General features: G+C 37.2%; 54 protein-coding genes, 2 tRNA genes and 1 pseudogene (2 of these 57 only partly in view). 27 read left to right on the plus strand and 30 right to left on the minus strand.

What is annotated here, in order from left to right:
- The 3 genes from NHE85_RS06665 to NHE85_RS06675 form a co-directional block, all read right to left on the minus strand.
- Window positions 1–363 carry the 5' portion of a hypothetical protein gene (locus NHE85_RS06665; RefSeq protein ID WP_252810918.1) on the minus strand. The gene continues 27 nt to the left of window position 1, outside the view, so the window shows 363 of its 390 coding nt (coding positions 1–363); its start codon is at window positions 361–363; its stop codon lies off the left edge, out of view.
- A 147-nt stretch (window positions 364–510) separates the two neighbouring features.
- Window positions 511–3,825, minus strand: a complete 3,315-nt coding sequence (mfd, locus tag NHE85_RS06670; protein ID WP_374676573.1) for a transcription-repair coupling factor — start codon at window positions 3,823–3,825, stop codon at window positions 511–513.
- Window positions 3,826–3,889: 64 nt separating this feature from the next.
- Window positions 3,890–4,531, minus strand: a complete 642-nt coding sequence (locus NHE85_RS06675) for a hypothetical protein (RefSeq protein ID WP_252810921.1) — start codon at window positions 4,529–4,531, stop codon at window positions 3,890–3,892.
- 256 nt (window positions 4,532–4,787) lie between these two features.
- Here NHE85_RS06675 and NHE85_RS06680 point away from each other — a divergent pair, with 256 nt between their 5' ends.
- On the plus strand, window positions 4,788–5,738 hold the full coding sequence (locus NHE85_RS06680; protein WP_252813283.1) for an L-threonine 3-dehydrogenase: 951 nt from the start codon (window positions 4,788–4,790) through the stop codon (window positions 5,736–5,738).
- Between the two features lie 61 nt (window positions 5,739–5,799).
- Here the strand turns inward: NHE85_RS06680 and NHE85_RS06685 are convergent, their stop codons facing one another.
- A complete protein-coding gene (locus NHE85_RS06685; RefSeq protein WP_252810923.1) occupies window positions 5,800–6,321 on the minus strand; it encodes a nuclear transport factor 2 family protein in 522 nt (173 codons plus the stop codon).
- Between the two features lie 42 nt (window positions 6,322–6,363).
- Window positions 6,364–7,713: an ammonium transporter gene (locus NHE85_RS06690; RefSeq protein WP_252810925.1), complete on the minus strand. Its 1,350-nt coding sequence runs from the start codon at window positions 7,711–7,713 to the stop codon at window positions 6,364–6,366.
- Between the two features lie 455 nt (window positions 7,714–8,168).
- Between NHE85_RS06690 and NHE85_RS06695 the strand changes: the two genes are divergently transcribed.
- Entirely contained in the window at window positions 8,169–8,408 is a 240-nt protein-coding gene (locus tag NHE85_RS06695) for a hypothetical protein (protein ID WP_252810927.1), read from the plus strand.
- A gap of 80 nt (window positions 8,409–8,488) precedes the next feature.
- Here the strand turns inward: NHE85_RS06695 and NHE85_RS06700 are convergent, their stop codons facing one another.
- The 3 genes from NHE85_RS06700 to NHE85_RS06710 form a co-directional block, all read right to left on the minus strand.
- Window positions 8,489–9,115, minus strand: a complete 627-nt coding sequence (locus NHE85_RS06700; RefSeq protein ID WP_252810929.1) for an HpaII family restriction endonuclease — start codon at window positions 9,113–9,115, stop codon at window positions 8,489–8,491.
- Window positions 9,105–9,899: an HNH endonuclease gene (locus NHE85_RS06705; RefSeq protein WP_252810932.1), complete on the minus strand. Its 795-nt coding sequence runs from the start codon at window positions 9,897–9,899 to the stop codon at window positions 9,105–9,107. Before NHE85_RS06705 ends, NHE85_RS06700 begins: the two co-directional genes overlap by 11 nt.
- 259 nt (window positions 9,900–10,158) lie before the next feature.
- Window positions 10,159–10,566, minus strand: a complete 408-nt coding sequence (locus NHE85_RS06710) for a hypothetical protein (protein ID WP_252810934.1) — start codon at window positions 10,564–10,566, stop codon at window positions 10,159–10,161.
- Between the two features lie 150 nt (window positions 10,567–10,716).
- Here NHE85_RS06710 and NHE85_RS06715 point away from each other — a divergent pair, with 150 nt between their 5' ends.
- Window positions 10,717–10,929 carry a hypothetical protein gene (locus NHE85_RS06715; RefSeq protein ID WP_252810936.1) on the plus strand — a complete coding sequence of 71 codons (213 nt, stop codon included), beginning with the start codon at window positions 10,717–10,719 and terminating at the stop codon, window positions 10,927–10,929.
- Here NHE85_RS06715 and NHE85_RS06720 read toward each other — a convergent pair.
- Both NHE85_RS06720 and NHE85_RS06725 read right to left on the minus strand, forming a co-directional pair.
- Complete coding sequence (locus tag NHE85_RS06720) at window positions 10,902–12,419, minus strand: tetratricopeptide repeat protein (protein ID WP_252810938.1); 1,518 nt, start codon at window positions 12,417–12,419, stop codon at window positions 10,902–10,904. The genes NHE85_RS06715 and NHE85_RS06720 overlap by 28 nt on opposite strands.
- A gap of 481 nt (window positions 12,420–12,900) precedes the next feature.
- On the minus strand, window positions 12,901–14,535 hold the full coding sequence (locus tag NHE85_RS06725) for an NADP-dependent glyceraldehyde-3-phosphate dehydrogenase (protein WP_252810940.1): 1,635 nt from the start codon (window positions 14,533–14,535) through the stop codon (window positions 12,901–12,903).
- Between the two features lie 225 nt (window positions 14,536–14,760).
- On the opposite strand from NHE85_RS06725, the gene NHE85_RS06730 reads away from it, so the two are divergent.
- A complete protein-coding gene (locus NHE85_RS06730) occupies window positions 14,761–15,261 on the plus strand; it encodes a DinB family protein (protein WP_252810941.1) in 501 nt (166 codons plus the stop codon).
- 124 nt (window positions 15,262–15,385) lie between these two features.
- Here NHE85_RS06730 and NHE85_RS06735 read toward each other — a convergent pair whose 3' ends face one another.
- From NHE85_RS06735 to NHE85_RS06745, 3 genes are all read right to left on the minus strand, one after another.
- Entirely contained in the window at window positions 15,386–15,835 is a 450-nt protein-coding gene (locus tag NHE85_RS06735) for a hypothetical protein (RefSeq protein ID WP_252810943.1), read from the minus strand.
- A 65-nt stretch (window positions 15,836–15,900) separates the two neighbouring features.
- Entirely contained in the window at window positions 15,901–16,626 is a 726-nt protein-coding gene (locus NHE85_RS06740) for an SDR family oxidoreductase (RefSeq protein ID WP_252810945.1), read from the minus strand.
- Window positions 16,627–16,705: 79 nt separating this feature from the next.
- Entirely contained in the window at window positions 16,706–17,314 is a 609-nt protein-coding gene (locus NHE85_RS06745) for a Crp/Fnr family transcriptional regulator (protein ID WP_252810947.1), read from the minus strand.
- A gap of 173 nt (window positions 17,315–17,487) precedes the next feature.
- Between NHE85_RS06745 and NHE85_RS06750 the strand changes: the two genes are divergently transcribed.
- On the plus strand, window positions 17,488–17,841 hold the full coding sequence (locus NHE85_RS06750; RefSeq protein ID WP_252810949.1) for a hypothetical protein: 354 nt from the start codon (window positions 17,488–17,490) through the stop codon (window positions 17,839–17,841).
- Window positions 17,842–17,949: 108 nt separating this feature from the next.
- On the opposite strand, the gene NHE85_RS06755 is transcribed toward NHE85_RS06750, so the two are convergent.
- The 4 genes from NHE85_RS06755 to rseP all read right to left on the minus strand — a co-directional run bounded on the left by NHE85_RS06755 (window position 17,950) and on the right by rseP (window position 20,020).
- Window positions 17,950–18,297, minus strand: a complete 348-nt coding sequence (locus NHE85_RS06755) for a hypothetical protein (protein WP_252810951.1) — start codon at window positions 18,295–18,297, stop codon at window positions 17,950–17,952.
- 54 nt (window positions 18,298–18,351) lie between these two features.
- Window positions 18,352–18,423 (minus strand) — tRNA-Arg (locus NHE85_RS06760).
- 38 nt (window positions 18,424–18,461) lie between these two features.
- Window positions 18,462–18,535, minus strand: a tRNA-Asn gene (locus tag NHE85_RS06765).
- Between the two features lie 147 nt (window positions 18,536–18,682).
- The gene (gene rseP / locus NHE85_RS06770) at window positions 18,683–20,020 is read right to left on the minus strand and encodes an RIP metalloprotease RseP (protein WP_252810953.1); all 1,338 of its coding nucleotides are present in this window, start codon (window positions 20,018–20,020) and stop codon (window positions 18,683–18,685) included.
- A gap of 230 nt (window positions 20,021–20,250) precedes the next feature.
- Between rseP and NHE85_RS06775 the strand changes: the two genes are divergently transcribed.
- The 8 genes from NHE85_RS06775 (at window position 20,251) to NHE85_RS06810 (ending at window position 28,106) form a co-directional block, all read left to right on the plus strand.
- Entirely contained in the window at window positions 20,251–21,330 is a 1,080-nt protein-coding gene (locus NHE85_RS06775) for an NADH:flavin oxidoreductase/NADH oxidase (protein ID WP_252810955.1), read from the plus strand.
- Window positions 21,331–21,344: 14 nt separating this feature from the next.
- Entirely contained in the window at window positions 21,345–22,385 is a 1,041-nt protein-coding gene (locus tag NHE85_RS06780) for a Gfo/Idh/MocA family oxidoreductase (RefSeq protein ID WP_252810957.1), read from the plus strand.
- 11 nt (window positions 22,386–22,396) lie between these two features.
- On the plus strand, window positions 22,397–23,347 hold the full coding sequence (locus tag NHE85_RS06785; protein ID WP_252810959.1) for an aldo/keto reductase: 951 nt from the start codon (window positions 22,397–22,399) through the stop codon (window positions 23,345–23,347).
- Window positions 23,348–23,431: 84 nt separating this feature from the next.
- Window positions 23,432–24,412 (plus strand): D-glycerate dehydrogenase, encoded by a 981-nt coding sequence (locus NHE85_RS06790; protein WP_252810961.1) that lies wholly within the window; start codon window positions 23,432–23,434, stop codon window positions 24,410–24,412.
- Complete coding sequence (locus NHE85_RS06795; RefSeq protein WP_252810963.1) at window positions 24,409–24,906, plus strand: cupin domain-containing protein; 498 nt, start codon at window positions 24,409–24,411, stop codon at window positions 24,904–24,906. The genes NHE85_RS06790 and NHE85_RS06795 overlap by 4 nt, the downstream gene beginning before the upstream one ends.
- Window positions 24,907–24,967: 61 nt before the next feature.
- A complete protein-coding gene (locus tag NHE85_RS06800) occupies window positions 24,968–25,966 on the plus strand; it encodes an alpha/beta fold hydrolase (protein WP_252810965.1) in 999 nt (332 codons plus the stop codon).
- Window positions 25,967–25,979: 13 nt separating this feature from the next.
- On the plus strand, window positions 25,980–27,203 hold the full coding sequence (locus NHE85_RS06805; protein WP_252810967.1) for an MFS transporter: 1,224 nt from the start codon (window positions 25,980–25,982) through the stop codon (window positions 27,201–27,203).
- Between the two features lie 84 nt (window positions 27,204–27,287).
- Complete coding sequence (locus NHE85_RS06810; protein ID WP_252810969.1) at window positions 27,288–28,106, plus strand: HAEPLYID family protein; 819 nt, start codon at window positions 27,288–27,290, stop codon at window positions 28,104–28,106.
- On the opposite strand, the gene NHE85_RS06815 is transcribed toward NHE85_RS06810, so the two are convergent.
- On the minus strand, window positions 28,103–30,016 hold the full coding sequence (locus tag NHE85_RS06815; protein WP_252810971.1) for a M1 family aminopeptidase: 1,914 nt from the start codon (window positions 30,014–30,016) through the stop codon (window positions 28,103–28,105). The genes NHE85_RS06810 and NHE85_RS06815 overlap by 4 nt on opposite strands.
- Before the next feature lie 143 nt (window positions 30,017–30,159).
- Between NHE85_RS06815 and serS the strand changes: the two genes are divergently transcribed.
- From serS to mgtE, 5 genes are all read left to right on the plus strand, one after another.
- Window positions 30,160–31,431 (plus strand): serine--tRNA ligase, encoded by a 1,272-nt coding sequence (gene serS / locus NHE85_RS06820; RefSeq protein WP_252810973.1) that lies wholly within the window; start codon window positions 30,160–30,162, stop codon window positions 31,429–31,431.
- 135 nt (window positions 31,432–31,566) lie between these two features.
- Complete coding sequence (locus NHE85_RS06825) at window positions 31,567–33,345, plus strand: tetratricopeptide repeat protein (protein ID WP_252810975.1); 1,779 nt, start codon at window positions 31,567–31,569, stop codon at window positions 33,343–33,345.
- A 64-nt stretch (window positions 33,346–33,409) separates the two neighbouring features.
- Window positions 33,410–33,721: a DUF4286 family protein gene (locus NHE85_RS06830; RefSeq protein ID WP_252810976.1), complete on the plus strand. Its 312-nt coding sequence runs from the start codon at window positions 33,410–33,412 to the stop codon at window positions 33,719–33,721.
- Window positions 33,722–33,769: 48 nt separating this feature from the next.
- Entirely contained in the window at window positions 33,770–34,549 is a 780-nt protein-coding gene (gene rsmA, locus NHE85_RS06835) for a 16S rRNA (adenine(1518)-N(6)/adenine(1519)-N(6))-dimethyltransferase RsmA (protein ID WP_252810978.1), read from the plus strand.
- The gene (mgtE, locus tag NHE85_RS06840; protein ID WP_252810981.1) at window positions 34,539–35,891 is read left to right on the plus strand and encodes a magnesium transporter; all 1,353 of its coding nucleotides are present in this window, start codon (window positions 34,539–34,541) and stop codon (window positions 35,889–35,891) included. Before rsmA ends, mgtE begins: the two co-directional genes overlap by 11 nt.
- A gap of 22 nt (window positions 35,892–35,913) precedes the next feature.
- Here mgtE and NHE85_RS06845 read toward each other — a convergent pair whose 3' ends face one another.
- The gene (locus NHE85_RS06845; RefSeq protein ID WP_252810983.1) at window positions 35,914–36,231 is read right to left on the minus strand and encodes a hypothetical protein; all 318 of its coding nucleotides are present in this window, start codon (window positions 36,229–36,231) and stop codon (window positions 35,914–35,916) included.
- Between the two features lie 19 nt (window positions 36,232–36,250).
- Window positions 36,251–36,904, minus strand: coding sequence for a hypothetical protein (locus NHE85_RS06850; RefSeq protein ID WP_252810985.1), 654 nt, complete (start codon window positions 36,902–36,904; stop codon window positions 36,251–36,253).
- A 141-nt stretch (window positions 36,905–37,045) separates the two neighbouring features.
- Here NHE85_RS06850 and NHE85_RS06855 point away from each other — a divergent pair.
- The 3 genes and pseudogenes from NHE85_RS06855 to NHE85_RS06860 form a co-directional block, all read left to right on the plus strand.
- Window positions 37,046–37,984, plus strand: a pseudogene (locus tag NHE85_RS06855) (2-hydroxyacid dehydrogenase); the annotation flags it as partial.
- Window positions 37,985–38,029: 45 nt separating this feature from the next.
- Window positions 38,030–38,395, plus strand: a complete 366-nt coding sequence (locus tag NHE85_RS16835) for a VOC family protein (RefSeq protein ID WP_374676574.1) — start codon at window positions 38,030–38,032, stop codon at window positions 38,393–38,395.
- A gap of 131 nt (window positions 38,396–38,526) precedes the next feature.
- Entirely contained in the window at window positions 38,527–39,015 is a 489-nt protein-coding gene (locus tag NHE85_RS06860; protein WP_252810988.1) for a DUF805 domain-containing protein, read from the plus strand.
- A 39-nt stretch (window positions 39,016–39,054) separates the two neighbouring features.
- Here the strand turns inward: NHE85_RS06860 and NHE85_RS06865 are convergent, their stop codons facing one another.
- Entirely contained in the window at window positions 39,055–40,881 is a 1,827-nt protein-coding gene (locus tag NHE85_RS06865) for a lysophospholipid acyltransferase family protein (RefSeq protein ID WP_252810990.1), read from the minus strand.
- A gap of 190 nt (window positions 40,882–41,071) precedes the next feature.
- On the opposite strand from NHE85_RS06865, the gene NHE85_RS06870 reads away from it, so the two are divergent.
- Both NHE85_RS06870 and NHE85_RS06875 read left to right on the plus strand, forming a co-directional pair.
- Window positions 41,072–41,833, plus strand: coding sequence for an exodeoxyribonuclease III (locus NHE85_RS06870; protein WP_252810991.1), 762 nt, complete (start codon window positions 41,072–41,074; stop codon window positions 41,831–41,833).
- 28 nt (window positions 41,834–41,861) lie between these two features.
- Window positions 41,862–42,824: an OmpA family protein gene (locus NHE85_RS06875; protein WP_252810993.1), complete on the plus strand. Its 963-nt coding sequence runs from the start codon at window positions 41,862–41,864 to the stop codon at window positions 42,822–42,824.
- Window positions 42,825–42,891: 67 nt separating this feature from the next.
- On the opposite strand, the gene NHE85_RS06880 is transcribed toward NHE85_RS06875, so the two are convergent.
- From NHE85_RS06880 to panC, 9 genes are all read right to left on the minus strand, one after another.
- Window positions 42,892–44,247, minus strand: a complete 1,356-nt coding sequence (locus NHE85_RS06880) for a sorbosone dehydrogenase family protein (RefSeq protein WP_252810996.1) — start codon at window positions 44,245–44,247, stop codon at window positions 42,892–42,894.
- 74 nt (window positions 44,248–44,321) lie between these two features.
- Window positions 44,322–45,452 (minus strand): DUF4139 domain-containing protein, encoded by a 1,131-nt coding sequence (locus NHE85_RS06885; protein WP_308219347.1) that lies wholly within the window; start codon window positions 45,450–45,452, stop codon window positions 44,322–44,324.
- Window positions 45,430–45,996 (minus strand): DUF4140 domain-containing protein, encoded by a 567-nt coding sequence (locus NHE85_RS16800; RefSeq protein WP_308219348.1) that lies wholly within the window; start codon window positions 45,994–45,996, stop codon window positions 45,430–45,432. Before NHE85_RS16800 ends, NHE85_RS06885 begins: the two co-directional genes overlap by 23 nt.
- A 68-nt stretch (window positions 45,997–46,064) precedes the next feature.
- On the minus strand, window positions 46,065–48,056 hold the full coding sequence (locus NHE85_RS06890; protein ID WP_252810998.1) for a transglycosylase domain-containing protein: 1,992 nt from the start codon (window positions 48,054–48,056) through the stop codon (window positions 46,065–46,067).
- 13 nt (window positions 48,057–48,069) lie between these two features.
- Window positions 48,070–49,431, minus strand: a complete 1,362-nt coding sequence (gene radA, locus NHE85_RS06895) for a DNA repair protein RadA (RefSeq protein WP_252811000.1) — start codon at window positions 49,429–49,431, stop codon at window positions 48,070–48,072.
- A gap of 15 nt (window positions 49,432–49,446) precedes the next feature.
- Entirely contained in the window at window positions 49,447–50,589 is a 1,143-nt protein-coding gene (locus NHE85_RS06900; RefSeq protein ID WP_252811002.1) for an alpha/beta hydrolase, read from the minus strand.
- 42 nt (window positions 50,590–50,631) lie between these two features.
- Window positions 50,632–51,594: a lysylphosphatidylglycerol synthase transmembrane domain-containing protein gene (locus NHE85_RS06905; protein ID WP_254004411.1), complete on the minus strand. Its 963-nt coding sequence runs from the start codon at window positions 51,592–51,594 to the stop codon at window positions 50,632–50,634.
- 2 nt (window positions 51,595–51,596) lie between these two features.
- Complete coding sequence (panD, locus tag NHE85_RS06910) at window positions 51,597–51,947, minus strand: aspartate 1-decarboxylase (RefSeq protein WP_252811007.1); 351 nt, start codon at window positions 51,945–51,947, stop codon at window positions 51,597–51,599.
- Between the two features lie 13 nt (window positions 51,948–51,960).
- Window positions 51,961–52,806 (minus strand): pantoate--beta-alanine ligase, encoded by an 846-nt coding sequence (gene panC / locus NHE85_RS06915; protein ID WP_252811009.1) that lies wholly within the window; start codon window positions 52,804–52,806, stop codon window positions 51,961–51,963.
- 106 nt (window positions 52,807–52,912) lie between these two features.
- On the opposite strand from panC, the gene NHE85_RS06920 reads away from it, so the two are divergent.
- The 4 genes from NHE85_RS06920 to atpD form a co-directional block, all read left to right on the plus strand.
- Window positions 52,913–53,719: a glycogen/starch synthase gene (locus tag NHE85_RS06920; protein ID WP_252811011.1), complete on the plus strand. Its 807-nt coding sequence runs from the start codon at window positions 52,913–52,915 to the stop codon at window positions 53,717–53,719.
- 19 nt (window positions 53,720–53,738) lie between these two features.
- Window positions 53,739–55,397, plus strand: a complete 1,659-nt coding sequence (locus NHE85_RS06925; protein ID WP_252811013.1) for a DUF4270 domain-containing protein — start codon at window positions 53,739–53,741, stop codon at window positions 55,395–55,397.
- An 8-nt stretch (window positions 55,398–55,405) separates the two neighbouring features.
- Complete coding sequence (gene glmS, locus NHE85_RS06930; RefSeq protein WP_252811015.1) at window positions 55,406–57,253, plus strand: glutamine--fructose-6-phosphate transaminase (isomerizing); 1,848 nt, start codon at window positions 55,406–55,408, stop codon at window positions 57,251–57,253.
- 294 nt (window positions 57,254–57,547) lie between these two features.
- Window positions 57,548–57,671: the 5' end (the start) of a F0F1 ATP synthase subunit beta gene (atpD, locus tag NHE85_RS06935; protein ID WP_252811017.1), read on the plus strand. Its footprint extends 1,388 nt past the window's final position; the window shows 124 of its 1,512 coding nt (coding positions 1–124); its start codon is at window positions 57,548–57,550; its stop codon lies beyond the right edge, outside the window.

A 57,671-nucleotide genomic window follows, 5' to 3' on the forward strand; every position in this document is an offset into this window, starting at 1 on the left:
AACAATAATACCATCAGAATCGGCTGTGCCCTCTATAGATTTTTTAAGTTTAGAACCCTGATAAACACTAAGCTTAATTTTTTCACCAGGTGCAGCGTCAATGGCAGAAGCGCTAAATCCTCCTGCATAAGTATCATTATCCGCGGTATAGGTCATGCTCCATGGTAGTTGAGATACTTCTGTCGTTGTGCCTCCACCGTTTTCAGTGTAGGTTACATCTATATTACTACCCGAATAGTTTCCTGTTATTTCATACTTAATTTCTCTTGAAGAAACAGAACCTTTGTCGTCGTCGCCTGAACATGATGTCAGCGATGCTGCTGTCATGAATACAGCAAACAGATAAATGAAAGGATTTTTCATACGTATTGGTATTAAATGTTAGTCCGGCAAATATATATTTCCGGCTTTTTAAACATTCTTAAAATGTAGGATTTAACCTAATTTTAACCAATTTATTAGTGCTGTTGTTAATGAGTTCTTAACGATTCTTTTATTGTAATGTCCTGGCTATTCAAAAACCATTTCCAAAAGCTCCAGTGCCTTTTTAGGTGATTTTACATTTTCAAATGTAAGCAATAGCCTAAGGCCGTTTTTAGTTTGCTTTTCTTTCATTTTAGCCAGTGTCTGGTAACGCTGTACAAATTGTAAAACCTTTCTGAAAGCAGGAGACTGGTAATAGTCTGACTGCTGGTCGCCTACAAAATAACCTACCATTTTACCCTGCTTAAGCACCAGTTTTTCGAGTCCCATTTTAGTGGCAAGCCATTTTATACGCATGCTTATGAGCAATGCCTGTGCCTGTTTTGGCAATGGCCCGAAACGGTCGATAAGCTTGGCTTCAAAAGCTACAAGGCCTTCTTCATCTTTAATAGCACCCAGCTCATTGTAAAGGTTAAGACGTTCGGTAATGTTGTTTACATATTCATCCGGGAAGAGTAATTCAAAATCAGTATCAATTTGCAGGTCTTTTACATATTCCTTTTCTTTACCGCTATCTCCTTCGGCTTCATCATAAAGATCTTTAAACTCATTTTCTTTAAGCTCATCAATGGCTTCATTCATAATTTTTTGATAGGTATCAAAACCTATCTCGTTTATGAAACCGCTTTGTTCTCCACCCAATAAATCACCTGCACCTCGTATTTCAAGATCTTTCATGGCAATATTAAAACCGCTGCCCAGTTCGCTAAACTGCTCCAGTGCCTGTATGCGTTTACGGGCATCTTCCGTCATGGCAGAATAAGGAGGTGTTATAAAGTAGCAGAATGCTTTTTTGTTGCTTCGGCCTACGCGTCCACGCATTTGGTGCAGATCAGACAGCCCGAAATTATTGGCATTATTTATAAAAATTGTATTGGCATTAGGTACATCAAGTCCGCTTTCTATAATAGTAGTTGCTACAAGTACATCAAACTCGCCATTCATAAAGGCAAGCATAAGTTCTTCCAGCTTTTTACCATCCATTTGTCCATGACCTACGCCCACTTTTGCACCGGGTACCAGTCGCTGAATCATACCGGCTACTTCTTTAATATTTTCAATACGGTTATTAATAAAGAATACCTGTCCGCCACGTTGAATTTCGTAAGAAACAGCATCACGGATAACCTCTTCGTTGAAGCCGACTACCTGAGTTTCTATAGGGTAGCGGTTTTGCGGAGGAGTAGTAATTACAGATAGATCGCGTGCCGCCATAAGCGAGAACTGAAGTGTTCTTGGTATTGGGGTAGCGGTTAAAGTAAGCGTATCTACATTTTGAGCTATGGTTTTAAGCTTGTCTTTTACATTTACGCCAAACTTCTGTTCTTCATCTACAATTAAAAGTCCAAGGTCTTTAAACTGTACATTTTTGTTTACAAGCTGGTGGGTGCCTATAAGAATATCCAGTTTACCATCGGCAAGCTGCTTTAAGGTTTCTGATTTTTGTTTTGCTGTGCGGAAACGGTTAAGGTAGCCTATACTTACCGGCATATCTTTAAGCCTTTCGCTAAAAGTGCGGTAGTGCTGATAGGCTAATATGGTTGTAGGCACTAATATGGCAACCTGTTTACCATTATCTACAGCTTTAAATGCAGCACGTATAGCGACTTCTGTTTTACCGAAACCAACATCGCCGCATACAAGGCGGTCCATAGGTCGCTCACTTTCCATGTCGGCTTTTACATCACGGGTAGCAGTAACCTGGTCGGGAGTATCTTCATAAATAAAAGATGATTCAAGCTCTGCCTGAAGATAGCTGTCGGGCGCATACTGGAATCCTTTTTCCAGTCTTCTTTTTGCGTAAAGCTGTATAAGGTTAAAAGCAATGTGTTTTACCCTTGCTTTTGTTTTTTGTTTAAGTGTTTTCCATGCACTGCTGCCCAGCTTATATATTTTGGGCGGTGCACCGTCTTTACCATTATATTTAGAAATTTTATGCAGCGAGTGTATGCTTACATACACAATATCATTATCTGCATACACAAGTTTTATGGCTTCCTGTGTTTTGCCATCTACCTGTATTTTTTGCAGTCCGCCAAATTTTCCAATACCATGGTCTATATGAGTAACATAATCACCTACAGATAATGAGTTCAGCTCTTTTAAAGTAATTGCTCCTTTTTTTGAGTAGCCATTCTTAATACTGAATTTGTGGTAACGCTCAAATATCTGATGATCTGTATAACAGGCAATTTGGTTTTCTTCATCAATAAAGCCTTCATATAAAGGAAAAACAATGGTTTTATATTGTTTTCTTATATCCTCATGGTTGGCTTCGTCAAGGCTTTCAAAAATATCATGAAAACGTTTTGCCTGTGCCTCATTAGCGCAAAAAATATAATTTTTATAGCCATTACCATGATTATCGCTTAAATTGTTAAGCAGCAGGTCGAACTGCTTGTTAAATGATGGCTGAGGCTGTATATGATATTCAAAAGTTTTTTGTGTTTTAAAAACAGTTTTATTTCCAAGTTCGGCAATAGTAAAGTCTAATGCCTTTTTTATAAATGCCTCCTGATTAAGAAACAGTTCTTCGGGTGTGGCATGCTTAATATCTTTAGAAAGCTTTTCAAAAGCTTCGGTTGCTTTTTTATATAAAACGTCAAGCTGAGCAAATAAGGCTTCGGTATTCTGAATTAAGATAACTGTTTTTTCGTTTATATATTCCAGAAAGCTTTCACGTTTTTCCTGCAGCTGCTTATTTTCTACATTTGGAATAACCGTGATTTTATTCTTTTTGTCTAACGATAACTGAGAAGCAACATCAAATGTACGTATACTGTCCACTTCATTACCGAAGAATTCAATACGATACGGATTATCATTAGAGAATGAGAATACATCTACAATACCCCCGCGAACGGAAAACTCGCCGGGTTCGGTAACAAAATCTACACGGCGGAATTCATATTCAAACAGTACCTCATTTATAAAATCTATAGAAACCTGATCGCCTACCGCTACTTTTAGGGTGTTTTTTTCAAGTTCTTTTCGGGTAACAACTTTTTCAAACAAAGCCTCTGGGTAGGAAACAATAAGAGCTGGTTTTTTGCGCGAATTAATACGATTTAGCACTTCTGCACGCAACAGTATATTGGCATTATCTGTTACTTCAATTTGGTAAGGACGACGATACGAGCCCGGATAGAACAATACATCCTGATCGCCTATAAGCTGTTCAAGGTCGTTAAGGTAATAGGCAGCCTCTTCCTTGTCTTTAAGAATTAAAAGAAAAGGAAGTTCGCTCTGGCGGAACAAAGGGTCTGTAACAAAAGAAAGGGCAGAGCCCAAAAGTCCTTTTATTTGGATTTTGTTTTCGCGCTGCTGTAGTGCAGCAACGATTTGTTTTACTTTCGCCGACTGGCTGTATCTGTCTACTATTTCAGGTTTCAATTTATTGCTGTATTCAGTTGCGCGTTATATTTGAAATTCCCGGGCGTGCCGGCGGCGTAACAGTTTGTGTTCTTAACTGATTTTCAGGATTTGCCATTCGAACCGTGTCTAAAGCTTTAAGCATTTCTTCCTCTCCTGCTTCTTTTTTTATCTCGCTAATTACGATCATTTCATTCATCTGGTTTTGCAGCGAAGTTGTTTCATGTGCAACTTCTTTAATAAGAGCCATTACTCTTTTCTCAGGTATTACCTCCAGATTGATGTAAGTGTAAAGTGATTTTATTTTAGTGTTAAGTACACCAATGCGGCTGCGAACCTGAGGTTTATTAAAAAATGACGGAATATTATTTTTTAGTTCGTCAGACTTAATAACAAGGTTTTTGCTTTTTTGCCTGAAGGCATTTAGTGAGCCGGTAGGCTTTTGCATTAATTCGGTATTGTATTGCTGCCACTCATTCCAGCCTTTTATCTGTTCAGCTACTTTTGGGGTGGGTGGAGCTACATCAAACTTCCAGTTCTCATTTATGACTTTAAGTATAGAATCGTTTAGTTTTGCCGCCTTTGCAGTTTCGGCTATACGTTGCGCCTCGTCATCCTTGCAGGAAAAAAGTAATATTGAAAAGCAGCAAAGCACAATGAGTTTCAGGTATTTCATGTTTCATGATTGAAAAAGCAAATTTACAAATGTTACACCAATATGTAAGAAGTGTAAAGCAATTCTTTGGAAAGATTTAATATAAAATTATCCTGGAAGGTTTACTATAAAGAATTATCAATAGTATCTTATTTTTCAGGATACTGCATTATGAGCGTCGATAAAATCACAATCTTTCAAAAAAAAGTTACAGGAGCTGGGCCACAGATTAAAATTCATAATTTGAAAGCATTATATTTGTGCCCATAAATCAACAATTATGGCAAAAATTTTAATTATAGGCGCATGTGGCCAGATAGGTACCGAACTTACCAAAAAACTTAGGAGTGTATATGGAACTGAGGCGGTAGTAGCTTCGGATATCCGTAAAGGTGAGCCTGAATTTGTGGCATCGGGCCCTTTTGAGGTTGTAAATGCACTTGATTTTAATCAGATAGAAACCATAATTGAAAAGCATGGGGTAGAGGAAGTATATCTTATGGCAGCACTGCTTTCTGCAACTGCGGAGAAAAACCCTGCCTTTGCATGGGATTTGAATATGAATTCGCTTTTCCATGTGCTTAACCTTGCCAAAGCTGAAAAAATAAAAAAGATATTCTGGCCATCCAGTATTGCCGTTTTCGGTCCTACTACACCTAAGCAAAATACGCCGCAATATACCGTTATGGAGCCATCTACCGTTTACGGTATATCCAAGCAATCGGGTGAAAGGTGGTGTGAATACTATAATAAAATTTATGGGGTAGATGTGCGAAGCATCCGTTATCCGGGCCTTATAAGCTGGAGCACACCTCCGGGAGGCGGTACTACAGATTATGCGGTAGATATTTACCATAAGGCGTTAGCTGATGGCAAATATACCTGCTTTCTTAGCGAAGAAACACGTTTGCCAATGATGTATATGGACGATGCTATACGTGCTACAATTGAAATTATGCAGGCACCTGCTGAGAATATTAAAATACGCTCATCTTACAATCTTTCGGCTATGGATTTTACGCCTAAAGAAATAGCAGAAGCAATTAAAAGAGAAATACCTGATTTCACTATAGATTATGCGCCTGACTTCCGTCAGAAAATTGCAGACAGCTGGCCGCAAAGTATTGACGACAGCAGTGCAAGACAGGATTGGGGATGGAAACATGATTTTGATCTGGCTTCAATGACTGCAGATATGCTTGAGCATTTAAGTGAGAAAGCAGAATAATTACACTATTTAGTTATATTAAAAGCAAATGGCAGGAGATACCTGCCATTCGCTTTTAGATCTATTTTTTCTGTAGTTTCTCGATCAAAGTATTTTCATATTCTGCTTTCAGCGGAATTACTTTATCGGTAACGTTATTAGGTATTGTCATAGAGAGAACATAATGCTTTATTTTCCAATCGTTACCTTCTTTTTCTAATACCCCGGATCCGCGGCAAATTTTCATCCAGGTATCCAGCAATTCATCAAACCATGCAGTTTTTCCGTCTTTGCTAAAATAAACGTGGCGTTCAAGGGCTTTAAAGTCCCACGCTTTTCCACTGATAAAATAAGGTCCGGAAAAAGTAGCAAAAGCTTTTTTGTCCCAGTTTTCATTAGCATCAGTTCCAATATAAATGCCATCGTCGGCAATTTTACTAAAATAGCCATTATAATCTGCTTTAGCGGCGGCGTTGTGCCAGTTGTCTAAAAGAACATTAATAGTTTTGGTTTCATCAGCCTTATTAGTTTCGGGTGATTTCGTCAAAAGGTAAGTGCTAATAGAAAGTGATACTATAGTACAGATAACAGTTAGTTTTTTCATGGGATGACTTTTTTATAAAAGTAAAAAAATATCCTGTGAAAATTACCCCAGCATTTCGTTATGTTGCGAAATATCAAGTCCCAATTCTTCGGCTTCTTCAGAAACACGAAGCGGAATAAAGAAATTGGTAACTTTATATAATGCCATGGCTCCAAAGAAAGAAAATGCTGCAACAAGTACAATTGCTATCATATGATGGCCAAATACATTCCACCCGCCATGCATTAAACTGGCATTATCACCCTCGGCAAAAATAGCGGTAAGTATCATACCCATAATACCGCCTACGCCATGGCAGGCAAATACATCAAGGGTATCGTCTATACGTTTAAGGCGTTTCCAGTTTACCATAATATTAGATACTATAGCTGCTGCAAAGCCAAAGAAAATACTTTTAGGTACAGAAACAAATCCGGCTGCGGGGGTTATGGCTACCAGGCCAACAACTGCACCGATACACGCACCAAGAGCCGAAACTTTTCTGCCGTTGAGCCTGTCAAAGAAAGACCATGTAAGCATAGCGGAAGCTGATGCTATAGTGGTTGTGGCAAAAGCCATAGCAGCGGTGTGATTGGCAGCGAGCGCAGAGCCTGCGTTGAAACCAAACCATCCAAACCAAAGCATTCCTGTGCCTAACAGTACAAACGGAATGTTGGTAGGTATATGTTCAAGGTTTTTTCGTTTGCCAAGGCAAAGTACTCCGGCAATGGCTGCAAATCCGGCACTCATGTGTACTACGGTGCCTCCGGCAAAGTCTTTTACGCCAAAATACGCCCCAAGCAGTCCTTCAGGGTGCCATACCATATGGCAAAGTGGAGCATATATAAATATAGAGAACAAACAAATAAATAACAGGAATGATATGAATCGGATACGTTCTGCGAGTGCTCCTGTTATAATAGCAGGTGTAATTATGGCAAATTTCATCTGGAAAAGGGCAAACAATATAAAAGGTATAGTAGCTGCCATTTTTGAGTGCGGATGCTCATCTACAAAATCGAAAAAAGCAAAATCTGACGGGTTGCCTATAAGTCCATAATGTGTACCTGCTATTTCTATACCAAGCGGACTTCCAAACGACAAACTGAATCCTACTACTACCCATAACAGGCTTATAACACCTAAACAGATAAAGCTTTTAAGCATAGTAGAGATCACATTTTTTTTACCTACCATTCCGCCATAAAAGAATGATAATCCCGGGGTCATTAGCAAGACCAGGCAGGAAGCGGTAAGCAGCCATGCAACATCGGCGGGAACAATACTATCTGTTGAATTAAATTGTGCAGAACTAGCGTTAACAGCAGCATGATCCCAAAAAAGCCCTGTTATTGCAACAGCAGTGGTAATTAAAAAGGCAGCAATCCATCTTTTTTCTATTTTCTTTTCCATTATACCCTATAATTTATAGGGGTAAAGTTAATTAATATATTTTTTATGACGCACTCTGCGGTGATTTTTAGGGGATTGACAAAATTTAAGCTTATTTAGCCTCTAAAATTTCAGTTTTAACAAATTAATATTTTTTTAAATGCAATGCAATTTTATAGTAATACCTAAAGTTATGTTAAAAAGCTGAAGGTTATTTAATTACAATTTGAAATTTTGCCCTGATTAAAATTAGTTTTATCAGTATGTTTTAAAATGTGGTTTTCCGTAAATTTTTGGCAGAATAATTGAAGTACAAAACCGATCGACGAAACGTAGGAAATATTCGACAACGTGTTGTAATAGAGAGTGTTAATGTTAATAACTCGTTAAAGTGACATGCTAATTGTGTCGAGGTTTTTTATAACATTGTATCGTCCAATCAATAAATAAAAACAAAACCAAACCAAACCAAACCAATGAACACATTAGAACACACCATCGAAGACTACAAGCTCTTCGAGGCCATTGCCGACATTGCATTTATTGCAGGGCAGAAGGGATTTTTTTCAGGAGATTCAAGAACTGATATTGCCGAGTTTATCTTATGGGCTAAAGAATTTGAAAATATCCATGAGGATACCAACTGGGATGAAACTGACTATCAGGGATCTATTGAGGCTTTTACCGGACACAAGCTCAGGATTGATCTTCAGTAAACCAGAACTGCTTAACCCCCAACGGCTGCCTTGTCTATCGTTTCTATAATGATGACAACGCAGCCGTTTAAGTTTTTAGATTAAGTTGAAGTGTTAAATTTTATATGAGCAATTTTTTCTTCAAAATAGATTTTACCGAATAAGTTTTTTTCTATTTCGGTTTTTGAAATTAGTATTTCATTAAATCTTTTTATACTATCAGAATAATAAATTATTTCATCTTTAATTTTAATTATAGGGAAATGATCATATAAATTAGGCTCATTATTCCAAACTTGTACTGGATTCATTCCTAATGCTAAACACCGAAAAAATTCAGTTATTTTATATTTATATATTTTTATTAGGTCAGTGTGTTTATAGTCTAAAGGATCTGCGTTTTCAAGTAAATTAATGACGTCCTGTAGCTTATACTGTTCAATTCTATATGATAGTAACATAATTTCTGATAATAATTTTGACATTTTACTATCTATCATTATCAAATTATTGAAAAATATATTGTTTCTACAGCCAATGAATTTCAGAATTCCACCTCTATCTTCAATAAATTTAATCTTTGAATAAATGTTTGTTGAACTTAAATTTTCAACATCATTTTTATTTAAGATTATCTTATCGATTCGGTAAATAAATTCCGTATTCGAAGAACCTTTTAAAAGGAATGGTGGTTTTAATATGTGGTATTTAATGGGTTTAATAATCATTAATTGCCTTTTTATCAAAAATCACATCTCTGTGATACTCTAAAAATTCTTTTTTTGGCATGTATTTTTTTGGCGATGAAATACTTTTATTTTCTATTAAGGCAAATGAGTTACCATAGTATTCCATTTTTTCCTTTTTCTTTAAAGAAGAAGAAAGTAATATTTTATAATTTTCATCTAAAGTTATATACCCTTTATCAAATGCTCTATCGTATAAAGCGGACAAACAAATACCGTTTTCAGGGTTTAATCTTTTATTTTCATCTTTAGACCAAGGTAAAATATGACTAGCAAATAATAAATCGGGAATATCAATTCCAGTGATAGCACATTTAGAAGAATAATTTGCAACAACCATTTTTCTGAAAACAGATTGATTAACCCTAGTTTTTACCGCTCTTATCTTTGTTTCTCCTTTCAAGTTTTTAATGTCAAAAAGTAAATCGCTATATTTTTCTTCTATGGTTAAATGCTGTTTTTCTGCTAATATTTTTTCACTTTCATAAATTAATTCTTCTTTATTATTAGAGAATTCTTCCCATATTTGCTGTACTCCTGAACCGCTATTTTTTAATCCTCCGACACCTCTATCTTGATGATAAGGATCTAAACTAGCAAAATTTCCTAATCGCATTCCGACGGCACTGGGAGTTCTTCCAATAATATTGGCTAGCTTAATAACTTCGGAATTACCTTTGTGAGTTTTCCCGAATTCTATTTTTAGATAAAGGTTGAACGCTAAGATCAATTCCTCTCTACTCCAGGGTCTTTGTTTTTCAGGCATGAGCTAGTCTTCTTCAGTTAGAAACTCAAAGCTACAATTTTTATTTAGACATTTATTGATTTGTAGTAGAGGTAATAAGTTGCTTAAATGTGATGTAATAATATCTGTCTTAGCACCACATAGAGGGCAAGTAGTTGGTTGGTTCAGAATAAATATATACCTCCGTTGGTTAACCATAAACAAAAATAAGAACATCCATTTGATTTAGCAGCCTACAATTGGCCTCACAAAAAAACCGGCCTTAAAGCCGGTTCGTTGTTTAATAATGTTTTCCACGTCCGTGGTAGTCGTGATGCCCGTGGTGTTTCGGGCCTCTATAATGTTTTTTATATACTTTGTGGGGTTTGTAGTAGGTGTAAGGGGTTCTTCCATAATAATTTGTTACCACTACTTTAGGTCCTCTATATAAATTATAACCTCTGTAGGGTGCAGGCAGGTAGGCATTGCGCACCCACTGACCGCGATTGATGTAAATATAGTGTCTTGTGCTAACGTCGTAATAAGTATTTATTTCGGGCAGGTAATAGTATCGTACTTGAGTGTGCACGGGCGGAGCCCATGCAGGAGGTGTACCGATATTCATATTAAGGCTAACTGAAATCTGAGCCTGTGTGCTGCCGGCAGCCATAAACGCTAACCCTATCAGCAATGTTTGTAACGTTTTCATGATCTGTCAATTTTAATATTAGTTGTTAGCGTAAATTCAACATCTGTGCCAAAAAAAGTTTGAAGCAGCAAACAAGATCTAAGAAAAGGTGTAGATAGTTAATAAAATTTATCACTAAATTTACAGGATATTCCCTCAAAATGAGAAGTTATGGAGTCTAAGAAAGAGCTAACTGAAAAAATACTTAAGATCACTATCTTAATACAGGAAAAGTACCCCGAGCTTTCTAAATATTTAAGTGAAGTACAGGAAACCTTACCTTCGTTTGAGCATCCTGAAGTTGATGCATCGGCTTTGGCTAAATATTATGAAACCCTGGACGAAATGCTTAAAGATTACCTTATGGAGCATCCGGAGTTATAATTGCAGGTGAGTTTGGCTAAAAAGTCTTCTACGGTGCAGTATTTATCGGAAGGCAGTTTCTTTTTCAATCTCATTTTGCAAACCCTTACGCTTTGGGGCGAAATACCAAGAATATTAGCCATGTCTTTACTGTTTAACTCAAGGCGCATAAGTACCAACAGCCGTATTTCTGCTTCGGTTAATGTTATGCCGCTTTCCCTGAGATTGGCAAAGAAACCGGGATAAATAGCTTTAAATCGTGTTTTAAAGGCTTCCCAGTTATCATCGGTCAGAATTTTTTGTTCCAGTAGTCCGGCAATTTCGTCGTCGCTAACTTCGTCAACAGATTCCTTATTATTGTTTTCTTCCTGCAACCCCTGAATGATAGCATTTTTAGCCGAAAGGTCTATAATGTATGTTTTTAATTCCTGTTCTTTTATTGCGAGTATTTTACGTGAATTATACAACTCTGTTTCAAGCTGCCTTTTCTTAAAATGTATTCCTGAAAAATAGCGGTATATAAAAAACGCCGCTATTAACACTACTGCAAGTATGCCAAAGGCAATAGTGAGCAGCCTGTTGTTGGCCATATCTTTTTCATTTTGCAGATTTTTTATGCGAAGGTTTTTTACTTCAACACTTAGATCGGCCTGATTTTGAGATAGTCGTTCGCTTTGGCTTGCCAGCATCATGTCTTTTTCTACTTCATGATGTTTTTTGTAGTAATACAAAGCCGAGTCGGGACCTGCAAAACGTTCATGGCTTAAAGAAAGGCTATGGTAGGCCTCATTAATACGCACTTTACTTTTAGATTGTAAACTATAATCAAGGCATTTGCGTGCGGCTTCAAAGGCTTTTTTGCTGTTGCCTTTTTCTGAATATACATTAGCTATATTTTGCCATGCTGTTGCAAGTCCCTGTGTGTAATTATTTTTTTCGCATTCTTCAAGCGATAATCTGTAATAAGTAAGAGCTTCATCAGGTTTTTCCGAATAGCGGTACAACTGCCCCTGATTATTATACGCTATAGCAAGATCTTTATGGTTGTCAAGCTGTTTAAATAATCCTATTGCTTTATTATTATGCTCAAAAGCGGGCTTGAAGTTGTAGGTTTGTTTATAAATTAAGGCTCTGTTGGTATGTGTTAAACCTAATAACCGTTTTAGGCCTAACTTTTCGGCAATGCGGGCAGACTCATTATAGCATTCCATGGCCTCGTCGTTGTTTCTCAGGCTCCAGTGTACGAGTCCTATATTGTTAAGCACATTGGCCATTTGTTCCTCATTTTTTTCTTTCCTGTATTTTTTATAGGCTTTAGAAAAATGTTCCAGTGCCTGCTGATAATTACCTATTTCCCAATCTTTACTTCCAAGTTCGGTAAGGCTGTCAGGCAGGAGGGGTGTGTAAGCTTCACATTTTTCGTGTCTGTTATTATTGCAGGCAATACAAAAAAGCAATAGTACTATTGCTGTTAAACTAGTAAGGTATTGTTTCAGTTTATGTTTCCCCATAATTAAACCAAATATAAATTTTTATGACCTGTAATTTAGTATTCATGCATAAAAAATATACATACACATCAGGAGAATAAAAGTGCTTTCAAATTAAATCCAATAAAAAAACCTGCAGGGGTATAAGGAACCCTGCAGGTTATGAAACGCAAGGCATCCAACCAAACCACGTTTCAGATTTTTTTAAAAATAGGCCCCTTAAAATCTCTTTTAAAGAGCCCCGCTGAACCTAAATTAACTGCGTTTATCTTTATGTTGCTTTGCTAATTAACCCCAAATAAAAAATAGAGCAAACTGCGTTTAATTTAATTTGCTGTAAAAGTATCTTAGGTCACATTATTTCCCAATAAAACAGCGTTGACATAGGTGTTGACAAAAACGTTTTACTATGTTGATATTTGATATTTAAAGTCTTGCGTTATAAAAAAATAACCCGCATGCTGATCGGCCATGCGGGTTATTTAGATTTTTAGATTTAAAATTAAAAGATCACTTTGTTATTAAGTCTTTTTGATGTTTCATTTACCAATATTTCATGTAATAATGCCTCGTTAGAAGGAGTTTGTTTTGTTACAACTACTGAGTCTACCGAAAAGGCATTTAAAGCTTCAGAGACAGAAAGAGTATTTTCAGCCGAATCTTTACGTCCGTTAAAAGGGAAGGTATCGGGGCCACGCTGGCATTGGGCATTAATGTTTATACGCCCAAGCTGTCCTGCCAGCTGATCTATGTAAAACGAAATATTTTGAGGGTCTTCACTAAAAATACTTGCCTGCATTCCATATTTAGATTCTGTAATATAATCTACAGGAGCAGCCGGATCGTCAAACGCAACAACAGGTATAACAGGTCCAAATTGTTCTTCCCAATAAATTTTCATATCGCGGTTTGCAGGGTATACTATTGCGGGTCTCATTAAAGAATAGCCCTGATTTCCACCACCATCATTAGCATTTATTATAGTTGCACCGTATGCAATAGCATCATCGATACATTCTTTAAGATAGCCCGGTTTTTCGGGTTCGGCAAGCGGAGTTACAGACACACCTTTGTCCCAGGGCATTCCCAGGGATAATTTATCTATTGCTTCGGCTAAAAGGTTGTTGAATTTATCTACTATAGATGAATGTACAAACAGTATTTTTAAAGCGGTACATCGTTGTCCGTTAAACGAAAGTGTCCCTGTAACAACTTCTTTTATGGTAGCTTCAAGGTCGGCATCTGGTAATATAATGGCGGCATTTTTAGCATCCAGTCCTAATACAGCATGTAAACGGTTAGATTTCGGGTGCATTTTTTTAAGGCTGTCGGCTACCCTGCTTGAACCAATTAATGCCAATACATCTATATGGCCCGACTGCATTAAATAAGGTACAATATCACGCCCGCGCCCATATACTGTATTTACAACTCCTTTAGGAAAATGTTCTTTAAACAGATCGAGCAAAGGGTTAAATAAAAGCGTACCGTATTTTGGCGGTTTGAACAATACCGAATTACCATTTATAAGTGCGGGTATAAGCATGGTAAAAGTTTCGTTTAGGGGATAGTTAAAAGGTCCCATGCAAAGTACAACGCCGTAGGGCAGTTTTTTTATCTGTCCTATAAAACCATTAGTAACCCTAAACATAGATGACTCATTATGGAGCTGCTTAACAGTTTTAATGGTTTCTTCAATATATTCAATAGTACGGTCAAATTCCTTTTCGGCATCGGCAACGCTTTTGGCAATTTCCCAAACTATAAGTTTTACAATCTCTTCGCGATGCTCTTTAAGACCCTTAGTAAAACCTTCCATAGCTTTAATGCGTCCTTCGGCTCCCATCGATGGCCATTCGCCACGGCCATAGTCATGAGCATTAAGAGCAGCTTTGAGTGCAAGTTCTGCCTCTTTTTCTGTAGCAAGAGGGTAACTGCCAATTTCAAGCGGAGCGGCTTCGTGTCCTTCTTTTTTCACGAATATCTGCGAGTAAACGGTATGGACGGGTCCGCTCCAGTCAATAAACTCGCCATTAATAAGTATTCGTTTTTGATGCAGGGGCTGAGACAGCCTTATGCTTTCCGGTATGTCGTTTTCATGCGGAAAGGCATTCTGCAGGTCATTTGTTGTTTGCATAATAGAGAATTTTAGAGATACAAATTTCAACAAAAATATTCTTACAAAGATGTTAACAACCACACAATTACTTGTACATATCAACTAATTTCATTCACATTTTTACAAAAAAAAACAATTTCGGTATTTTTTTATTTCATTAAAAACCTGCTGACATACGGTTGTCACTTACTGCCTTTAATTTTGCCCTATACAAAAACAACAACCTTTTAAATTTAAATCATCATGGAAACAAAAACAACAAACGTAACAGTAATTACACCGGAAGCATTTTTAAAACACTGGCAGGGTCACAGAGGTTTAACCAGAAGAACCATTGAGGCTTTTCCTGAAAAAGAACTTTTCACATTTTCTGTTGGCGGTATGAGACCTTTTGCAGATTTAGCTATGGAAATGATAGATCTTGCAAATCCGGGAATTAAAGGACTTATAACCGGAGAGTGGAAAAAAATGGAAGAACTGGCACATCATTCAGGCGAGGGAATGCCGAAAACCAAAGAAGAATTGCTTGCTCTTTGGGATGATACTACAAAACAGATAGATAGTTTCTGGCCACAACTTAGACCTGAGCGCTTTCAGGAAATTGTGGTAGCATTCGGTCAGTATGAAGGGCCTGTATATGGTACGCTTTTATATTTTGTAGACAACGAAATACATCACAGAGGGCAGGGGTATGTTTACCTGCGCGCACTGGGTATAGAACCTCCTTATTTTTGGGAGAGATAATAGTGACGGAGCTCATCATCAATCAGCCAATATAAAAGCCGCAAAACCAAGCGGCTTTTATTATTTATTATAGTTATACTCAATATTTGCTGACACAAATAACTTACAGGTTAATTTCACAATGCTATTCTATAATTACAGTGGATTCGCCGGGTTTAATAAATTCACTTTCGGAAGAAGGTCCCTTTTCAAGAATAAAATTTTGTTCAATATCTTTCTTAGCAATGATAGCTCCTGAACGAATTATTTTATATCCAGGCTTATAAGCTCTTATAAAAATAAGGTAACTTTTATCAATAGTTGTTCTATAATAACCATCTTTATTTGTTTTTAGATATAGGGTTTCATCAGTACCTGCAGTATTATATTCCTTTACTTTTCTACTAAAGATTACAATTCTGCAATTATTAACTGGTTGGTCTGTGGCCTTATCATATACATAGCCCTGAACTATTATATTTTTTATGTTGGGTGAAAAATTAAAAAAGGTAAAAGCACCTGCAACACACAAAAATGCTAGCAAAATAATAATGATAAGACTTTTTAATGCCGAATTTTTAAGTGTAGCTGCCATTTATAAACGGGGGTATTTATAAGCATAAATAAACAAAAAAATCCGCAATTACTGCGGATATGTTTTTACCATGGGGTTTCGCCAAAATCGCTGAAAAATTTTCCTGTTGGACCATCGCTTCCAATAACAGCATATTTAACTATAGGTTTTGCAGCCTCTTCAACTGTTTTGTATCCGGTATGATTGTTAAAGTCGGTAGCAGTATAGCCGGGGTTTACACTATTTACTTTAAAATTGGTATCCCTTAGCTCATAGGCAAGCATAACTGTATAAGCATTAAGTGCTGCTTTAGAAGCACAATAAGCAGTTGGTTTAACCTCGAAGTGTCTGAAATCAGGATTGGTTTGGTTGCCAAGTGAACCCAGATCGCTTGATACATTCACAATTCTTGGTTCAGCAGATTTTTTTAGTAAAGGTAAAAACGCCTGCGTGGTTTCTATTACCCCAAAAAAGTTAGTGTCAAACACTGTACGTACATTTTCCTGTGTGGTATTGCTGGCTTCCTGTGGCATTACACCCGGTATGCCCGCATTGTTTATAAGCACATCAAGATGCGGTATTTTATTACTCAGTTCTTTTGCCGCTTCTGTTATGGATTCTGAGTTGGTTACATCTATCATTAACACCTCTGTGTTGCTATATCCTTCTGCTTTCAGTTTCTCAATGGCATCATTGCCCCTATTCTTATTACGGCTGCCAATATATACAAAATAGCCCTGTGCAAGAAGCTGTCTTGCAGTTTCATAACCTATGCTTTTATTTGCTCCTGTAATCAATGCTGTTTTTTTCATTTTTATACTGATTTAATTATAAAGCAAAGTTGCAACAGCCTGAACAATAAAATTTTGCCATTTGGCAAAAAACAAAAAATTAAATGTTTTTTCTTATTCTGCTTAAAGACGATTGTGTAATGCCGAGGTAAGAGGCAAGCGCCGAAAGAGGTATTTTATTGGCCAGACCCGGATATTGTTCAAGGAAAGCAAGGTATCTCTCAGAAGCATCCTGCGTTAACATAACGCTGCCTGCACGCGCTTTATAAGAAAGTGCATTAGTAGCTATTCTTGTAAATATTTCATTCCAGCTAATAATAGTGTTAGCAAGATCGTGAAAATCGGATTTTTCAAAAACTACGATTTGGCAATCGGTAACTGCTTCAACGTAAACCGATGATGGTATTTCGTTATAAAAGCTGTCCATGTCTACTACAAACATATTTTCTACTATAAAGTAACGGGTAAAGTCTTCGCCTTTTTTTCCGTAAAAGCATATTCTGAAAACACCCTCAGTCAAAAAACCTACCTGTTTGGCAATTTTTCCTGCTTCCGAATAGTATTCCCCTTTTTTAATCTCTATCGCGTGTGCCCTGCTTTTAATAAGGTCTATCTGCTGTTGGTTAAGGTTACCAAATTGCAGAAGTTTATTTATTAGTTCTTCCATAATGTAAAGATAGTAATGAATCAAGGAAATACTTTTTGCCATTTGGCAAATTGTTTTTGTTGCATTTCTACAATTTTATGTGGAATTCCGCATAAATATAGTTTCGTTAAAAATATTTAATTATTTGATTTATAGTGTTTTATTGTTTTTTGAGGCCTGTGGTATGGTTCTTTCATCATATTAATCAGAATAAAAACAAATAAAATATATACGTTATGAAAAATTTATTGTTAGCAGCTGCCCTAGTTTTAGGACTTGCAGCAAGTGCGCAAACACCGGCAACACCAATTGAGGTGACAACACAAACAACAGCTACAACTCCTGCAACGGCAGCTCAGGTTACGCCGGTAACGACTGATCAGGAAAAAGAATATACCAAAGTACAGCAATCGGAAATTGCTCCTGCAGTATTAAAAGAAGCGGTAGGTAAATATAAAGGTTATCAGCTTGTAGAAGCGCTTAAAGCTTCTGACGGATCAGATTATAAACTGGTTCTGACTAAAGATGGTAAAGACGTTGCTGCTTACTTTAAAAGCACCGGAGAATTTATAAAAGAAGTCGCGGCTTAATAAACCACATACATGAAGATGAAGAAGAGGCTATTGGCCTCTTTTTCTGTTTTTAATGTATGATTAACCAGAGTAATAAGAAGTGCTAATGCTTTAGCTGCATATATTTCAATTTTCTTTAGGTATCTTAAATAGTAATACCAAAGCCCAAAATTGAAATACTGTCTGAATTATGTTGATAATTCCTATAGCTGTATTTTTACCTAGATTTTTAATCATAAAAGGAATACTGGTAAGCCCCAATATAATTAGGACAAGTAATAAATATTTGATCCATTTGATTCCTTTTCTTATTGCTAAAGATATACCCGTAAGAAAAAGTAAAGTAAGAAGGGCTGTTATGATTTGTTCAGGCAAAACAAAGATTCCGGGGATGAGAGTTAAGTTTATTATTCCTAAGCCTATGGTTAGAAATATAAAATCAGAAGCTTTAATGTAATTTGGGTGTACTGACATAACAATAGTTTATTACTAAAAAACCCGCTCCATATATATGTGAAGCGGGTCTTGTAGCCTCGCCAAGAATCGAACTTGGATCAAAAGTTTAGGAAACTCCCATTCTATCCGTTGAACTACGAGGCCATTAACAAAAAAGGCCATCATTTCTGATAGCCTTTTAGCTCCCCCTCTTGGGCTCGAACCAAGGACCCTCTGATTAACAGTCAGATGCTCTAACCAACTGAGCTAAGGAGGAAACTGTATATTATTTGTAATTGTGCTAACCAAAGTTAGTTTTAATTACACCTATTTTAAAAGAACTTTATGCTTATCGGCGTATTGCCTTTATTGCGGTGCAAATATATAACCATTTTTAATTTCCGCAAACAAAATCATGAAAAATTTAAAAGAATTTTCGAGCTATAATATCATAGATATCTTTACCAAAAGTTAACACCATGAGGCTTAATAAAATAACCATACCTACGGTTTGTACAACTCCTGCAGCTTTATCGCTTAATTTTCTTCCGGTTACCATTTCAGCAATGGTAAATAATGCATGGCCACCATCTAATCCTGGTATTGGCAGTACGTTCATAAAGGCAAGGCCTATTGAGAACAGGGCTGTAAACTTCCAGAAAAATTCCCAGTCCCATGTGGTAGGCATATTGCTGGCAATACCAACAACACTTTTAACATGCTTATAGGCACCTGTTGAAGGGCGCATAATAAGCTTAAACTGTTTTACATTATACACAAGAAGAAAATAAGATTCTTCCATTGCCTTAGGTATAGCAGTAAAAAAATTATATTCCTCTGTTTTGGTATATTTAGGATTTCCTGCCGGAGTATTGTAAACCCCGATAGTTCCTGTTTCGGCATCTACTTTAGTTTTTATTTCCAGCGGAATTCCGTTACGGTGTATATCAAGAGTTATAAAGCCGCCTTTGTTTTTAACGGCTTGTTCTACTATCTGGGCTTTATAGTTTAGTTGTTTGCCATTAACGCCTACAATTGTGTCGCCCATCATTAGGCCTGCATCTGCAGCATATGATTTTTGAGGAAAAGAATCAACTACTGTGGCATTTACCATTGGATTTATAAAATCACGGCCTTCCTTATCCAGGATTTCTTTTTTATTGGCATCGGTAAGTTTTAAATCAATTTCTTTACCATCACGTAATATTTTAATATCATCACCAAGCAGAACATCCAGAATCAGCCTGTCAAAACGTTCCTGGTATTTACCATCTACGCTAAGAATTTTATCGCCATTTTTAAAACCTACATTAAGTCCGGTTTCCCCAAAAGCAAGTCCGTTTTGCTGAACCATTTCTGTACCCACATACTTTTTGCCGTAAGTACAATATACCATTGTGTATATAAACCAGGCCAGTAAAATATTAACAATAATACCCCCCATCATTATAATAAGTCGCTGCCATGCCGGCTTAGACCTGAATTCCCATGGTTTTGGTTCGCTTTTTAGCTGTTCTGTATCCATGCTTTCATCTATCATTCCGGATAGTTTTACATATCCGCCGATGGGCAGCCATCCGATGCCCCATTCTGTTTCACCGATTTTTTTCTTAAAAAGCGCAAATCCTGCATCCATAAAAAGGTAAAATTTTTCTACCCTTACCTTAAACATTTTTGCAGTTATGTAATGCCCAAATTCATGCAGTATTACAAGTATTGACAACATGAGAACCAATTGGGCAATCTGTACAAGTGTATCCATTCTAAAGTTTTAATTTCCTTTAATAAACGCACAAAAATAGTGTTTTCTGTTTACTACGCCCTATTTTAATTTTAGGCTTAGGGTTTAAATGTTTGTTAATAATTAAATTTTTAGGATACGATTTAAATTTTGTAAGGTAAATTTACTGTTCCTACGCCAGTATGTACAGGCTTTAAGCTTATAATTAACTTTCTGGTATCACTGATTTATACACTCAAAAAACAGAAAATATGACATCTCCACTGTTTTCATTATTACAGATAAAAAGTATCATTTTAAAAAACAGGATAGTAATATCGCCCATGTGTCAGTATTCTGCGGAAGATGGTTTTGCAAACGACTGGCATCTGGTTCACCTCGGTTCGCGCGCGGTAGGCGGAGCCGGACTAATCATTCAGGAAGCTACTGCGGTTTCGCCCGAGGGCAGAATTTCGCCTGAAGACCTTGGTATATGGAATGATGAGCAAATAGAAAAATACAAACAGATAACAGCATTTATACTATCGCAAAATGCTTTTCCAGGCATACAGCTTGCACATGCCGGCCGTAAGGCCAGTACCTCATCACCGTGGCAGGGAAACAGAAAACTTACAATTGATGAGGGCGGCTGGCGCACTGTTGCGCCAAGTGCAGAGCGTTATCATGAAGACGAGGCACAACCCCCACTTGAATTAGACAAAGCAGGAATAAATAAGGTTATTGCCGATTTTAAAGCGGCTGCCCGACGTGCCCATGAGGCAGGTTACAAAGTGCTCGAAATTCACGCGGCACATGGGTATCTTATCCATCAGTTCCTTTCGCCGTTATGCAATAAACGTTCAGATGATTATGGAGGTAGTTTTGAAAACAGGATCCGTTTATTATTAGAAGTTATTGATGCTGTAAAAACCGAATGGCCTGCAGACCTGCCTTTATTTGTACGTATTTCCGGAACCGATTGGGCAGAAGGGGGATGGAATGAAGATGACTCTGTGGAACTTGCCAAAATATTAAAAACCAAAGGGATTGATGTAATAGATTGTTCTTCCGGCGGGGCTGTTTCTTATCAGCAGATACCGGTTGCTCCAAACTATCAGGTACCTATTGCCGAACGCGTAAAGCGTGAAGCACATATATGTACCGGGGCTGTTGGACTTATAACCGAAGCAAAACAGGCTGAAGACATTGTGAATGAAGGCAAAGCAGATCTTGTTTTCTTTGCCCGCGAGGCTTTGCGTGAGCCTTATATAGGTCTTACATTTGCTCATAACCTTCATGACGGCCATACAATTTGGCCTAAACAATATGAAAGGGCAAAACTTGAAGATTAATAGTAAAGCAGGAAATGAGAAAAATTAAAACAGCACTGCTGTCATACGGAATGTCGGGGCGTGTATTTCATGCCCCTTTTTTAGAATTACATGAGGGGTTTGAACTAACAGGCTCATGGGAAAGAAGTAAAAAATTAATACAGCAGGATTATCCTGATGTAAAAAGTTACAGTTCTATTGAAGAGCTGCTGGCAGATGATATTGAGCTTATAGTAGTTAATACGCCTGTAGAAACACATTATGAATATGCAAAAAAGGTATTGCTTTCCGGAAAGCATGCTCTGGTAGAAAAGGCATTTACCACAACAGCAGCCGAAGCAGAAGAACTTCTTGCTATAGCAAAAGAGAAAGAACTGAAGCTTACGGTATATCAAAACCGCCGTTGGGACAGTGATTTTAAAACAGTAAAGCAGGTGGTTGAGCAAAATCTTCTGGGTGATATTATAGAAGCCGAATTTCATTTTGACAGGTACAACCCTTCTCTTAGCCCTAAAATACATAAGGAAACAGTAAATGCAGGTGCAGGTGTACTAAAAGACTTGGGCTCACACATTATAGACCAGGCATTATATCTTTTTGGATATCCGGAGGCAGTGCATGGCGATATAAGGGTAACCCGCGAAAATTCGTTGGTAGATGACTGGTTTGACATTTCATTGTATTATACGGATAAAAGAGTGAGGCTAAAAGCAGGCTTCTTTGTTCGCGAAGCCATTCCTGCTTATGTAGTGCACGGAAAAAAAGGTTCATTTTTAAAAGAACGTGGCGATATTCAGGAAGATGTACTTAAAGCAGGTGCGAAGCCAAACCGTAATAATTGGGGTACTGAACCTGAAAGTAAACAGGGACTGCTTCATACCGAAACAGATGGTAAAGAAGTACGTAAAACCATACCTACGCTACAGGGCAGTTATTATGATTTGTTTGATGGTGTTTATGAGTCAATCGTTCACAATAGGCCGGAGCCGGTAACTGCCGGAGATGGTATTCGCACGATGAAAATTATAGATGCTGCTATTGCAAGCAGCCAGCAAAAAAAAGTTATAACATTATAAATAGAAAAGGTATGGAGAAAAGAAAACTTGGCAATACAAATTTGCATGTTTACCCGGTTACTTTGGGAGGTAATGTTTTTGGATGGACAATAGATGAAAAGCAATCTTTTGAAATACTGGATGCCTTTACAGGTGCGGAATTTAATTTTATAGATACTGCCGATGTATATTCACGATGGGCACCGGGAAATGAGGGTGGAGAAAGTGAGAAGATTATAGGCAGCTGGATGAAAAAAAGAGGGAATCGTGAAAACCTTATTATTGCGACAAAGGTAGGCAGCGACATGGGTAATGGCAATAAAGGCCTTGCTAAAAAATATATACTAAAAGCGGCAGAGGATTCGTTGCGAAGGCTGCAAACAGATTATATAGACTTATATCAAACCCATTTTGATGATGCAGAAACGCCTATAGAAGAAACGCTTGAAGCCTATGCCCAATTGATAAAAGAGGGTAAGGTGCGCCACATTGGGGCATCGAACCTTACGGCAGAAAGACTAAAAGATTCTTTGGAAATAGCATTAAAAAACGGACTTCCTGTTTATGAAACTTTTCAGCCCCATTACAACCTGTATGAGCGGGAGATTTTTGAAGACGGACTGGAACCGGTATGCCTGGGCAATAATCTGGGAGTGCTTAATTATTATTCGCTGGCAAGCGGATTTCTTACCGGTAAATACCGTTCTGAGGCCGACCTGAATAAAAGCAAGCGTGGCGGGGGCGTAGCTAAATATCTTGATCCGCGTGGTTTTAAAATTCTTGATGCACTGGATAAAGTAGCTTCAGAATTAAATAGTATTCCTGCAACGGTAGCACTGGCATGGCTTATTCACAGGCCATCGGTAACGGCGCCAATTGTAAGCGCTACAAGCCTGAAACAACTGGACAGCATTATAAAAGCACCGGATCTGGCAATTACGGCAGATCAATTACACTTTCTTACTTCAGAAAGCGCATGGTAATTGTTATTTGTTCAGGTTAATCAAACATTAAATTCATCCTGATTCCCTTTTCTTGTAAGGCGGCAGGTTAAGCTAAGATCACAAATGAAAATATTTGCAACACGACAACTTCCTGACCAAACCCTCAAAACTATAGAAGATGCGGGAATAACTGTATCGCAATGGACTAAAAAACGTGAATTGACAGATCAGGAACTTATAGAAGAAATTAAAGATTGTGAAGGGCTTTTTGTAATGGGCGGTACTAAAATAACTGCCGAAGTTATAGAAGCTTCAAAAAAGCTTAAAGTAATTTCATTAATGTCGGTAGGTTATGACCATGTAGATGTTAAGGCTGCAACCCAAAACACTATAGCTGTGGGGCATACGCCTGATGTGCTTAGTCAGGCTACTGCCGACGTTGCTTTTTTACTAATGCTTGCCACATCACGCAAAGCTTTTTTTCATCATAAGCGTATACTTAATGGTGAATGGGATTTTTTTGAACCTATGGCTAATGTGGGTATAGATATTCACGGCAAAACACTTGGTGTTTTTGGATTGGGCAATATAGGATTTGAAATGGCAAAACTTTGTAAAAATGCATACGGAATGAACATTATTTACCATAATCGAAGCAATAATGAAAAAGCCGAAAAGGAACTTGGTGCCAAAAAAGTTTCTTTGGATGAACTTTTAAAGCAAAGTGATATACTGTCGGTACATGCCAATCTTACACCCGAAACAAAAAATGTATTTAATGCTTCGGCTTTTGCTAAAATGAAACGTAATGCCATTTTTGTAAATGCAGGGCGTGGCGGAATACATAACGAACCTGACCTGCTTGCTGCTCTAAATAACGGTGTAATTTGGGGCGCAGGGCTGGATGTTACCAATCCGGAGCCTATGGATGCAGCTAACCCGCTTGTAAGCATGCCGAATGTTTCGGTATTGCCTCACATTGGATCTGCTGTTAAGGAAACCAGGGAGGCAATGCTGCAACTGGCTGCCGAAAATTTACTGGCAGGCCTAAATGGTAAAGAACTGCCTAAATGTGTAAATCCTGAAATTTATAATGAGTCATGAAGATAGAACAATTTCAATTTGAAGATGACGGAAGTATACCTAATAGTGTTTTCCCTTTAATAATTTATAGAAATGCATTTCCTTTTCCCGACTATATGGATAAGGTAATGGAAGACGCATTTGCCAAAAATAACTGGACGAATGCCTGGCGTAACGGTATATATTCTTATCATCATTATCATAGCATATCACATGAAGTACTGGGCGTATATAAGGGATCGGCAGAATTACTGCTTGGAGGCGACAAAGGAAAAATGCTTAAAGTAACCGCAGGCGATGTAATTTTGATTCCGGCAGGAACAGGACATAAAAAAATTTCGTCTACCGAAGATTTTGCTGTGCTTGGGGCATACCCTGACGGAATGGATTATGATGTTATGAAAGGCGAAAAAAGTGAACGCCCGGATGCTGATGTACGTATTGCGAAGGTTCCTTTTCCTGACTTTGATCCTGTACTTGGCAGCCAGGGCGGTATAAACGAATTTTGGAAATAGCAATACTGCATTTCGAACTGAGAAATATAAATGCACTGATTCATTAATTTAGTTTTAAAATATGAAAAAGTTATTAGTAATAATATTAGCAGTATTTGGCATAAATGCTGTGGCGCAACAAAAACCATTAGTGCCTACAGGGTTGCAGATGGAAAATATAAAATATCCTTTTCCTGTAAAAGAAATATCCTTAAAAATTCAGGGGCAGGATTTGAAAATGGCATATATGGATGTACAGCCTGAAAAATCAAACGGCAAAACGGTATTGCTGCTGCATGGCAAGAACTTTTCCGGTATGTACTGGGAACAAACGGCCAATGATCTTTCTAAAGACGGATACAGGGTTGTAATGCCTGACCAGATTGGGTTTGGAAAATCATCTAAACCCGGTAATATACAGTTTACATTTCAGCTGCTGGCACAAAATACAAAAGCGATTTTAGATGAGCTTAAAATAGAAAAAGTATATGTACTGGGGCATTCAATGGGTGGTATGCTGGCTACGCGTTTTGCGTTAATGTATCCTGATACTGTTGAAAAACTCATTTTGGAAAATCCTATCGGGCTGGAAGACTGGAAAACAGTTGTGCCTTACCAAAGCGTAGATGAATGGTATGCCGGAGAATTGAAGCAGGATTATCAGAAAATGAAAGATTATCAGCTTAAATTTTACTATGATAATAAATGGAAACCGCAGTATGACAAATGGCTTTTACCTGTAGCGGGATGGACAGTGAACAAAAATTATGAAGTAATAGCCAAATGCTCTGCCCTTACGTATGATATGATTTTTACACAGCCGGTGTGCTACGAGTTTAAAAATCTTAAAATGCCTGTGCTTCTTATTATCGGGCAGCGTGACCGCACAGCATTGGGTAAAGGCAGGGCACCAAAAGAAGTACAGGAAACATTAGGGAATTATCCGGCACTGGGTCGTGAAACAGCCAGGAAAATACCGAATGCTACATTGGTTGAAATAGATAATACCGGACATTTGCCACATATAGAAGTGTATGATAAATTTATAGCGCCGCTTAAAGATTTTTTGAAGCAGCAATAGTAATTTTGCACCCATGGAGGGAGAAGTAAAAATAACGGATAAGCCAACAGGGGCTTTAGCCTATAAAAAAGCCTATAAAGATGTTAAGGCATCTTACCTTAACCGTATACGGTGGGCTGTTACGTTATTTTATTTTGCCATGGGATTAAACTTTGCCACATGGGCAAGCCGTATTCCTGATATTAAAACCGCACTTGACCTTACCGAAGGTGATTTGGGAACAATCCTTTTTTGCATACCTGTAGGGCAGCTTTTTATCATGCCTTTTTCGGGTAAGTTAGCGGTAAAATATGGTAGCCACAGCATGGTTGTATTAGGGCTTAGCCTTTATGTAGCAGCATTAATGTTACTGGGGTTTGCAGATCATCAATGGCAACTATCTTTAGCGCTATTCTTTTTTGGAGTATGCAGTAATGTTACCAATATATCGGTTAATACACAGGGTATTTATACAGAAGGGCTTTTTCGCAGGGCAGTAATGTCGTCATTTCATGGCGCGTGGAGTACAGCGGGGTTTACCGGTGCTTTAATAGGTATCGGTATGAAAGCACTTCATTTAAAACCACATATTCATTTTATTATAGTAGGGTTGCTAATATGGATTGTTATTTTTTTAAATTACAGGTATCTTGTAAAAGTAAAATCCCGGCCGCAGCAAAAGCAGGAAAAGAAAAAACTGTTTTCTAAACCCGATACTGTCTTACTTTGGCTGGGTGCTATGTCTTTTTGCTGCATGCTTAGTGAAGGCATAATGTTTGACTGGAGCGGGGTATATTTTACTGATGTGGTAAAAACAAAAGGAGCTTTAGCTGTTTTAGGTTATGCTTCTTTTATGGCAATGATGGCAACAGGCCGTTTTCTGGGTGATACTGTAATAAGAAAACTAGGCAGAAAAACGGTACTTATTATTAGCGGGTGTTTAATATCTGCAGGGTTATATACTGCTGTGTTGCTGCCTTATCTTATTCCGGCTACAATTGCTTTTATGATGGTAGGGCTTGGCGTAAGTACCATAGTACCCAGTATATACAGTATTGCCGGGCGAAGGCCTAATATTGCCCCCAGTATTGCTTTACAAACTGTATCAAGCGTTAGCTTTTTAGGATTTATGCTTGGCCCTCCTGTAATAGGCCATGTTGCGCATGTTACCAGTTTAAGAATATCATTTGCTATTATAGGGATGTTTGGCTTTCTTATTGCTTTTTTAGTATATCGTGTAAAAGCCATAACAGAATAAAATCCTAAAGTTCTCTTAACAGTACTGTTTTTCCTAATTCTTTCCCATTTGCGCCAATAGTTTTGGCTTCAAATGAAATGAATTATGAAGAATGCTGTTACAACCCTCTTATTACTAATGTTTGTCTTTTCAGGAAATGCCCAACAACTAAAAGACTCTGTTGTGCCGCCTGCAAAACCACTAAAACTTAGCCACGCAGAACCGCTCTATGTTGATTTGATACGGGACCTTGGAGCCCGAAAAGGTGAAAAAGAAATAAATATTGGTTTTGGCGTTAATAATGATAAACAATATGTTTCTTACACCGGATTTGCCGAATATGAGCTTGCTGTTGCCAATAGGCTGGGGCTTGAGGTAGAGGTGCCTTTTGAAATGTATCAGCACAACCATCAGAAAGGAGTACTATTGCCGGATAACAGAATTGAAGGTGTTAAACTGGCAGCACAATATACTTTTTTGGTTTCTGATAAATACCAGACTTCTATGGCAGTAGGATATATTCAGGAATTTGAATTATCTTCTTTTTCAGATATTGACCATAACGGTAAATTGTTTGAAGGTACTTCATACAATCCTATATTTATTGCGGCAAAACGCTGGAGTTCCAATATTCACACCCTTATATATGCCGGACCTGTTGCAGAACAATTTTTTGATACCAATACATGGCGAACTTCTGCCCAGGTAAATGCCAATTTACATTATGTTTTTCATGGAGGCTATTTTGTGGGGGTAGAAACCAACATGGAGTTTTCTGATGAAAAACCATCGTTTGTGTTTCATCCGCAATTTAAAGTACCGTTCTCTAAAAAAGTAAGCCTTGGGGTAGTGGCAGGCATCCCTGCTTCAGATCATGCACATCAGGGATTAAGCGGTATGGTGCGGCTTATATGGGTGCCTTAATTTTTAACGAACTTAAGCTCAGTAGTGCCTTTAGTAGTTTCTAAAACAATAAAATAAACTCCCGTTGCCAAATTCGAAATATCCCATGTTGATTTTTCATGCGTTTCATTAACCTTTTGTCCTATTGCATTAAAAAATAAGGCTTGCTTTACGGCAACTCCGGAAGGAATAACAGCTGATATTGCTGTTGATGCAGGATTAGGAGACAGGTAAGGCTTAAAATAATCTGAAAATACAGAGGTGGTAGTATTAGCCGAAATAATATTTCTTTCGGGATCAAAAGCCAGGTCAGTAACTTCAAAAGGAACATCTATAACATATTCCTGTTCATTGCTGCTGTTTTCTAAAATTTCCAATTGTGTTTGTCCATCTTCTCCAATAAGCAGTAGTGGTACGGGCATTTCAAAATAAGAAACTGAAGGGTCAGACTGCATCTGGAAAATAGTTATTTTAACCTTATTATTCTCAATATTTTCGGCAGTTATATTGTATTGAGGATAACCATCATTATAAATCCAGTCATTAAAAAATTCTGTGAGATCAAATCCTGAAGCTGCTTCAAGATGTTGTTTAAGCTGCGGGGTTTTGGCAAAGCTATAGGCAAGTTGGGGGTCAGCAAGATAGTTTTTTAGTGCTGTAAAAAATACTTCGTCTCCTAATTTAAAACGGAGCATATTTAAAACCATAGCCCCCTTATTATAAGTAAGCCTGCTACTAAACACACGGCTCGAATTTATGGTATCTGTATCTGTAAGATATACGTGGCCATTTAATTCAGAAGTAATATTTGCTGTTGTAGATGCTTTCCAGTTTCTAAAAGCATCGTTACCGTCAAATTCTTCAATTACCATTCCGGCTACATACGTAGCAAATCCTTCATTAAGCCATATGTCTTTCCATGAGCCACATGTTATTTTGTCGCCAAACCAATGATGTGCCAGTTCGTGGGCTATGAGATTACGGCCAAAGCTTCCCACAAACGTTACGGTAGTATGTTCCATACCGCCACCGAAACCACATTGCGCATGGCCATATTTTTCCTGATCAAAAGGATAGGTTTCAAAACGCTGTTCATAAAAATCCATTATTTGAGGAGTTACTGCTAAATTCTGTTCGTTTTGTGCCTGGCTTTCAGGGTACAGGTAATTTACAATAGGAAATTCATTTGGTGCCGTACCTGCCTGCTGCGTAAAAATGTTATAATTGCTTATGGCTATAGCAACCAGATACGCAGGAATTGGATAATTGTGTTTAAAATGAGTGGTTTTAGTACTATCTCCATTATCTGTTTGCGATTGTTCAAGTCCGTTAGAAACACTTACGTATTGAGAAGGAGCTGTTATGTAAACATCTAAGCTGTCTATTTTGTCTGTTAGATCCTGTTTGCAAGGCCACCAGTCTTTTGCTCCGTAAGGTTCAGATAATGTCCATAATATGGGGTCATCTCCATGATGCGATACTACAAAAGCTTCTTCAGTGGAAGGAGGAACTCCCGAATAGGCTACAGTAATTATTGCCTGCGTACCAGCAATTTGTAACGCGGGTAGTGTTATAGTAAGCTCATCGTCTGTGTTTTGTGTAAAAGCCAGTTCGTTACCGTTTTGCTGTACACTACTAACCGTAAGCTGCTGTGAAAGATCGAATACTATTTCACTCATATTTTCTTTTGCAACATAAGTAGTGATTATGCTGCCGCTTATAAAAAGCACATTAGGGTCGGCGGTCAGGTCGAGGCGCTGGTGGAGTATATTATAATTGCCTGTATGGGCATTTGCTGTGAAGGTAGTTAATGCATGTGCCGATTTCCTTTCGGCCTCCGCAATTTGCTCAATATCGTTTACAGCTTGTTGTGCAAAAGCAGGTGCAATGTATAACAAGCTGTATAATATGAGGGTAAAAAGTCTCTTCATAGCAAAAGTTTTATCAAATGTAATGAGAAAAGTGTTTTGTTACAGTTATAAAAAAGTTTATATGGGTAGTTTTAAACCGTTAGGGCAAAGGGATTAATTAAAACATTTCCTTAAATTTGCTCACTTTATAAAAAACCATAACCATGTTACAGACAGCTTTTATTAGGGAAAACAGAGAGAAAGTAATACAGGCGCTGGCTAAAAGAAATTTTGATGCCGCCCCGTTAGTAGATGAAGTGATTGCACTTGATGAGAAAAGAAGACATACTCAGGTGGAGCTAGATACTGTTTTGTCAGAATCCAATAAGCTGTCTAAGGATATTGGCGAACTTATGAAAGCTGGGGAAAAAGCGAAAGCCACCCTGCTTAAAGAAAAAACCACCCAGTTTAAAGAAAAGAGCAAGGAACTTGGCGAAACACTAACTACAGTTAGCGAAGAACTTTTACAGGCGCTTTATAAACTGCCTAACACCCCTGCTGATATTGTGCCGGAAGGAAAAACGCCCGAAGAAAACGTTGAGGTATTTCGTGAAGGTGATATTCCTGCATTGTTTGAAGGAGCTTTGCCACACTGGGAACTTGCCAAGAAATATGATATTATAGATTTTGAGCTTGGGGTTAAAATAACAGGCGCAGGTTTTCCTGTTTATAAGGGCAAAGGTGCAAGACTGCAACGTGCACTTATTACTTACTTTTTAGATAAAAATACAGAAGCAGGTTATAAAGAATATCAGGTGCCTCACCTTGTAAACGAGGCTTCAGGTTACGGAACAGGACAATTACCGGATAAAGAAGGACAAATGTATCATGTAGGTGTAGATGATCTTTACCTTATACCTACAGCCGAGGTTCCTGTTACAAATCTGTTCAGAGATGTAATTATAGAAGAGAAAGACCTGCCTGTATTATGTACAGGATATACACCATGTTTCCGTAGGGAAGCAGGTTCTTATGGTGCGCATGTTCGCGGACTTAACCGTCTTCACCAGTTTGATAAGGTAGAGATAGTGCGTATAGAGAAACCTGAGGACTCTTATCCTGCATTAGATGGTATGGTAGAGCATGTAAAAACATTGCTTAACGAATTAGGATTGCCTTACAGGGTTTTACGACTTTGTGGCGGCGATATGGGCTTTACATCGGCTCTTACCTACGATTTTGAAGTATTCTCTACAGCGCAGGACCGCTGGCTGGAAATAAGCTCTGTATCTAATTTTGAAACATTTCAGGCAAACAGGCTAAAACTGCGTTTTCGTGATAAAGATGGTAAAAACCATTTGGCACACACGCTTAACGGAAGCTCACTGGCATTGCCGAGGGTGCTTGCCGGAATACTGGAAAACTACCAGACACCGGAAGGTATTGTAGTGCCTGAAGTTTTAAGGCCATATACAGGCTTTGATATAATAAATTAATTAAATTTGATATAAATGCTTTAATAAGCATTATATTTAAAACGCGGATGATGCGGATTGAGCCTTAGGATTTTTTCCTGATTGTGTGCTAAATCAGTGTCATTTGCGTTTTTACAATTAAGAAGGTTGCCTATTATGAAAAAGATACTTGCTGTTATAGCTTTTTTCTGTTCGGTCGCGGTGTTTGCGCAAAACGAGCAGCTTGCTTACAATTATTTTGAAAAAGGGGAGTTTGAAAAAGCACTGGCAACCTATCAGGACCTTGAAAAAAAGCAGCCTAACAATACTTTTTTTATTCAGAAGATAGTAGCCTGCATGCAGCAATTGCAGCAATATACCGAAGCCGGTAAATATTTAACGGAAAAACTTACCCGTTATAACCAGCCTATGCTATATGTAGAGTTGGGTTATAATTATCAGTTACAAAAAGATATGGGCAAGGCCGAAAAAAACTATAACCTTGCCATTAAAGCTGTGGCAGATAATCCGTCGTATGCTTATACTGTTGCCAATACCTTTGAACAGAAAGTGCTGCTGGAATATGCAATTAAGGCTTATGATACTGCAACGGCAATAAATAAAAGCATGAATTTTGATTATCAACTGGCATTAATACAGGGGCAGCTTGGCAATACAGACCAGATGATAGAAAAACTATTGTCTTATGCTTATAACAATCCGCAATCGCTGCCGGTTGTGCAAAATCAGCTTTCACGTTTTATGAACGATGAGGTAAGTGATTCGTTTAACGCCTCATTACGTAAAGCCCTTTTAATCAATACCCAAAAGAATCAGGATATTTTCTGGAATCAGTTTTTAAGCTGGTTTTTTGTACAGCAAAAAGAATATGGTAAGGCTTTTATTCAGGAGAAGGCTATCTTTAAAAGAGATCCTGACCTTTTTATGAATATTGTGAGCCTTGCTCATTTTGCAATGGAGGAAAAGGAAGATGATACAGCCCGTGAAATTCTTGATTTTATTCTTAAAAATACAGACGACCCCAATTTGCAAATGCAGACTCAGTTTGATTTGCTTTCTATGGATATTGCTGCTGCAAAGGAAAAAGAGTATCCGGCAATTAAACAGCGTATAGATGCATTAATTGCACAGTATGGCATAACACCCTACTCTTTAGACCTACAGTTGCAAAAAGCCGATTTTGAGGGCTTTTATCTTAACAATACTAAGGCTGCTGCACAAACGCTTGATAATGCCCTTAATCTTCAGTTGAACCGCTATCAGGCTGCCGAGGTTAAAATGAAATTATCTGATATTTTGCTGCTGGATGAAAAATTCAATCAGGCAATTATTTATTATGCCCAGGTAGAAGAAGATCTTAAAAATGATGCTGTTGGTCATGAGGCAAGCCTTAAAGTGGCTAAGACAAGTTACTTTAAAGGAGATTTTCAATGGGCAGAAAAACAACTTAAAGTGCTTAAATCATCATCATCACAACTTATAGCTAATGATGCACTTGAACTTTATCTTTTAATAATAGATAATACGGTAGAAGACAGTACACAGACAGCACTTAAAAAATTTGCCAAAGCCGACTTTAAGCTTTATCAGAACAAAAAAACAGAGGCATTAGAGCAGTTTAAAGATCTTATTGCTAATGACAATACAAAGAGTATTAAAGATATTGCTTATTTAAGAATTGGTAAGATATATGAAAGCCTTGGACAGTATGATCTTGCATTGCAAAATTACCGGCAGATTATAGATAACTATAGTGAAGGTATTTATATAGATGAAGCATTATTTTTTTCAGCAGAGATTTATAATGAAAAATTAAACGATCCTGAAAAAGCGAAGACGCTATATGAAAAGGTAATTTTTGAACATCAGGACAGTATCTATTTTGTAGAGGCACGCAAGCAGTTTAGGTTATTGCGTGGCGATACCAATAGTTAATTGTAACTTTGCATTGGTTATTTATAAAACAACCAAATATCACATCAACAAATAAACTACTATAATGATAATATACAACGTAACTATAAATATAGACGATAGCGTACACGATAAATGGCTTTTATGGATGACAGAAAAGCATATACCTGAAGTACTGGCAACAGGCAAATTTGTAAAAGCTACGTTTGTAAAGGTGCTGGTTGTAGAAGAAATGGGAGGATCTACTTATTCTACGCAGTATTTTGCTGAAAGCCATGAAAAACTGGAATCGTATTATAATGAAGATGCTCCAAGAATGAGAGAAGAAGGCTTAAAGCTTTTTGGCGACAAAATGCTTGCTTTCAGAACAGAGCTTGAAGTGCTTAAAGAATTTTAAAAGGTTTAAATAACCGCCCCGGCCTGTTGCTGCGGGCTACTTACTATTATGGATAAAGTTAAAGCCAAAAAACATCTTGGGCAGCATTTTCTTAAAGACGAAGGCATAGCAAAGGATATTGCAGATACACTTACGCTTAACGGGTATAAAAAAGTACTTGAAATAGGTCCCGGTATGGGGGTGCTTACCAAGTATGTGCTTGATAAGCCCTTAGAAACTTATGTAATTGAAATTGATACCGAATCGGTAGAATATCTCAATACACATTATCCTAAGCTGCATGGTAAAATAATATCTGAAGATTTTTTAAAATACGACATTACTAAAGATTTTGGGCAGGAGCCTTTTGCCATAATCGGTAATTTTCCGTATAATATATCTACCCAAATTGTTTTCAGAACATTAGAGCTCCGTGACAGGATCCCTGAATTTTCGGGTATGTTCCAAAAAGAAGTTGCAGAGCGTATCTGCGAGAAAAAAGGCAGTAAAACTTACGGCATACTATCTGTACTGGCTCAGGCATTTTATGATGCAGAATATCTTTTTACAGTGCCGGAGCATGTATTTAATCCGCCGCCGAAAGTTAAGTCGGGGGTTTTAAGGCTTATCCGTAAAGAAAATTACCATTTGCCGGTAGATGAGAAGTTGTTTTTTAATGTAGTAAAAACGGCTTTTAACCAGCGCAGAAAAACACTTAGAAACAGTTTAAAATCATACAATTTAGCCGATAATTTAAAGGAAGATAGTATCTTTGACCTCCGTCCGGAACAGCTTTCGGTGGAGCAGTTTATAGACCTTACCCAAAAAATAGCGGCGAATGGAGTTTAAAATCAGCAAAGATTTTATTGCTCAGATTGAGCAGTATATAAGTGAAAACCATGAAGAGCAGTTAATTGCACTGCTTGAAGATATTCACTATGCTGATATTGCCGAAATTATGGGCGAGCTGGACAGCAGCGAAGCCAGCTATCTTTTCCAGATTCTTGACAGTGAAAAAACAGCAGAAATACTGCTTGAGCTTGATGAGGAAGTACGTGAAAAGATATTAAAAGATCTTTCTCCTAAAGAAATTGCAGAAGAGCTTGATGAGCTTAGCACTGATGATGCTGCCGATATTATTGCCGAACTTCCGGAAGACAGGAAAGATGAGGTAATACAGGAGCTTCTGGACGCCGATCACGCAAAAGACATTGTTGACCTGCTTCGTTATGACGAAGATACAGCAGGTGGACTTATGGGTAAAGAGCTTGTTAAGGTTAATGAAAACTGGAATGTGCTTACCTGTGTAAGAGAAATGCGTATGCAGGCTGAAAATGTGCAGCGCGTACATTCTATTTACGTGGTAGATGATGAAAATAAGCTTAAAGGCAGGCTGTCATTAAAAGACCTTTTGGTAACCTCTACCAAAACACCTATAAGCGAAGTATATATACCCAAAGTAGATTTTGTAAAAGTTACCACACCCGATGTTGAGGTAGCGCGCATAATGCAGAAATATGACCTTGAAGCCATACCGGTTGTAGATGAACTGGGCAGGCTGGTAGGGCGTATTACTATTGATGACATTGTTGACGTTATTAAAGAAGAAGCCGATAAAGATTACCAGTTAGCGGCAGGTATCTCTCAGGATGTTGAGGCAGATGACAGCATCTGGGTACTTACCAAGGCACGTCTTCCGTGGCTTATACTGGCATTGCTTGGCGGTTTTGTGAGTGTAAGAGTGCTTGGTATTTTTGAAGGCGCTATGGAACATCATAAAGAGCTATTTTTCTTTACACCGCTTATAGCTGCAATGGCAGGTAATGTAGGTGTGCAGTCTTCGGCAATTATTGTGCAGGGCCTTGCTAATAACAGCATTAGCGGTTCGTTATGGAGCCGATTGGTAAAAGAGGTGTTGCTTACTTTGCTTAACGGGTCTATACTGGCTGTAATATTAATATTAGGAAGCCATTTTCTGCTCGATGTTAGTTATGATGTTGGTTTAACAGTAAGTGTGTCGTTAGTTTCGGTTATTGTAATAGCATCACTTATAGGTACATTCGTGCCGATACTTCTTAATAAATTTGGAATTGACCCCGCTCTGGCCACAGGGCCTTTTATTACAACAAGTAATGATATTTGCGGTATCCTTATTTATTTCTCTATTGCCAAGATCATCTTAGGGTTTTAAGCAAGTTGAATTTTTAAATATATTATTTTACCGGAACTTTTTTTGTTGTGGCCACTGGCTCACGGTACCAAAAATTAATCTCAATTTCTTTTATTATTTTATCAGTAATATAAAAAGTCACGTTGCCTCTTTCTTCCTCAAGCTTTATCTCATAGTAATAATAATTATTTATATTATTTAGCGGAGCACCCCAGTTTTTAAAAAATGTAGAATTCTTATATTTATCCATAAGTACTTCTTCGCGGTCTCCTATTCCTATACCATCTACGTAAACAGCATAAGTGTCAGGAAATTTATACTCGGTGTTGGTAATTGTAATTTGTCTTATTTTTTTATACATACCAAAACCCGACTTAATATTATTCAGCCAAAACTCCTGTTTTTATATTCTGAAGTCCACCTCTGTTATTAAATATAGAATCGGTTGTTACCATTTGAAAAGGAGTAATTTTGGTGCCGAAATCTCTGCGGGTCAGGCCATAAACAGGCTTGTTGCCTATAACTATTTTATCGGTTGATATGGAATCCTTTACCCGTGATGCAATTTCTGAAGTAAAATCCCGGCTATTAAAATCCTGAATATCTTTTGTAAAAGCTGAAATAATACAGTCAGAAGGATCTAAGTATTCTTTTTCTTCTTTAGGAAAATATACTGATCTGTTATCACATGAGGTAAAAATGGTGTCTTTATAGCTGTTAATTTCTACCACAAACATATTGGGTATTGTTGTTCGGTTAAGTTCTCCTTCCGTACAATGATAATCTTCCTGCTCCCATTCTTTAGCGCTTTTTTTTAATTGAATAAGATTGTAAGCGATGGTATCATTATACGATTGCATGGCCTGTATATAATATCCTACTCGTCCTTGGTTTTTCATATAAGGCAATAAACTACAGGCTCCTTCATCGTCTTCGTTAACAAGCCGGTAAGCTGTAACTCTGGTAAAGTTTTTAAATTGCTGTTGTGCATTACAAATACTGCTCAGCAATAGTAAAGTGAGAATGTATTTCATGGTTGATTTGGTTTTACTCTAAAGTAGTGATTTATCTTACAACGTGATCTTTAAATTTTAGTATGCACGTTTATAGCAAATTAAAACTTTACAGTATATGTTGCCCTTTATGTAACTTTGCATAACAACAATTTTAAAGTAATGAATATAAAAGTTCTTCACATAGACAGTAACAATCCTATACTTTGGAATGAGTTGGAAAAAGCAGGTTTTGAAAATCATGCGGACTACAAATCATCTAAAGAAGAAATAGAAACTAAAATTACCCAGTATAATGGTGTGGTTATAAGAAGCCGTTTTGATATTGATAAAAAGTTTCTGGATGCGGCAACTAACCTTCAGTTCATAGCGCGTGTAGGTGCTGGGCTTGAAAGTATAGATTGCGATTATGCCGAAAGTAAAGGCATACATTTAATTGCTGCTCCCGAGGGTAACCGCAATGCAGTTGGGGAACAGGCTTTAGGAATGCTGCTATCGTTATTTAATAACCTTAACAGAGCCGACAGGCAAATACGTAACGGTCAATGGATTCGCGAAGGAAACAGGGGGCATGAGCTTGATGGTAAAATAGTAGGTATTATCGGCTATGGTAATATGGGTAAATCGTTCGCAAAAAAACTACGCGGATTTGATGTAGAGGTATTATGCTATGATATAAAACCTATGGTAGGCGATGTTAATGCAAAACAGGTTTCGCTTGATGAGCTGCAGCAAAAAGCTGATGTATTAAGCCTTCATACACCGTGGACGCCTGAAACTAATAAAATGGTGAATTCAGTATTTATAAATGGTTTTGCCAAACCTTTCTGGCTTATAAATACCGCAAGGGGCAAAAGCGTTGTAACGCAGGATCTGTCCGATGCATTAAAATCCGGGAAAGTACTAGGTGCCGCACTTGATGTTCTGGAATACGAAAAATCGTCATTTGAGCATTTGTTTACCGATGGTGCAATACCGGAAGCTTTTCAATACCTCATGGATTCAGATAATGTATTGCTCTCACCACATATTGCCGGCTGGACATTTGAAAGCCATGAAAGGCTTGCACAGGTAATTGCAGATAAAATTAAAGCCGTTTATTTTAATGACAGTGTCAGTAAAGAGGAAGAGATAAGAGTTACAGGTGTGGGAGGATTCTTCTTTAGATCGGAAAATCCGGAAGCTTTAAGAGATTGGTATAAAAAACACCTGGGGTTGAATACTGATAATTATGGCTGTACTTTTTGGTGGAAAGATAAAAATGGTGACGATGCTTCTACACAATGGTCTCCTTTTGCCGCGGATACTGATTATTTCAATCCGTCACAAAAACAGTTTATGCAAAATTTCAGGGTGCAGGATCTGGATAGTTTAATTTTAAAATTAAAAGAAGAAGGGGTAACCCTGGTTGGTGAACCTGAAACCTACGATTATGGAAAATTTGGATGGATATTAGATCCTGAAGGCAATAAAATTGAGCTATGGCAGCCTAATGATAAAGCGTTTTTGTAGATTAAGTTTGTGATAATTTGTTAAATATTTTTGAAGGCAACTAAGTAAAATTTTTATTTTAGCTGTTCGGTTAAAAAGGAGTAGCCTGAAAATTCTTAAGAGTAGGGACAAATCAACACAAAACATTTATTATGATCAACTGGTATTTAAAAGTTGTCAGAGACAATTATGCAAATTTTTATGGAAGGGCAAGACGAAGTGAGTATTGGTATTATACACTTTGTGGAACTATTATAAGTTTACTGTTAAGAGTAATAGACTATGCTATAGGGCTGGATTTTAATATAATGGGCACTCTTTATTCCCTTGTTGTACTTATTCCCGGATTAGCTGTTACGGTAAGAAGAATGCATGATATCGGTAAAAGCGGATGGTATGTTGTATATTTTATGATTCCGACGTTTATTGCGGGATTCTGGTTTGGATTTAGTATTGTTAGTGGAGGTAATTCAGGATTTTCAGGCTGGATTATTATACCGCTGCTCTTATTAATTATACCATCAATATGGATGTTGGTGCTTCTATGCAGAGAAGGTGACTCAGACCCTAACGAATATGGTCCGGATCCAAAAAAGCCTTATAGTGAAATTGAAGAAATAGGTACTGTACAAGATGTTTAATATCTAAAAAAAAATCCCACTCATTGAGTGGGATTTTTTTTAGATATGTTCTTCACCTTTTTCGGCAAGTTTTCTTTCCAGTTCAGCCTGAAATTCTTCCATAACAGGTTTTACGGTGCTTTCCGGCAAGTCTGCAATGCGTATGTACATTAAGCCATCTATGGCGTTATTAAATAGCGGGTCTACATTGAAGGCAATAACTCTTGCATTTTGTTTAATGTACTTTTTAATAAGTACCGGCAGCCTAAGGTTGCCCGGCTCTACTTCTTCAATAAATTTGTCAAACTTATTAAGGTCGGCCTCGGCTTCATTAAAAACAAAGTCTTTATCAGCATCTTTAAGTTTTACTTTATATTCTTTTTTAGGATGCACATATTGTGCAATATAAGGATCATAGTAGTGCGATTTCATAAACTCGATCATCAGCGATTTTGAGAAATCAGAAAACTGGTTACTTATACTTACTCCGCCAATAAGGAATTTATGATCGGGATAACGCAAGGTAGTATGAACAATGCCTTTCCATAACAGGAATAGCGGCATAGGCTTCTGCTGATAATTTTTTATAATAAAAGCACGTCCCATTTCTATAGACTTGCTCATCATATCATACAGTTCAGGTTCAAACCTAAACAGGTCGTGAAGATAAAATCCGTCTATCCCATATTTGGTATAAATTTCAGATCCTAATCCCATTCGGTATGCACCTGCAATTTGCTTGGTTTCATCATCCCAAAGAAACATATGATGATAGTATTTATCATATTGATCAAGATCTAAAGACTCATTAGTTCCTTCACCCACCTCGCGGAAAGTTATTTCCCTAAGTCGTCCTATTTCATGAAGTATATTGGGAATATTATCTGCCGATACAAAAAACACCTCATAATTTTTACTTTGCAGCAAACGGAAATCACCTTTGCGAAGAGCAGCTACTTCGGCCATTATTTTATCATGGTGTGCCGGTGTTGCTATATCTTTAGGGCCCCTTGACGATATTTTGAGGTTTAAATTAGATGCATACGTCTCAATAAGTTTTGTTCCCTTTTCAAAAGGATTAGCAAGCATGTATGTTTTTATACGGATGAACTCAGTATACGATTCCAGTGTTTCATATTCGCTTTGTTCTGCAACAGATATAGGTTTTCCAATTCTTACTTTAATGACGCGGTCTTTCTGCGTAAGCAGTTCAGAAGGAAGTTTTGCCGTTCTTAATGTGTCGCTAAGCTGTGAAAGAAAATAAAACAACCTGCTGTTTTTAGCATGAAAATATATAGGTACTACAGGTACTTTTGCCTTTTTTATTAATTTCATTGCGCCTTCTTCCCAGGGTTTATCTACCACAAGTTTATCATCTTTATAGGTAGATACTTCTCCTGCAGGAAAAATGCCCAGCGGTTTGCCGTCGCTAAGGTGGCGAAGTGCATCTTTAATACCATTAACGCTCGATTTGGCATCCTTATGGTTTTCAAAAGGATTAACCGGCATCACATAGGGTTTAAGCGGCTCTATGCGGTGTAGTAAAAAATTAGCAATAATTTTAAAATCAGGATCCTGCTCCAGCATAAGTTTTAAAAGCAGTATTCCGTCTATCCCGCCAAGCGGATGGTTAGATACTGTAATGTAAGGACCTTTTTTTGGAAGACGTTTAAGATCTTCTTCAGGTATTTCAAACTTTATCTGAAATTCATTAAGTATAGCATTCAGGAATTCAAGATCGCTAAGATTCTTGTTCCTGTCGTATATTTTATTTAGAGTAGAGATCTTAAGGACCTTCATCAGAAGCCAGCCTGAAAAAGTACCTAAAAAACCATATTTGTCAGTCTTTATTGCTTTTGCAACTTCTTTAGCTGTAACTAAACTCATTCTACATTCGTGTTTCGGGCGAAAAACAAAGATAGCAATTATAGCGAAACGTTAAGAAGGATTATTTTTTTTAATTATTTTTATTAAATCAACTCTTATCTCCTGATTAAAAATGGTTTAGATTCAAATTTTTTTAAATCTTCCTATTTGTATGGTTTTTTGGTTACTTTTGAAATTCAAATGACACACAATGAGGATTATTTCTTACAATGTAAACGGTATTCGTGCTGCTTTTACAAAAGGTTTTATGGATTGGCTGAAGCAGGCTGATCCGGATATTATATGCCTGCAGGAGATAAAAGCTACTCACGATCAGGTAGCGATACATGAAATTGAAGCAGCAGGATATCCTTACCATTACTGGTTTTCGGCACAAAAAAAAGGGTACAGCGGCGTTGCTGTATTTTCTAAACACAAACCCAATAATGTTGTATATGGAACAGGTATAGAACATATGGATTTTGAAGGCAGGAATCTCAGGCTTGATTTTGATACATTTTCTGTTATGAGCCTGTATCTTCCGTCAGGAACGAACATAGATAGGCTTGAGCATAAATTTAAATATATGCGCGATTTTCATGATTATATAGATAATCTTAAAAAGGAAATTCCGAATCTTATTATATGCGGTGATTATAATATTTGTCATGAGGCGATTGATATACACGATCCTGTGCGTAATGCAAAGGTGTCAGGTTTTTTGCCTGAAGAAAGAGCCTGGCTGGATGCTTTTATAAATAACGGATTTATAGATACTTTTAGACATTTTAATAAAGAACCGCACAACTACAGCTGGTGGAGTTATAGAGCTAATGCACGCAATAATAACAAAGGCTGGCGTATAGATTATGCCCTGGCTACTGAAAGTATGCGCGAAAGACTTACAAGAGCCGTAATTTTACCTGAAGCAAAACACAGCGACCACTGCCCGGTACTTGTGGAGTTTGAATAAATAATTACCAATAAATACAAATACAAAAATGAGAATTAAAACCATATCAGCAGGATTGATTGCTTTGGCAATGTTGACCAGCTGTGTTTCTAAAAAAGTATATACTGACCTTGAGAGTAAATATGCAGAACTGAAAAAAGAGAACAGATCACTGGCAGATGAAAATGGTTCTTTGACTAAGGAAAAAAATGAGCTTGATTTAAAATCAAAAGATCTACAAGCGCAACTCGACAAGCTTAAAGCGGAAAGAGACAAACTTGCAAAAGATTATGCATCTGCAAAATCAGGACTTGATAACCTTCAGTCTTCATACAACAGCCTTGAAAAAAGCAGTGGCGAAACAAATGCAAGTATAAACAAGAAAAACCGCGAGCTTTTAGCAGAACTGGAAGCGAAAGAAAAAGCACTTGCTGCAGAACAGGAAAGGCTTGACAAGCTTAAAGCTGAATTACAGGATCGTTCACAACGTGTAGATGAGCTTGAAGGAATGATAGCTGCCCAGGAAGCAGGACTTAAAAAGCTGAAAGAAACATTATCTAAGGCGCTTAACGGATTTGAAGGTAAAGGTTTAACAGTAGAGCAAAAAAATGGAAAAGTTTATGTTTCTATGGAAAATAAACTTTTGTTTGGATCAGGTAGCTGGAATGTGGGGTCTGAAGGAAAAAAGGCAGTAGTAGAAGTTGGTAAGGTACTTGCTGCTAATCCTGATATATCAGTTCTTATAGAGGGCCATACTGATAATGTTGCTTATAACGGCAGCGGACAAATTAATGATAACTGGGACCTTTCTACAAAACGTGCCACAGCTATTGTACATATACTGAGCGAAAATAAAGATGTGAATCCGAAAAGCCTTACCGCAGCAGGAAGAAGTGAGTATGCCCCTGTTGCCGATAATGAAACTTCTGATGGAAAAGCAAAAAACAGAAGGATAGAAATTATTCTTACTCCTAAACTGGATGAGCTATCTAAAATGCTTAATGATATTTAATAAGTTGTAACACATAAAAAAAATGCCCCTGGAAATTTCAGGGGCATTTTTTATGATATTTAAAAATTTAATTAATAACCAGCTTTCTGTTGTATTTGCTTCCGTCCATTTCTAAAGAAAGCATGTAAACACCGCTTTGTAATTTAGAAGTATCAATTCGGGTATCATTAGTTCTTATTTCGGTTTCCATTACCAGCTGTCCGCTCATGTTAAATATAGTTGCAGACCCTATAGTAATTCCGTTTTTAATATCAATAAAAATTTCATCATTGGCAGGATTTGGGTGTATGGTAATCTGACTATTTTCAAACTCATTAAGTCCGGCAGTAGTGTCGGTGATTTTATAAACAGAACCATTGTTTCCTGCAATATAAAGTTCTCCGTCAAAATCTTGACCAAACGTTGTAAAGCCACCTTCAAAAGTACCTGCCCACGTAAGAATGTTATCAATATTTACATAACCTATTTCATTTGTACAGAAGTCTGCAAAGAAGTATTTGCCATATAAATTAGGATAATTAGTGCCTGTGTACACATAGCCTCCGGTTATAGAACAACGGGAAGATCCTTCATGTAAGTATTGAGCAACGGGTCCCGTATATACTCCTGTATCTGAACATTGAGATGTATCATACTCCTGATTACCTTCATAACATTTCCATCCATAATTTACAGCAGCCGTTGTAGAAGGCATTTTGTTTATTTCTTCTACTGCACCTTGTCCTACGTCAGCAATCCACAAATCTCCATTAGATCTGTCAAATGAAAATTTCCATGGATTACGAAGCCCTAATGCCCATATTTCGTCTGCGGCATCTGTACTAACAAAAGGATTAGTGTCTGGTATATAAGGAGCATCGGCATCAACATCCAGTCTTAATATTTTACCTAACAATCCGTTCACATCCTGGGCTCTATTGCCAGGATCTCCTGCGTCTCCGCCGTCACCTGTAGCAATATACAGGTAATTGTCAGGGCCAAAGCGCAGGCATCCTCCATTGTGGTTGCTAAAAGGCTGTTCTATGGTAAGCATTATTATAGCAGAAGCGGGATCAGCACTATTATCATTATCTTCACTTTTAGTATATCGTGCAATTACAGTATTGCCTTCATCATTTATGTAATTAACATAAAAATATCCGTTTACATTATAAAAAGGATGAAAAGCTAATCCTAAAAGGCCTCGTTCTCCACTAAAATTTACAATTGAAGAGATATCAAGAAAATCTGTTTCATTTACAGTTCCATCAGTTTTAAGTATCTTAATATGTCCGCTTTGTTCAGCTACAAATAAACGGTCATCGCCTGCATTCACAATTTCTGTTGGGTTGTCAAATCCATCAGCAAATAATTCCAGGTCTATAGTTTGCGAGGTTACTATTCCCGTGACAAACAGAAAAAGCAATAATAATTTTGTTTTCATAGCAGTGAATTTTATAGGTTTATATACTAAAATTACTACATTAAAAACGAAATAACATTCTGGTTAACAAAACATTATAAGTTAAGTATTGTCTTGTTTTTTGGATACTTAACACGATAACTTATTCTTACTTTTTTAGTTTCAGATGGTTTTAGGTTTAGTTCCCACGTTAATAATCCGGTCTCTTTATCAATTTTAGCATTGTCACTTTGAAGGAGTTCTGTTTCTATTTCTTTGTCTATACTTATTGGGTACTGATCTTTTACAGTTAGTTTTACATCCTCTTTTTTATTGTTACGAATAATTATGTCGTATGTAAAAGTTTGCTCCCTGCCCGAAGAAAGAAACTTTGTACCTGATTTTTCTGCAATTTTCTCGCGTTCAATAGCAATTTTTTTATCCCTGCCCATACTAAGGCTTAATGTGTCGCTAGTTTGCGAAGGGTTAATCCGGGTTTTCCCAATATACATTCCGTCAAAAATAATGTTAGCCTCGCCCTGTAGTAAATTGTATTGGGAATAGTCAGCTATTTCAGCAAGCAAAAAGGCTTTCTGCTCAAGTTTAGGTACGGCATAATGCTTATAAGCAGCAGGTAGTTTTATTTCTTTAAGTGTAACACTGTGCTGCTTTCCGTTAGAGAGAATATCATAAGGAAGATCAATATCAAAAGAAACATTCATCTGATTTTCGGTGATTGTTGTGTAGTTAGAGATATTAGATTGTATACTGGTTGTAGTACGGTATCCTTCAACTACAACATCAGATAATTCTGCGGGGGTTCCTGTTCCGGTAGTTACATTCAGTCCCGAAACCTGACCCTGAAGGCTTTGTGTAAAATTTGTATTTGGTCTTCCTTGTATAATACGCTTATAGTTCATATTTGCGGCTAAACTCAAAAACCAGGTGTTTAGTTCAGGGGCATAGCTGCTTTGATTAGGTGTGCCGCTGGAAAGTGTAAGTTTTACTTTTTTCCAGTCAATTCCTGTTTGTTGTACAATTTGGCCTTTGTACAGCATGTTTATAGGAGAAGAAGTATCATCAGCCCTCAAATCATATAAAGAAAACCATGAAGCATTTGGAGTAAGATAGGTAATATTTAAAATAGTGCTTAAAGCTGTTTCACTCATTACCTGGAGCACAAGCTTACCTGAAGATGTTTTGTCCTGCTTGCTTGTGTCTATTTCAAGTTTGCTTTTTAAGGTCATTCAGCTTTTCATTCAGTTTTTGTTCTTTGGTATAAAAAGCATTTATAGCATTAGCGGTTTCAGTTCGTTTGGCTTTGTAGTAATCTACCATTTTCATTAGTTCTGCTACACTAAGGCCGGATTGTTCTCCGTAAACCTGATTATTTTTATCCAGCAGTTCCAGTGTTTTTTGTTCCGATGCTTTTTGGTTTACAACGAGTACCAGCTCTTTCTCTATAAGCTTAATGCTGTCGCGCACTTTTTTTATTATGGGAGAAGTTTCATCCGGTTCAAATTCCGAAATATAATCATTGGTAAACTGCACAGACATTATAGTAAGATTTTCCGGGGCACTTATTTGAACAGTGCCTTCGTTAAGGTAACTGACAACGTTTTTAATTACAAGTTCACTTGTACCCGCAGGTAATGTAACTGATGTTGTTTGTGTGATTTCGGCCGCATTAAAGTAAACTGTCGTTGCCTTTACTTTTGCAGTAGTAAAAACAGGTTTTTGGGCAAATGCAACAGCAGATGCAAAAAAAAGCAGAATAATAATCTTTTTCATAGTATTTAGTCTTTATACTACTATAGATTATCATTCTGCCTAAAAGGTTGGGAAACCTTTAAAATATTTTAAAATGCCCTTTTGCCCAGATTAAAGAAAAAATCCTGAACGCCCGTGGTATCATTTTCAAAAGGGTTAACCTGCTTAAGCCTTAAGCTTGCACGGGCACGCCCGGTAACGCTTATATTGCCTGATTGTAGAATGGTATCTTCAGGCACAAGCAGCCCACGTCTTAGCATAAGCTGTTTAATGTAGTCATTGTGTTTAACGGCAAAAGGCTTAAGGTTGCCTTCATCATTAAACTGCCACATAAAGCCTTTTGGCCTTGGTATAATACTTGCCAGGTAAACGCATTCATCAAGCGTTAACTGGCTTGGGCTTTTATCAAAATAATAAGATGCTGCTTCACCAATACCATATACATCGGGTCCCCATTCAATTATATTAAAATAAACCTCAAGCATACGCTCTTTACTGGCAATACGATTATTTTCAAGTATATAAACCAAAAGTATCTCTTCAAGTTTGCGTGAAAGTGTTTTCTCTCGTGTAAGGAATACGTTTTTAACAAGCTGCATACTTATAGTACTTGCTCCGCGCGAAAATTTCTTAGTTTTTATATTCTTGATTATAGATTGCTTAAAGGCTTCATTAATAAAACCTCTGTGATTAAAAAACGAAGGGTCTTCGCTTGTTAATACCGCTTTGCGCAGGTAAGGCGATATCTGGTCTAAAGGGGTATAATAGGGGTTAGATTCAGTAAGTAAAACAGGGCGCTGCACCCTTCCATTATCTATTGCCCTATAGGTAAATCCGGTGTTAAGCTTGGCAAGATCGGCTTCACCATATTTAATGATTTTTAAACCGTCTTTTTTAAGCGAGCTGTCAAAAACTAGTGCGTTAGGCTTGTTTTTATTATACATAAAATTCAGGTCGTAGCTAAAGCTTCCCTCAGCTTCCATACCTTCAAAATTGGTAAAAAGCCCATTGGGTAAAGACACTATAAAATCCTGCGCCTGCATTTTAGGGATGTGCGCCTTTAACTCATATATGGTATCGCCTGCAATGCTGTATTTTAAAAATGGCTTTACCTTTATTTTATTTAACTGCATTGTAGACGTACTGTCTAAGGCTATAAAGTCTGATCCGAAAAGGAAACGATAATCAAAACGTGCATTATCTATAACCACATCTTTTTTAGCAATGCGTGCATGATTTATCATGAAATTACGTATAGATGCATAACCGTCAACATGAAGCTGACCGCTGTCCATTTCTATGTTATCTACATTTAAATGAATAGAATCAAAGCCTGATTTAAGGCCGTAACGTTCGTTTAAATAAGGTATTTCAATGCGTGTTGTGTCGGTATTGAAAAAATCAAGATTAGCCTGTTTGTTTCGTGGATCGGCAAAGCCTTTCACTTTCCAGTTTTGAGCGATATCTTTTGCACTTACGCCAATGGTAGATTCGAGTTGTTTATCTTCCAGCTTTAAATTCATAAGGTTAAGCGTTACCTTTCTGCCCATATCGTCAAGGCGAAGTGTAAGGTTTTTTAACCTCATATCGGTAGGTACAAGATTTAATGCACGGTGTAATAATTTATAAGCTCTTGATGCATAATCAGTGCCTTCATTATCATCATTTAATTCTTCTTTGTCTTTTTTTCTAAGGAAAGCATCAAAATTTTTACCATTGGCATTTTTTACAAGCTGAATAAAACCATTTTGCATTCCCAGCGTGCCAAGCTGAATATCAGCAGTTAACAATCGTGACAGATTAATGCTGGTTTTAATTTCGTTAACGCGCAAAAGCGTATCGGCATTTTTAGGTGTAAGGCTTATGCCTTTCATCTCTATACGCGATAGCCCTTTAAACGTAGCCTCTTTTACAACAAAGGAACTATTATATTCACTGCTCATCTTGTCTGAGATCCTCGCAATAGCTTTATTAAGAAGTACATTGCGGAAAGCAAAAAAAGATATAACTGAGAGGATAATTACAACTACAGCTATCTTTAAAACTAATAGTGCTATTTGTTTGCCGTTTTTTTTACGCATTATATATAATTACCTAACCGAACAAATGGGCAGCTACATCTTCAATTTTTGCTACCAGCCTTATTTCGATAAGAGTGTTTTTTAATGAAATTTTATTGTACTTAGATACAAAAATAGTAGAAAATCCTAACTTTTCCGCTTCAAGTATGCGTTGTTCTACTCTGTTTATAGGTCGAATTTCCCCTGAAAGGCCTATTTCCCCTGCAAAACAGAAGTCTTTATTTACCGGAATATCTTCGTTGGAAGATAGTATTGCAGCCACCACGGCAAGGTCTATAGCCGGGTCATCCACATTTATACCGCCCGTAATATTAAGAAATACATCTTTTGCACCAAGCCTGAAACCTGCTCTTTTTTCAAGCACAGCTAATATCATATTAAGCCTTTTGGCATTGTAACCGGTTGTTGAACGTTGCGGGGTACCATACACAGCTGAACTTACCAGTGCCTGTATTTCTACCATAAGGGGGCGCATGCCTTCCATAGTTGTAGCAATGGCAGTTCCACTTAGTTCTTCTTCTTTATGCGATATTAATATTTCAGATGGGTTGGCTACTTCGCGTAATCCTGTACCAAGCATTTCATAAATACCTAACTCTGCAGTAGAACCAAAACGATTTTTTAATGATCGCAGTATGCGGTACACATGATTGCGGTCACCCTCAAACTGAAGTACGGTATCTACCATATGTTCCAGTATTTTTGGGCCTGCTATGCTGCCATCTTTGGTTATGTGCCCTATAAGAATGACAGGTACATTGGTTTCTTTGGCAAACTTTATAAGTTCTGCCGTAGTTTCCCGTATTTGTGATATACTTCCTGCAGACGATTCTATATAATCGGTATGCAGGGTTTGTATAGAGTCTATAATTACCACTTCAGGCAGTATAGTCTCAATTTGCTTAAATATGTTTTGGGTTTTAGTTTCGGTAAGTATATAGCAATTATCGGCAGATGGTGTTATTCTTTCAGCACGCATCTTAATCTGTTTCTGGCTTTCCTCACCCGATACATAAAGCGTACGGTAAGGAAGCTTTAATGATATTTGCAATAACAGTGTACTTTTTCCAATACCAGGTTCACCGCCTAAAAGTGTGAGTGAACCGGGCACGAGTCCGCCTCCCAAAACACGGTTCAGCTCGGCATCTCCGGTATTAAGCCGTATTTCTGCAGCCGAATCTATCTCGTTTATTTTTAACGGGCGCGCTGCTTTTTTAACCTCTCCGGTAGAGGGTTTCCAGGCCTGTTTTTCTTCTTTTTGTATAACTTCTTCTACAATGGTATTCCATTGTTTGCATGAGTTGCACTGCCCCTGCCATTTAGCATACTGTGCCCCGCAGTTTTGGCAAAAAAAGGAAGTTTTTAGTTTGGCCATTTATGGTTGTCTCGTTTATTTAAGGTTTTCAGCTTTATCAAGCATCATATCTTTTGTATACTCGCCTACTTCGCTTAAACTATAAGCTTTCATGTAGGACTTGATTGCTTTTTTATTGTCGTCCGTTTTTTCGTAGTATAACGCAGTGTAATACTCAGAAAAAGTTGTTCGCGGATAATTTTTAGATGCGACATCTGACAGAGCTTTTAATTCTTCGTAAGCACCATTTTTTAATATTGCTGCTTCTATAGCTCTGAAATCATTAAGCCTTATAGGTATCTTAACGCCCAGATCTTCCTGAATGATCTTATATTTTTGAGTCAGATAATCCACATATCCCGATTGCAGCGTAACAATTTTTTCCTGATATTCAGTAGAAGTTATAGGCTGATAAACAGAAAATATGTGATACATAGCTTCCGGTATAGCATAAGGCACAAGTGAATAATGCGATGCATTTTTAATATCGTCAAAATAATATTTTAAAGTTGGGCTGCTAACCTTTTTAATGTTTTCATCAAGTGTTTTTATCTTTTTCTGCATTTTCATTACATCTCCATCAGCAGTTGCAAGATAATAATAAATAGGTGTCTTTATATCAGCAAGCCTTTCAGGTACATGAATATCCATGTCTTTTGGCAGTTCCGGGCTAAGTACTATATACGCATTAAACAAAGGATTTTCTTTATACAAAAAGTAATTAATGTAACCTGCGGTTACATCGTGCCCTGCAATTATTTTAAAAGGGGAAACCCTGTACTTTTTATCTACATACGGTAATAGTTCGGTAGCAATAAAATCAAAAAATTTTTCGCCAAACTCATCAGGCAGTCCGGTTTCTTTATCTATACGGCAGTCGGTTGCCCTTTCATTATCACGGTTTTGGTTAATTCCAACAATTATAACTTCAGGTAAATCATTCCAGTATTCTGTATAAGAAAGCATGCCCGAAAACGGATCTACAAGATAATCACCATCAAGCAAAACCAACAAAGGATACTTTTTGTTTTTATTTGCCGGCAAATCGTAAGAAGCCGGAGTTACAACGGTAATCAGCCTTGTAGTATTTAATCTTTCAGATGGTAGCTCTTCAGTTTTTTTTTGCGAGAAAAGAGTGGATGTAAAAAGTAGTAAAAGTAGTAGGGTGTTGGTTTTCATTGCTTTACATGTTTTTAGTAGAAATGCGAAGCAAGTTAGCAATTATTTGTGTCTATAGAGTAAAGGTAATAATAAAAATGAGAGTGCTCCTAAACAAACAATCATGCCGGTTTGCGATGTCCACACGAGCCATCCAAAGGCGGTTCCTGCTACTTTAGGCACGGCATATAATCCTAAAATGCCTGCAATTGCTGCAGGGTAAACCCCAAAGCCTCCGTTGCTAAAAGTAATGGCCAAGCTGCCTATTACAAAAGCTACACAAACAACACCAAAGCTCAGGCCTGCAGTTTCGGGCAAGGCATATATAGTAACATAAAACATTAATACATAAGTAAACCATATGTAAACTGACAATAGTAAAAAAGGCCATTTATTTGGCATTTTAAATACGCTTAATGTTCCTTCTACCAGTCCTGATATTTTTTCTTTCAGTTTTAACAGCCATTTGTTTTTGCTGTATATGTAAAAAAGAATTGCCCCTGCCATAAGCAACGCACAAGCTATACCGTAAATAACAAGATTCTGGTAAGGTATATTCTTGCTAAGATAATCCTGAAGGGTACTAAATTGCAGAATTATAGTACCTGTAACACAAAACAGCAGCAAAAATAAATCTACAACCCTTTCGCTTATAATGGTACCCAGTCCTTTGTCAAAAGGTACGTTGCTATAGCGCTTAAGCACAAGTGCACGGCTTACCTCGCCACTGCGGGGTACTGTCATATTCATAAGGTAGGTAATGCATACAGCACTAAACTTTATCATAAAAGGGCTTTGGTAGCCAATATGCGAAAGTGTATATTTCCAGCGGTATGCACGTGCTATGTGGCCTGTTAAACCAATAAAAAGCGATAAGTAAATATAATTGTAATCGGCGTTTTCAAAATAGCTTTTAATCTCTTCAAGCTGTGCCGGTGTAAACTGGCTGTAAGTATATATAATTAAAAAAACTCCCACGGATAGAGGGAGTATTATACTTAATAATTTACTTAATTTTTTATTCAAACCTACGTTAGGGTATTGTCTTTTTCGTTAGGAAAAACTAATGATGGCTTAAATGATTTAGCTTCTTCAAAATCAAGAATACCATATGATATAATAATAATAATATCGCCCTTCTGTACTTTTCTGGCAGCAGGGCCATTCAGGGTAATGTCGCCACTATTCCTGTTACCTTTAATAGCATAAGTTTCAAGGCGTTCACCATTATTAATGTTCACGATAGAAACTTTTTCACCTTCAATAATATTAGCAGCTTCCATTAACGCTTCGTCTATAGTAATGCTGCCTATGTAATTTAAATCAGCTCCAGTCACCATAACGCGGTGAATCTTGGACTTTACAACTTGAATTTGCATGGTGCAAAGGTAATCAATTTAATGAAATATTGTCAATTAACCTAACATTGCTTAAAAAAACCGCAATAAAACCTCTGTATTCCTTATTATCTTTAGTATTTGCAGGTACAAGGTCATCTTCTGCGGCTATTTCAAAGTAATCCATTTTAAATTCCGGATGGGTAGAAAAAGCATCATAAACATATTTTTTTACGGCTTCAATGCTTTCATTTACAAACTTTTCGCGCGCTTCTTTCAATGTTTTATATATAAAAGCGGCTTTGTTTTTTTCTTCGTCTGTCAGCCGTCCGTTTCTTGAGCTCATAGCCAGGCCGTTTTCTTCGCGGCTTATGGGGCATCCTACAATATTTATAGGCATACCAGTTTTTTGTACAAGTTTTTTAACGATCTGTAATTGCTGAAAATCTTTTTCGCCAAAATAGGCATTGGTGGGCTTAACTATTTCAAATAATTTTTTTACAATGGTGCCAACACCATCAAAATGCCCTGGGCGGTGACTGCCTTCCATCTGATATTCAAGACCGTCAAAAGAAAAGTGAGCAGATTCAGTGTTTCCATCATACATTTCATCTACAGACGGTGCAAAAACTATAATAGCATCACTAACGGTTTTTATTTTCTCCACATCAGCTTCCAGCGTTCGGGGATATTTTTTCAGGTCTTCCTGATTATTAAACTGAGTAGGGTTTACAAAAATGCTTATTACAGTTATAATGTTTTCCTGAAACGATTTTTCCAGAAGTGAAAGATGTCCTTTGTGCAAAGCGCCCATTGTGGGTACAAAACCAATCGTAGATTTATTGTTTTTATAAGTTGATAAATGTGAAATTAAATCAGCTTTATTGTTAAAAATGAGCATCGGATTTATATTAAATTGGAAGCAAAATTAATATAATAGTTACAAAATGCGCAAAATTGTTTAATTTTGCGTGTTTTAACACCCTATAAATAAATATAGTTTTAATATGGAGGATAAGAGGATATTGTATGTATCATCTGAAGTAGTGCCTTATTTGGCTGAAAATGAAGTGTCTTTAATGTCGTATGATGTGCCGAAAATGATTAATGACCAGGGCGGGCAAATAAGAATATTTATGCCGCGCTATGGAAATATTAACGAAAGAAGGCATCAATTACATGAGGTTATCCGATTATCAGGAATGAATTTGGTAGTAAATGATATGGATATGCCCCTTATTATTAAGGTTGCATCTATACCTAAAGAAAGAATACAGGTTTACTTTATTGATAATGATGAGTATTTTAAAAGAAAAGCTACATTTAGTGATGAAGACGGGGTACTATATCCCGATAATGACGAGAGAGCTATATTTTTTGCCAAAGGAGTTGTTGAAACAGTAAAAAAACTAAACTGGGTTCCTGATATTATTCATGTACACGGATGGCTTGCAGGCATGCTTCCGGTTTATATGAAACATTATTATAAAGATGAAGCGCTTTTTGCAGACACAAAAATTGTTACATCTGTATATAACCAGTCTTTTGAAGGTACACTTGATAATAATATGCTTAAAAAAGTATTGTTTGACAATGTGCCGGAAAGTGATGTAAAGATGCTTGAAACACCTGATTATGTGAATGTAATGAAGGCGTCAATAGCACATTCTGATGCTGTTATCATCGCTTCAGAAAACCTGTCTGACGAATTAGTTAAGTTTGTTGAAGCATCAGGAAAACCATTCCTTCCGTTTGTTGATAAAGATAAATTTGCAGAAGCATATACTAATTTCTATAGAAATCAGGTTTTATAGTAAATCTAAAAAATATATAATGACTAATAGTTCATTTCTAAAGAAGTTAATCTTTGCCTTAAGTATTGTTTTTTTTGTATCGTGTGATAAAGATTTTAATGAATTAGGATCTGACATCGTGGGAGACGATGTTCATAGTGATATGATAAAGGCCGATGTAAATGTTGTTGCTTATGACAGGCCTACCGGGGCTGTGCAATCTAACAATCTTACCCTTAACCAGCTAGGAGTTTACGATAATCCAGTTTTTGGTAAAACAATTGCCCACTTTGTAACACAGCTGGAAATTCCTTCAGGCAGTGAAAACCCAACACTATACAGCCCTGTTATAGACTCAGTATATCTGTATGTGCCTTATTACAGTAAAGCAACAGGTTCTGAACTTGATGAGAGCGATACTAATAATGGTACAAGTACTCTTTATGAGCTTGACTCTGTTTATGGCAACCCTAATGCTAAATTTAATCTGAAATTATACAGAAACGGATTTTATCTTAGGGATACAGACCCGGGTGCTGCAGATAAAGTACAAAGATACTATTCGGATGATTTTGCAATGGTTGAGAGCCTTCTGGTGGGTGCACCTTTAGCAGAAAATGAAGCATTTACATTTAGCCCTCTTGAGGTTAAGCGTATAGCTAACCCTAAAGGTACAAATCCTGCAACAGGAGAACCGAATGCCGGTACTCCAAGGGTAGTAGAAAGGCTTGCTCCCGGTATTTTTATGAATCTTGATAAAGCTGCTATGCAGGATGCTTTGTTTAGTAATGCTAACAGGGGTAATCTTTTAAATAACAATATTTTTAAAAATTATTTCAGGGGTTTATATTTTAAAGTAGAGCAGGTAGGCAATGATGCAGTAATGGCTGTTCCTAAATTCTCTGAAGGTATAATAACCATAAAATATCATGATTATGAAATTGGTCTTGACGGGGTTCAGGGAACTGATATCCTTGATAAGACTATGACATTTAATCTCAAAACAAATACTATTAACTTTTACGAGAATACATATAAAGGCGATTTCAGCAGTGCTATAGCATCTTCAGATGCTGTAGAAGGAGACAGTCGTTTATATATTAAAGGCGGAGCCGGTTCTATGGCTATTATAAATCTGGTTGATGCCGGGCTTAATGCCCTTACAGAAGCTGCGCTTGGAGAAAGAATACTTGTAAATGAGGCTAACCTTGTTTTTTATGTAGACAATAACAGCGCTACAGGTATGGGGCAATCTGTGGCTGACGGCACAAAGCTTATTGCGCCATTAAGGTTATATCTTTATGACCTTGAAAACAGAAAGCCTGTGTATGATTATTATGCAGATGGTACTTCAAGTAATGCATATCCTAAATACAACAAGTATATTCATGGAGGGGTTATAGATACACTGGATAACGGAACGATAAGATATAAAATAAGGGTTACAGACCATGTTAATAATATTATTAAAGGAGACTCCATAAACCACAAACTTGGCCTTGTAGTTACAGAAAGTATAAATGTTGTATCTAACTATAAGCTTAAGACTGCTTTCACTGAAGGAGATACTGAAGTTAAAGAAATACCATTATCGGCAGTACAGCATCCTTTCGGAACTGTTTTATATGGAAGCAACGTTCCTGTTGGGGAACAAGATAAACGAGTTAAACTAGAAATTTTTTATTCTAAACCTAAATAGTCAGTTATATGTGCGGAATTGTAGGTTATATAGGTAACAGGGAAGCATATCCTGTAATCATAAAAGGGCTTAAAAGACTTGAATACAGGGGGTATGATAGTGCAGGAGTTGTGCTTTATGACGGCACTGACCTTAAACTTTCCAAAACCAAAGGAAAAGTGTCTGATCTTGAAGAAAGAGCAGAAAAAGAAATAACATTAAATGGTTCTATAGGGATTGGTCATACACGTTGGGCTACACATGGTGTGCCTAATGATGTAAATTCACATCCGCATTTATCCAATTCGGGTAACCTGGTAATAGTTCATAATGGTATTATAGAAAACTATGAACCGTTAAAAAAAGAACTTATAAAAAGAGGGTATACTTTTAAATCGGATACCGATACTGAGGTTCTTGTTAACCTTATAGAAGAAGTTAAGAAAAAAGATAATCTTAAATTAGGTAAAGCTGTTCAGGTGGCGCTTAATCAGGTAGTAGGTGCTTATGCAATTGCTGTATTTGATAAAGAAAGGCCAACTGAAATTATAGCTGCCCGTTTAGGAAGCCCATTAGCTATAGGTGTAGGTAAAGATGAATTTTTTGTAGCGTCTGATGCTTCGCCATTTATTGAATATACTTCTAATGCCATTTATCTTGATGATGAGGAAATGGCAATTATAAGACTGGATAAGCCTTTAAAAATAAGAAAAATTAAAGATGACTCTTTAGTAGATCCATATATTCAGGAGCTGCAGATGAATCTTGAGCAAATAGAAAAAGGCGGTTACGACCACTTTATGCTTAAAGAGATATATGAGCAGCCAAGTGTAATAAAAGATACTTACAGAGGAAGGCTTCATGCTAATGAGGGCCTTATTAAAATGGCAGGGGTTGAAGATAATCTTCAAAAATTCTTAAATGCCGACAGGATACTTATTATTGCCTGTGGTACTTCATGGCATGCGGGCCTTGTGGCAGAATACATATTTGAAGAATTTGCGCGCATACCTGTTGAAGTAGAATATGCTTCTGAATTCAGATACAGAAATCCTATAATTCGTCCTACCGATGTAGTTATTGCTATTTCGCAATCAGGTGAAACTGCTGATACACTTGCGGCAATAAAGCTTGCTAAAGAAAGCGGCGCATTTGTGTTTGGGGTTTGTAATGTGGTAGGATCTTCTATTTCAAGAGAGACACATGCAGGTGCTTATACACATGCAGGGCCTGAAATTGGTGTTGCTTCCACAAAAGCTTTTACAACTCAGATAACAGTACTTACGCTTATTGCGCTTCGTTTGGCAAAAGCTAAAGGAACCATGAGTAATTCCGACTTCCACAGATACCTGCAGGAATTGGAGCTTATACCTGAAAAAGTGCAGGAAGCATTACAGACAAATGATGTGGCACAAATGATAGCGGCTGTTTATAAAGATGCGCCAAATGCACTTTATCTGGGCAGGGGGTATAATTTCCCTGTAGCTCTTGAAGGAGCGTTAAAGCTTAAAGAGATATCCTATATACATGCTGAAGGTTACCCTGCTGCTGAAATGAAACACGGGCCAATTGCGCTTATAGATGAGCATATGCCTGTGGTTATTATTGCACCACAACAGGAGCACTATGATAAGATTGTAAGTAACATACAGGAAATAAAATCAAGAAGCGGTAAAATTATTGCCGTGGTAACAAAAGGAGATACGCAGGTTAAAGAATTAGCCGACCACGTTATCGAAATACCATCTACATCAGATGCTTTATCGCCATTATTGACTACAATTCCATTGCAGTTACTGTCATACCATATTGCAGTAATGAGAGAATGTAATGTAGATCAGCCGAGAAATTTAGCGAAGTCGGTTACGGTAGAGTAATCTGTTACAGATATTAAATATAAAAAAGCAGTTAAGAGTTTTCTTGGCTGTTTTTTTGTTTTTATCGATTAATAAAAATGTATTGAGCAATTCTTCGGGTGTCGGAGTGATAAATCAGCAATGGAGCTAAGGTCTTAACCAACATTTGGAAGCGTATTTTCAAATTTCCTCTTTTTTATTGAAAAAAATGCATTTTTGGTGTTGCATAATTCATGTAGAAAAAACTATCTTTGCACTCGGAAAAAATAGGTTTTTTCGGAAAACGTAAATAGCTGTTTAATAAATACATAAGCAATGTCTAAAGTAATAGGAAAAGTTGCACAGATCATCGGACCAGTAGTAGACGTGGTGTTTGACACCCAAAACGCTGAGCTTCCTAAGATCTATGATTCATTAGAGATCACTAAAAAAGATGGTT

The organism is Flavobacterium sp. NRK1 (assembly GCF_024054175.1).
In the GTDB taxonomy this organism is placed as follows: Bacteria; Bacteroidota; Bacteroidia; order Flavobacteriales; family Flavobacteriaceae; genus Flavobacterium.

What these genes read in the sequence shown, in the direction of transcription:
- panD (WP_252811007.1), bottom strand. Translation starts at nt 51,947, where the DNA reads ATGCAAATTCAAGTTGTAAAGTCCAAGATTCACCGCGTTATGGTGACT.
- NHE85_RS06870 (WP_252810991.1), top strand. Translation starts at nt 41,072, where the DNA reads ATGAGGATTATTTCTTACAATGTAAACGGTATTCGTGCTGCTTTTACA.
- panC (WP_252811009.1), bottom strand. Translation starts at nt 52,806, where the DNA reads ATGCTCATTTTTAACAATAAAGCTGATTTAATTTCACATTTATCAACT.
- NHE85_RS06790 (WP_252810961.1), top strand. Translation starts at nt 23,432, where the DNA reads ATGAAAATATTTGCAACACGACAACTTCCTGACCAAACCCTCAAAACT.
- NHE85_RS06705 (WP_252810932.1), bottom strand. Translation starts at nt 9,899, where the DNA reads ATGCCTGAAAAACAAAGACCCTGGAGTAGAGAGGAATTGATCTTAGCG.
- NHE85_RS06735 (WP_252810943.1), bottom strand. Translation starts at nt 15,835, where the DNA reads ATGGCAGCTACACTTAAAAATTCGGCATTAAAAAGTCTTATCATTATT.
- NHE85_RS06730 (WP_252810941.1), top strand. Translation starts at nt 14,761, where the DNA reads ATGGAAACAAAAACAACAAACGTAACAGTAATTACACCGGAAGCATTT.
- NHE85_RS06780 (WP_252810957.1), top strand. Translation starts at nt 21,345, where the DNA reads ATGAGAAAAATTAAAACAGCACTGCTGTCATACGGAATGTCGGGGCGT.
- NHE85_RS06865 (WP_252810990.1), bottom strand. Translation starts at nt 40,881, where the DNA reads ATGAGTTTAGTTACAGCTAAAGAAGTTGCAAAAGCAATAAAGACTGAC.
- NHE85_RS06810 (WP_252810969.1), top strand. Translation starts at nt 27,288, where the DNA reads ATGAAGAATGCTGTTACAACCCTCTTATTACTAATGTTTGTCTTTTCA.
- glmS (WP_252811015.1), top strand. Translation starts at nt 55,406, where the DNA reads ATGTGCGGAATTGTAGGTTATATAGGTAACAGGGAAGCATATCCTGTA.
- mgtE (WP_252810981.1), top strand. Translation starts at nt 34,539, where the DNA reads ATGGAGTTTAAAATCAGCAAAGATTTTATTGCTCAGATTGAGCAGTAT.
- radA (WP_252811000.1), bottom strand. Translation starts at nt 49,431, where the DNA reads ATGGCCAAACTAAAAACTTCCTTTTTTTGCCAAAACTGCGGGGCACAG.
- NHE85_RS06800 (WP_252810965.1), top strand. Translation starts at nt 24,968, where the DNA reads ATGAAAAAGTTATTAGTAATAATATTAGCAGTATTTGGCATAAATGCT.
- NHE85_RS06690 (WP_252810925.1), bottom strand. Translation starts at nt 7,713, where the DNA reads ATGGAAAAGAAAATAGAAAAAAGATGGATTGCTGCCTTTTTAATTACC.
- NHE85_RS06885 (WP_308219347.1), bottom strand. Translation starts at nt 45,452, where the DNA reads ATGACCTTAAAAAGCAAACTTGAAATAGACACAAGCAAGCAGGACAAA.
- NHE85_RS06845 (WP_252810983.1), bottom strand. Translation starts at nt 36,231, where the DNA reads ATGTATAAAAAAATAAGACAAATTACAATTACCAACACCGAGTATAAA.
- NHE85_RS06860 (WP_252810988.1), top strand. Translation starts at nt 38,527, where the DNA reads ATGATCAACTGGTATTTAAAAGTTGTCAGAGACAATTATGCAAATTTT.
- NHE85_RS06805 (WP_252810967.1), top strand. Translation starts at nt 25,980, where the DNA reads ATGGAGGGAGAAGTAAAAATAACGGATAAGCCAACAGGGGCTTTAGCC.
- NHE85_RS06880 (WP_252810996.1), bottom strand. Translation starts at nt 44,247, where the DNA reads ATGAAAACAAAATTATTATTGCTTTTTCTGTTTGTCACGGGAATAGTA.
- rsmA (WP_252810978.1), top strand. Translation starts at nt 33,770, where the DNA reads ATGGATAAAGTTAAAGCCAAAAAACATCTTGGGCAGCATTTTCTTAAA.
- serS (WP_252810973.1), top strand. Translation starts at nt 30,160, where the DNA reads ATGTTACAGACAGCTTTTATTAGGGAAAACAGAGAGAAAGTAATACAG.
- NHE85_RS06825 (WP_252810975.1), top strand. Translation starts at nt 31,567, where the DNA reads ATGAAAAAGATACTTGCTGTTATAGCTTTTTTCTGTTCGGTCGCGGTG.
- NHE85_RS06795 (WP_252810963.1), top strand. Translation starts at nt 24,409, where the DNA reads ATGAAGATAGAACAATTTCAATTTGAAGATGACGGAAGTATACCTAAT.
- NHE85_RS06900 (WP_252811002.1), bottom strand. Translation starts at nt 50,589, where the DNA reads ATGAAAACCAACACCCTACTACTTTTACTACTTTTTACATCCACTCTT.
- rseP (WP_252810953.1), bottom strand. Translation starts at nt 20,020, where the DNA reads ATGGATACACTTGTACAGATTGCCCAATTGGTTCTCATGTTGTCAATA.
- NHE85_RS06830 (WP_252810976.1), top strand. Translation starts at nt 33,410, where the DNA reads ATGATAATATACAACGTAACTATAAATATAGACGATAGCGTACACGAT.
- NHE85_RS06755 (WP_252810951.1), bottom strand. Translation starts at nt 18,297, where the DNA reads ATGTCAGTACACCCAAATTACATTAAAGCTTCTGATTTTATATTTCTA.
- NHE85_RS06710 (WP_252810934.1), bottom strand. Translation starts at nt 10,566, where the DNA reads ATGAAAACGTTACAAACATTGCTGATAGGGTTAGCGTTTATGGCTGCC.
- NHE85_RS06750 (WP_252810949.1), top strand. Translation starts at nt 17,488, where the DNA reads ATGAAAAATTTATTGTTAGCAGCTGCCCTAGTTTTAGGACTTGCAGCA.
- NHE85_RS06675 (WP_252810921.1), bottom strand. Translation starts at nt 4,531, where the DNA reads ATGAAATACCTGAAACTCATTGTGCTTTGCTGCTTTTCAATATTACTT.
- NHE85_RS06850 (WP_252810985.1), bottom strand. Translation starts at nt 36,904, where the DNA reads ATGAAATACATTCTCACTTTACTATTGCTGAGCAGTATTTGTAATGCA.
- NHE85_RS16800 (WP_308219348.1), bottom strand. Translation starts at nt 45,996, where the DNA reads ATGAAAAAGATTATTATTCTGCTTTTTTTTGCATCTGCTGTTGCATTT.
- NHE85_RS06745 (WP_252810947.1), bottom strand. Translation starts at nt 17,314, where the DNA reads ATGGCAAAAAGTATTTCCTTGATTCATTACTATCTTTACATTATGGAA.
- NHE85_RS06925 (WP_252811013.1), top strand. Translation starts at nt 53,739, where the DNA reads ATGACTAATAGTTCATTTCTAAAGAAGTTAATCTTTGCCTTAAGTATT.
- NHE85_RS06695 (WP_252810927.1), top strand. Translation starts at nt 8,169, where the DNA reads ATGAACACATTAGAACACACCATCGAAGACTACAAGCTCTTCGAGGCC.
- NHE85_RS06785 (WP_252810959.1), top strand. Translation starts at nt 22,397, where the DNA reads ATGGAGAAAAGAAAACTTGGCAATACAAATTTGCATGTTTACCCGGTT.
- NHE85_RS06685 (WP_252810923.1), bottom strand. Translation starts at nt 6,321, where the DNA reads ATGAAAAAACTAACTGTTATCTGTACTATAGTATCACTTTCTATTAGC.
- NHE85_RS06725 (WP_252810940.1), bottom strand. Translation starts at nt 14,535, where the DNA reads ATGCAAACAACAAATGACCTGCAGAATGCCTTTCCGCATGAAAACGAC.
- NHE85_RS06920 (WP_252811011.1), top strand. Translation starts at nt 52,913, where the DNA reads ATGGAGGATAAGAGGATATTGTATGTATCATCTGAAGTAGTGCCTTAT.
- NHE85_RS06740 (WP_252810945.1), bottom strand. Translation starts at nt 16,626, where the DNA reads ATGAAAAAAACAGCATTGATTACAGGAGCAAATAAAAGCATAGGTTAT.
- NHE85_RS06815 (WP_252810971.1), bottom strand. Translation starts at nt 30,016, where the DNA reads ATGAAGAGACTTTTTACCCTCATATTATACAGCTTGTTATACATTGCA.
- NHE85_RS06700 (WP_252810929.1), bottom strand. Translation starts at nt 9,115, where the DNA reads ATGATTATTAAACCCATTAAATACCACATATTAAAACCACCATTCCTT.
- NHE85_RS06715 (WP_252810936.1), top strand. Translation starts at nt 10,717, where the DNA reads ATGGAGTCTAAGAAAGAGCTAACTGAAAAAATACTTAAGATCACTATC.
- NHE85_RS06720 (WP_252810938.1), bottom strand. Translation starts at nt 12,419, where the DNA reads ATGGGGAAACATAAACTGAAACAATACCTTACTAGTTTAACAGCAATA.
- NHE85_RS06890 (WP_252810998.1), bottom strand. Translation starts at nt 48,056, where the DNA reads ATGCGTAAAAAAAACGGCAAACAAATAGCACTATTAGTTTTAAAGATA.
- NHE85_RS06775 (WP_252810955.1), top strand. Translation starts at nt 20,251, where the DNA reads ATGACATCTCCACTGTTTTCATTATTACAGATAAAAAGTATCATTTTA.
- NHE85_RS06875 (WP_252810993.1), top strand. Translation starts at nt 41,862, where the DNA reads ATGAGAATTAAAACCATATCAGCAGGATTGATTGCTTTGGCAATGTTG.